The sequence below is a fragment of the Shewanella waksmanii ATCC BAA-643 genome, assembly GCF_000518805.1.
Lineage (GTDB): Bacteria > Pseudomonadota > Gammaproteobacteria > Enterobacterales > Shewanellaceae > Shewanella > Shewanella waksmanii.
On sequence record NZ_JAEH01000022.1, the window covers coordinates 1 to 57,671 of the forward strand.

47 protein-coding genes and 1 pseudogene (1 of these 48 running past the window's edge) are annotated in these 57,671 nt (G+C 45.6%); 24 read left to right on the forward strand and 24 right to left on the reverse strand.

Going from position 1 to position 57,671, the window contains the following annotated elements; genetic code table 11:
* The first annotated feature begins 35 nt into the window (after positions 1–35).
* A pseudogene (locus L865_RS23570) lies at positions 36–1,014 on the forward strand (transposase).
* A gap of 382 nt (positions 1,015–1,396) precedes the next feature.
* Here L865_RS23570 and L865_RS0110825 read toward each other — a convergent pair.
* From L865_RS0110825 to L865_RS0110835, 3 genes are all read right to left on the reverse strand, one after another.
* Positions 1,397–2,620, reverse strand: a complete 1,224-nt coding sequence (locus L865_RS0110825; protein WP_028773255.1) for a hypothetical protein — start codon at positions 2,618–2,620, stop codon at positions 1,397–1,399.
* A 961-nt stretch (positions 2,621–3,581) separates the two neighbouring features.
* The gene (locus tag L865_RS0110830) at positions 3,582–4,037 is read right to left on the reverse strand and encodes a DUF2390 domain-containing protein (RefSeq protein WP_028773256.1); all 456 of its coding nucleotides are present in this window, start codon (positions 4,035–4,037) and stop codon (positions 3,582–3,584) included.
* Positions 4,038–4,050: 13 nt separating this feature from the next.
* Positions 4,051–5,967, reverse strand: coding sequence for an ABC transporter ATP-binding protein (locus tag L865_RS0110835; protein WP_028773257.1), 1,917 nt, complete (start codon positions 5,965–5,967; stop codon positions 4,051–4,053).
* A gap of 207 nt (positions 5,968–6,174) precedes the next feature.
* Between L865_RS0110835 and L865_RS0110840 the strand changes: the two genes are divergently transcribed.
* Positions 6,175–6,375, forward strand: a complete 201-nt coding sequence (locus L865_RS0110840) for a YheV family putative zinc ribbon protein (RefSeq protein ID WP_028773258.1) — start codon at positions 6,175–6,177, stop codon at positions 6,373–6,375.
* Between the two features lie 60 nt (positions 6,376–6,435).
* On the opposite strand, the gene L865_RS0110845 is transcribed toward L865_RS0110840, so the two are convergent.
* The gene (locus tag L865_RS0110845) at positions 6,436–6,747 is read right to left on the reverse strand and encodes a hypothetical protein (protein WP_028773259.1); all 312 of its coding nucleotides are present in this window, start codon (positions 6,745–6,747) and stop codon (positions 6,436–6,438) included.
* A 221-nt stretch (positions 6,748–6,968) separates the two neighbouring features.
* Here L865_RS0110845 and dbpA point away from each other — a divergent pair, with 221 nt between their 5' ends.
* The gene (gene dbpA / locus L865_RS0110850) at positions 6,969–8,381 is read left to right on the forward strand and encodes an ATP-dependent RNA helicase DbpA (RefSeq protein ID WP_028773260.1); all 1,413 of its coding nucleotides are present in this window, start codon (positions 6,969–6,971) and stop codon (positions 8,379–8,381) included.
* 107 nt (positions 8,382–8,488) lie between these two features.
* Here the strand turns inward: dbpA and L865_RS0110855 are convergent, their stop codons facing one another.
* Both L865_RS0110855 and L865_RS0110860 read right to left on the reverse strand, forming a co-directional pair.
* Entirely contained in the window at positions 8,489–8,905 is a 417-nt protein-coding gene (locus tag L865_RS0110855) for a GFA family protein (protein ID WP_028773261.1), read from the reverse strand.
* A gap of 11 nt (positions 8,906–8,916) precedes the next feature.
* Entirely contained in the window at positions 8,917–9,336 is a 420-nt protein-coding gene (locus L865_RS0110860) for a hypothetical protein (protein ID WP_037471005.1), read from the reverse strand.
* A 295-nt stretch (positions 9,337–9,631) separates the two neighbouring features.
* Between L865_RS0110860 and L865_RS0110865 the strand changes: the two genes are divergently transcribed.
* On the forward strand, positions 9,632–10,438 hold the full coding sequence (locus L865_RS0110865) for a hypothetical protein (protein ID WP_028773263.1): 807 nt from the start codon (positions 9,632–9,634) through the stop codon (positions 10,436–10,438).
* 78 nt (positions 10,439–10,516) lie between these two features.
* On the opposite strand, the gene L865_RS0110870 is transcribed toward L865_RS0110865, so the two are convergent.
* Entirely contained in the window at positions 10,517–11,890 is a 1,374-nt protein-coding gene (locus tag L865_RS0110870; protein ID WP_028773264.1) for a DEAD/DEAH box helicase, read from the reverse strand.
* A 513-nt stretch (positions 11,891–12,403) separates the two neighbouring features.
* On the opposite strand from L865_RS0110870, the gene L865_RS0110875 reads away from it, so the two are divergent.
* From L865_RS0110875 to cydC, 3 genes are all read left to right on the forward strand, one after another.
* A complete protein-coding gene (locus L865_RS0110875) occupies positions 12,404–12,712 on the forward strand; it encodes a DUF3622 domain-containing protein (protein WP_028773265.1) in 309 nt (102 codons plus the stop codon).
* 186 nt (positions 12,713–12,898) lie between these two features.
* On the forward strand, positions 12,899–14,683 hold the full coding sequence (cydD, locus tag L865_RS0110880; RefSeq protein WP_028773266.1) for a heme ABC transporter permease/ATP-binding protein CydD: 1,785 nt from the start codon (positions 12,899–12,901) through the stop codon (positions 14,681–14,683).
* Positions 14,683–16,464 carry a heme ABC transporter ATP-binding protein/permease CydC gene (gene cydC / locus L865_RS0110885; RefSeq protein ID WP_028773267.1) on the forward strand — a complete coding sequence of 594 codons (1,782 nt, stop codon included), beginning with the start codon at positions 14,683–14,685 and terminating at the stop codon, positions 16,462–16,464. The genes cydD and cydC overlap by 1 nt, the downstream gene beginning before the upstream one ends.
* Before the next feature lie 51 nt (positions 16,465–16,515).
* Here the strand turns inward: cydC and L865_RS0110890 are convergent, their stop codons facing one another.
* The 6 genes from L865_RS0110890 to L865_RS0110920 all read right to left on the reverse strand — a co-directional run bounded on the left by L865_RS0110890 (position 16,516) and on the right by L865_RS0110920 (position 25,310).
* Positions 16,516–18,405, reverse strand: coding sequence for a methyl-accepting chemotaxis protein (locus L865_RS0110890; RefSeq protein WP_028773268.1), 1,890 nt, complete (start codon positions 18,403–18,405; stop codon positions 16,516–16,518).
* Positions 18,406–18,732: 327 nt separating this feature from the next.
* A complete protein-coding gene (locus tag L865_RS0110900) occupies positions 18,733–18,909 on the reverse strand; it encodes a MerR family transcriptional regulator (RefSeq protein ID WP_028773269.1) in 177 nt (58 codons plus the stop codon).
* Positions 18,910–19,050: 141 nt separating this feature from the next.
* The gene (gene putA, locus L865_RS0110905; RefSeq protein WP_037471007.1) at positions 19,051–22,230 is read right to left on the reverse strand and encodes a bifunctional proline dehydrogenase/L-glutamate gamma-semialdehyde dehydrogenase PutA; all 3,180 of its coding nucleotides are present in this window, start codon (positions 22,228–22,230) and stop codon (positions 19,051–19,053) included.
* Positions 22,231–22,524: 294 nt separating this feature from the next.
* On the reverse strand, positions 22,525–23,100 hold the full coding sequence (locus tag L865_RS0110910) for a TIGR04211 family SH3 domain-containing protein (RefSeq protein ID WP_028773271.1): 576 nt from the start codon (positions 23,098–23,100) through the stop codon (positions 22,525–22,527).
* Between the two features lie 235 nt (positions 23,101–23,335).
* A complete protein-coding gene (locus tag L865_RS0110915) occupies positions 23,336–24,604 on the reverse strand; it encodes an inorganic phosphate transporter (RefSeq protein ID WP_028773272.1) in 1,269 nt (422 codons plus the stop codon).
* Positions 24,605–24,629: 25 nt separating this feature from the next.
* Positions 24,630–25,310, reverse strand: a complete 681-nt coding sequence (locus tag L865_RS0110920) for a TIGR00153 family protein (protein WP_028773273.1) — start codon at positions 25,308–25,310, stop codon at positions 24,630–24,632.
* Between the two features lie 254 nt (positions 25,311–25,564).
* On the opposite strand from L865_RS0110920, the gene L865_RS0110925 reads away from it, so the two are divergent.
* Positions 25,565–27,055, forward strand: a complete 1,491-nt coding sequence (locus tag L865_RS0110925) for a CYTH domain-containing protein (RefSeq protein ID WP_028773274.1) — start codon at positions 25,565–25,567, stop codon at positions 27,053–27,055.
* A 48-nt stretch (positions 27,056–27,103) separates the two neighbouring features.
* Here L865_RS0110925 and L865_RS0110930 read toward each other — a convergent pair whose 3' ends face one another.
* From L865_RS0110930 to L865_RS0110965, 8 genes are all read right to left on the reverse strand, one after another.
* Positions 27,104–27,901, reverse strand: a complete 798-nt coding sequence (locus L865_RS0110930; RefSeq protein WP_028773275.1) for a potassium channel family protein — start codon at positions 27,899–27,901, stop codon at positions 27,104–27,106.
* 44 nt (positions 27,902–27,945) lie between these two features.
* The gene (locus L865_RS0110935; RefSeq protein WP_028773276.1) at positions 27,946–28,278 is read right to left on the reverse strand and encodes a hypothetical protein; all 333 of its coding nucleotides are present in this window, start codon (positions 28,276–28,278) and stop codon (positions 27,946–27,948) included.
* 43 nt (positions 28,279–28,321) lie between these two features.
* On the reverse strand, positions 28,322–28,975 hold the full coding sequence (locus L865_RS0110940) for a hypothetical protein (protein ID WP_028773277.1): 654 nt from the start codon (positions 28,973–28,975) through the stop codon (positions 28,322–28,324).
* A 97-nt stretch (positions 28,976–29,072) separates the two neighbouring features.
* Positions 29,073–29,759, reverse strand: a complete 687-nt coding sequence (locus tag L865_RS0110945; RefSeq protein ID WP_028773278.1) for a PspA/IM30 family protein — start codon at positions 29,757–29,759, stop codon at positions 29,073–29,075.
* Positions 29,760–29,787: 28 nt separating this feature from the next.
* Positions 29,788–30,201 carry a YjfI family protein gene (locus L865_RS0110950; RefSeq protein ID WP_028773279.1) on the reverse strand — a complete coding sequence of 138 codons (414 nt, stop codon included), beginning with the start codon at positions 30,199–30,201 and terminating at the stop codon, positions 29,788–29,790.
* Positions 30,202–30,276: 75 nt separating this feature from the next.
* Entirely contained in the window at positions 30,277–32,004 is a 1,728-nt protein-coding gene (locus L865_RS0110955) for a polyamine aminopropyltransferase (protein ID WP_028773280.1), read from the reverse strand.
* A 24-nt stretch (positions 32,005–32,028) separates the two neighbouring features.
* The gene (locus tag L865_RS0110960) at positions 32,029–32,931 is read right to left on the reverse strand and encodes a DUF350 domain-containing protein (protein ID WP_028773281.1); all 903 of its coding nucleotides are present in this window, start codon (positions 32,929–32,931) and stop codon (positions 32,029–32,031) included.
* 13 nt (positions 32,932–32,944) lie between these two features.
* The gene (locus L865_RS0110965) at positions 32,945–33,901 is read right to left on the reverse strand and encodes a hypothetical protein (protein WP_028773282.1); all 957 of its coding nucleotides are present in this window, start codon (positions 33,899–33,901) and stop codon (positions 32,945–32,947) included.
* A 252-nt stretch (positions 33,902–34,153) separates the two neighbouring features.
* Here L865_RS0110965 and glnE point away from each other — a divergent pair, with 252 nt between their 5' ends.
* From glnE to L865_RS0110985, 4 genes are all read left to right on the forward strand, one after another.
* Positions 34,154–37,024 carry a bifunctional [glutamate--ammonia ligase]-adenylyl-L-tyrosine phosphorylase/[glutamate--ammonia-ligase] adenylyltransferase gene (gene glnE, locus L865_RS0110970; protein ID WP_028773283.1) on the forward strand — a complete coding sequence of 957 codons (2,871 nt, stop codon included), beginning with the start codon at positions 34,154–34,156 and terminating at the stop codon, positions 37,022–37,024.
* Positions 37,025–37,212: 188 nt separating this feature from the next.
* Entirely contained in the window at positions 37,213–37,620 is a 408-nt protein-coding gene (locus L865_RS0110975) for a hypothetical protein (RefSeq protein ID WP_028773284.1), read from the forward strand.
* 39 nt (positions 37,621–37,659) lie between these two features.
* A complete protein-coding gene (locus tag L865_RS25515; protein ID WP_157577539.1) occupies positions 37,660–37,830 on the forward strand; it encodes a hypothetical protein in 171 nt (56 codons plus the stop codon).
* Between the two features lie 102 nt (positions 37,831–37,932).
* Entirely contained in the window at positions 37,933–38,337 is a 405-nt protein-coding gene (locus L865_RS0110985) for a hypothetical protein (RefSeq protein ID WP_028773285.1), read from the forward strand.
* A gap of 54 nt (positions 38,338–38,391) precedes the next feature.
* Here L865_RS0110985 and L865_RS0110990 read toward each other — a convergent pair whose 3' ends face one another.
* The 3 genes from L865_RS0110990 to L865_RS0111000 all read right to left on the reverse strand — a co-directional run bounded on the left by L865_RS0110990 (position 38,392) and on the right by L865_RS0111000 (position 41,118).
* Complete coding sequence (locus L865_RS0110990) at positions 38,392–39,186, reverse strand: ABC transporter permease (RefSeq protein ID WP_028773286.1); 795 nt, start codon at positions 39,184–39,186, stop codon at positions 38,392–38,394.
* A gap of 80 nt (positions 39,187–39,266) precedes the next feature.
* Positions 39,267–40,409, reverse strand: a complete 1,143-nt coding sequence (zapE, locus tag L865_RS0110995; RefSeq protein ID WP_028773287.1) for a cell division protein ZapE — start codon at positions 40,407–40,409, stop codon at positions 39,267–39,269.
* 91 nt (positions 40,410–40,500) lie between these two features.
* A complete protein-coding gene (locus L865_RS0111000; RefSeq protein WP_028773288.1) occupies positions 40,501–41,118 on the reverse strand; it encodes a response regulator transcription factor in 618 nt (205 codons plus the stop codon).
* Positions 41,119–41,747: 629 nt separating this feature from the next.
* Between L865_RS0111000 and L865_RS0111005 the strand changes: the two genes are divergently transcribed.
* The 12 genes from L865_RS0111005 to tssC (L865_RS0111060) form a co-directional block, all read left to right on the forward strand.
* Complete coding sequence (locus tag L865_RS0111005; protein WP_028773289.1) at positions 41,748–43,724, forward strand: serine/threonine-protein kinase; 1,977 nt, start codon at positions 41,748–41,750, stop codon at positions 43,722–43,724.
* Positions 43,725–43,766: 42 nt separating this feature from the next.
* Positions 43,767–45,038, forward strand: a complete 1,272-nt coding sequence (gene tagH / locus L865_RS0111010; RefSeq protein WP_028773290.1) for a type VI secretion system-associated FHA domain protein TagH — start codon at positions 43,767–43,769, stop codon at positions 45,036–45,038.
* Between the two features lie 24 nt (positions 45,039–45,062).
* Entirely contained in the window at positions 45,063–45,527 is a 465-nt protein-coding gene (tssJ, locus tag L865_RS0111015) for a type VI secretion system lipoprotein TssJ (RefSeq protein ID WP_157577541.1), read from the forward strand.
* Between the two features lie 24 nt (positions 45,528–45,551).
* Positions 45,552–46,880 (forward strand): type VI secretion system baseplate subunit TssK, encoded by a 1,329-nt coding sequence (gene tssK / locus L865_RS0111020; RefSeq protein ID WP_028773292.1) that lies wholly within the window; start codon positions 45,552–45,554, stop codon positions 46,878–46,880.
* 27 nt (positions 46,881–46,907) lie between these two features.
* Positions 46,908–48,200 carry a type VI secretion system protein TssL, long form gene (gene tssL / locus L865_RS0111025; protein ID WP_028773293.1) on the forward strand — a complete coding sequence of 431 codons (1,293 nt, stop codon included), beginning with the start codon at positions 46,908–46,910 and terminating at the stop codon, positions 48,198–48,200.
* A gap of 23 nt (positions 48,201–48,223) precedes the next feature.
* Positions 48,224–51,772 (forward strand): type VI secretion system membrane subunit TssM, encoded by a 3,549-nt coding sequence (gene tssM, locus L865_RS0111030; RefSeq protein ID WP_028773294.1) that lies wholly within the window; start codon positions 48,224–48,226, stop codon positions 51,770–51,772.
* Entirely contained in the window at positions 51,754–52,476 is a 723-nt protein-coding gene (gene tagF / locus L865_RS0111035; protein ID WP_028773295.1) for a type VI secretion system-associated protein TagF, read from the forward strand. The genes tssM and tagF overlap by 19 nt, the downstream gene beginning before the upstream one ends.
* Positions 52,476–53,258, forward strand: a complete 783-nt coding sequence (locus tag L865_RS0111040) for a PP2C family protein-serine/threonine phosphatase (RefSeq protein WP_211237695.1) — start codon at positions 52,476–52,478, stop codon at positions 53,256–53,258. The genes tagF and L865_RS0111040 overlap by 1 nt, the downstream gene beginning before the upstream one ends.
* 189 nt (positions 53,259–53,447) lie before the next feature.
* The gene (tssA, locus tag L865_RS0111045) at positions 53,448–54,554 is read left to right on the forward strand and encodes a type VI secretion system protein TssA (RefSeq protein WP_037471010.1); all 1,107 of its coding nucleotides are present in this window, start codon (positions 53,448–53,450) and stop codon (positions 54,552–54,554) included.
* A 38-nt stretch (positions 54,555–54,592) separates the two neighbouring features.
* Positions 54,593–55,096, forward strand: a complete 504-nt coding sequence (tssB, locus tag L865_RS0111050; RefSeq protein ID WP_028773298.1) for a type VI secretion system contractile sheath small subunit — start codon at positions 54,593–54,595, stop codon at positions 55,094–55,096.
* Entirely contained in the window at positions 55,093–56,586 is a 1,494-nt protein-coding gene (gene tssC, locus L865_RS0111055) for a type VI secretion system contractile sheath large subunit (RefSeq protein ID WP_028773299.1), read from the forward strand. The genes tssB and tssC (L865_RS0111055) overlap by 4 nt, the downstream gene beginning before the upstream one ends.
* Before the next feature lie 40 nt (positions 56,587–56,626).
* Positions 56,627–57,671, forward strand: partial view of a type VI secretion system contractile sheath large subunit gene (gene tssC / locus L865_RS0111060; protein ID WP_028773300.1) — the 5' portion only. 491 nt of this gene lie beyond the right edge of the window; 1,045 of the gene's 1,536 nt are visible here — the first part of the coding sequence; it begins with the start codon at positions 56,627–56,629; its stop codon lies off the right edge, out of view.

The following is a 57,671-nucleotide window of genomic DNA, read 5'->3' on the forward strand; positions in this document are numbered from 1 at the left end:
CTATGCTTGATTTGCGCATATAACAAGGAGGTTGCATGCCAAGACCTAGACGAACCCTCATTAGTCTCGAAGACACTGCTTACTATCACTGCTGTAGTCGCGTTGTAAGACGCGCCTTCTTATGTGGTGATGATAAATACACTGGCAAAAATTATGACCACCGCCGTGGTTGGGTTGAAGCTCAAATCTTTAAAACTGACCGAAGTGTTTGCCATTGATGTTGCAGCCTACGCAGTGATGAGCAACCACCTTCATGTCGTCCTTCATATTGATGTTGACCAAGTTAATGCCTGGTCAGATAGGGATGTCGTATTACAATGGCACAAATTGTTTAAAGGAACAGGCTTAACACAGAAATTCACCAAAGGTGAAGTGATAGAGGAGTTTGCAATTGCTCAGCTTAAACATCTGATAGCGACGTATCGCTCGCGTCTTTGCGATATTAGCTGGTTTATGAGGTGTCTAAACGAGCCTATTGCAAGACAAGCTAATCTAGAAGACAACTGCACAGGGCACTTCTGGGAAGGGCGGTTTAAATCACAAGCATTGCTTGATGAGGCAGCCGTGTTGGCCTGTATGGCCTATGTAGAGCTTAACCCGATACGCGCCAAAATGGCGAGTACGCCGGAAAAATCGGACTTCACGAGTATCAAACTCAGAGTAAAAGCAGCGCTCACAGGAGGGCAACCTAAACGTCTTTTACCTTTCATTGGTAATGAACGTGCCAACCAACCCAAAGGTATCGCTTTCTCTCTTCAAGACTACCTTGTACTGGTAGATGAAACAGGCAGGGTGATTAGAGACGATAAACGTGGCGCAATTGATTCAAAGGCTTGTGACATACTGAGCAGGTTAAACATACCCTCAGCTAATTGGGTTAAAATCGTCACTGAATTTGGACAACTCTTTCATGGGCCAGTGGGGACCTTAGAAGAGTTTAGCCATTACTGCGAACATCTGAACAAGCGAAGGCGACATTTCTCAAGTAGTTGCCAGTTTATGCCAACTAGCTAAGTTCAAACGTTCATATCTCTCCTAATTCCTCAGCTTATTTAGCAGAGTTCACATCCCTTGCGCTAAAAACACCCATTAATGCTCTATTTCGTCATTTTTGGCTGAGTTCATGCTGTGCATTTGTACTCAGGACTACAATCAGAGCAATGAACTTTATTAGCTTTTGATTACCTTGCTGTAATCTCGCTAGGTTATTGATTGATAATGGCTGGCTATAGTATTTGATCTTCAGGAACTTTAGTTTCATCAAATAGCTTTTGTGATTTTTTTGAAATTGAACTAGCTAGCCACCAAAGCTCATGGAAATAGAGTGTTGATAATTTACCATTCTCAAAATTAACGTCCATAGTCGAAAGGTTCCATTAGATACATAACGCCGCATTCAGCGGCTTGTCCGCTGCAATGCCTTGTTAGTAGCGATTCTCATTTTTTCTTGGTTCTCTTCGCTAATATTTTTACTAAATACGGTTAAGTTTGAGGTGTGTAAAGAAGCCGTACTGCTCCATAAAGCCAAACGTGCCTTTAAACCGCCAATTCTATAAAAATTAATGATTTGCTCCGCGCTATTTCCCAGAGCTTCACTAGCAAAGAAAGATACATAGACTGTACTGTTTCCCCCAATCAAAATATGCGGAGACAGATCTGTTTTATCTAAGAATGAGTCTACTTGTACCCGTTTATTCATATTTTTATTTTTTGACTCTTTTGCTAGAAGCTGAGCCAATTCGGTGCTTTCATTCTTTTCGCTTAGTTGGTGATGTACCAAGACCTGCTTTTTATCATCTCCATAAGCTAATTCGACATAGGCCCTAGGCATATATAGATGAGGCTCCGTTCCAATGTTAGATATTGCAACTGTGAAGTTAATACTGGCGTAGCTTGTAATAGTTTTACGAAGCTCTTCCTGTAGGGATTTTAGCTTCAATATATCCTCTGAGATGCTCGTTACAAAAGACTCAACAAGATAGAAAATATTTTTGCTTTCTCCTTTAAGAAAACTATATGCGATATTTTTGTTAACTAGTTTTTCTTGATCTCTGAAATCTTTGTCTATGGGAAACCTAGTAGCATGCGAACCGCGATGAACTACAATTTCTTCATCAGTTTCTCTCGCTATGGAATATATATTGTCGAGTTTCTCGACAGAGTCAAATTTTGTTGGGAGATTGATACTCTTCCGGCGCCTTAAATTTCCATAAACGAATGAGTGAATAGCTGGGTTATATAAATATGGACATTTCTCTAAGGCGGAAAAAGTTAAAGTTAAACCATTTTTAAATTCAGCATGTTTTTTTAACCAATCGCTAGCTTCTTCTCTTGCTTGCTCCAACCTTGCTGAGGTTTCTCCCATCTTTAATTCATAATCCAATAGATTTTCAAAGCTAACATAGCCTTCGATATTCTCTCCCCAAGAGGATTCTTTAGACATACTGGCGGTGGTATCATCAATTTTGATAGTCCCACCATGAAAACCAACAGACTGTATGTTTATCTTCGGCTTTCTGGATGCCCAGAGCTTCTGTAAATACACACCTAACAGCCCAGATACAGAACTGATTAAAATTGCTACTAAGAGCTGTACGAGAATGGTCTGGTTTTCAATCATGATTGATTCCTAATTAGGTCTATAAACTGCTAACATTTGTATATACGGCTTGCGCGTTTTGCCAAGCTTCGTTGAGAAAGCGTGCACTCAAATTTCAGCTAAAAATCCATTCAAAACAAATCAATAACGAAAAATCTGTAAAATTGTATTCAATACACTTTCGGTAGAAACGCGCATGCACGCTTAATAAATGGGGTCAGAGTTAACGTTATAAGGGAGTTGATTGGCGTGTGGAGGTTGGCTTTTTCATTCCCTGAATGGCGTGGTCGATGTTTGATTCGATTAGGCCTAGCTCTGTCCTTAAGTGGTGATACTTTAATCTATCTTGATAGTGGCTATCAATATGTTATGTCACATATTCGCCTGTTTTTTCTAAAAATAATATCTTGTCTTAGGGATAATTCAGTGAGGTTAAACCGAAGACATAAAATATCGAGGTGTAGATGCGGCTGCGAGCTTCGATGACATGGCCGCTCTTTGGCATCCATGCCATCGCGGCATTTGTGAATCCTTTCACATCAGATGTCATCGCAGAGCCCACACAATTGAAGGTAAATCGAAGAGGGAATTTACCTAGTGTGAATGTGCGTTGACTCTCGGCGACAGGACGTCGCCGTGAAGCCTACATGGATGTATTTATGGCGTGTCATAAGTACAATCACACATCCCCCCGCTGGGAGGCGTTAGATTCCTGTCATGACGAACAGAAATTAAGGCTATATTCGCAGACAACTATTTGCTTGTGGAGATTAACCCGTGTAGATGCGGCTGCGAGCTTCGGTTTCAGGGATGAAACCGCAGAGCATATAGGGATATATTTACAGCGTCTCGCAGAAGTAGCTGCACATTCCTCGCCGGACAGGCGTTAGGTTACGGCCTGAAAACGTCCAGCAATGACGAATACTGACTATTGTCTAGCAAGTGGAACCAATACAGAATGTAATCAGCCTTCATTCGAAGGCTAGGCCGCCTGATGAGTCATAGCAAGCAGTTGTGGTTGGGTGTCTGCAGACAGCTCAAATAAGCTCAAATAGGTTTCAAGGTTACTTTGGCTACCATCATCGGCCAGCTGTTTGAGCTTATGTAAAATCAAGGCTTGAGCTTTGCGCTCTAGCATTAATTCAACATCGAGCATTTGTTGATATTCATCGGGGGCGAGGTTGGCTTTACTGAGTTTACGAAGCTTGCGGTAGGGCTTGAGCATTTTTTGCTCCCAGCTATCAATTTCGACATCAAGGCGTTGCCAGCTATCGAAGCTGAGAGGGTAACGATGATTATCCAACCAAATGGCTAATAGCAGCAGATTGACATTAACATGATGTTCGTCTTGCTGCTGCAAGACAACAGGCTGTAACTGCGCATAATATTCATCACAGTCACGCCATAAGCTGCTATTAAATGGGTTGAGATAAGTCATGTAAAGTTCCTTTTTATTGAGCCGCCTCCGCCTTAACAGCTTGCTCAACTTCTTCAATTGATTCCTGTACTTCTAACCATTCCATTTCACTTTCTTCTAGTGCTTGAGTGAGTTTAGTTCGCTCATTTAGCACTTGGGTGAGCTGGGCTTTATTGTCAGCATCGTACAAGCTAGTATCTGCAAGCATCTGTTCTAACTCAGCTAAACGGTCACTGGCTTGTTGCTGTGCCTTTTCTAACTTAGCCTGAACTTTCTTTAAAGGCGAGAGTTTTTGACGTAATTGTGCCTCTTGGCGCTTTAAGGCCTTTTTATCTTGCGCGGGTTTGGCACTGTCATCTTGCTCAACCCGATTAGCCGCTTTAGCAGCATCAAGCAACCATTGATGATAATCATCAAGATCGCCATTAAAGCTAGCCACACGTCCTTGATCAACCAGGTAGTAGTCGCTGCAACTAAGGCGTAGCAAATGCCTATCGTGCGAGACAATAATCATCGCACCTTCAAAAGATTGCAGTGCCATGGTAAGTGCGTGACGCATCTCTAAATCTAAGTGGTTGGTGGGTTCATCGAGTAGCAATAAGTTAGGGCGTTGCCACACCAGCAGTGCCAATACCAGACGGGCTTTTTCGCCGCCAGAGAACGGGCGTACCGGTGATAATGCCATGTCGCCATTAAAACCATAGCCACCTAAGAAATCTCGTAACTCTTGTTCTCTGTGCTTGGGTGCTAAGCGCGCAAGGTGTTGCAGCGGCGTCTCATCTAAATGCAGAAACTCTAGTTGGTGCTGGGCAAAATAACCGATATTTAGCCCAGGGTTGGTTTCGTAAATGCCGCTCATGGGCTGCAGTTCTTCAGATAGCAGCTTAATTAACGTGGATTTACCCGCACCGTTGCGGCCGAGTAAGCCAATACGTGCACCGGGGACTAAATTCAGATGTACATGGTCTAAAATCGCCTTGTCACCATAGCCCACACTCACCTGTTCCATTTTCACTAACGGATTAGGCAGCGCATCTGGGGCGCGAAATGCCATATGAAATGGGCTGTCAGCTTTAGAAGGCAGCAGCTCAGTCATACGCTCTAGGGCTTTGAGGCGGCTTTGGGCTTGTTTTGCTTTACTGGCTTTATAGCGAAAGCGATCAACAAAAGACTGCATATGGGCGCGCTCTTTTTGTTGACGTTCAAAGGCCACTTGCTGCTGGGCCATACGCTCGGCGCGGATCCGCTCAAATGAGCTGTAGTTGCCTTTGTAATAATTAAGTTTGTGGTGCTCAACATGGACAATTTCATCAATAATGCCGTCAATGAAGTCACGGTCATGACTGATGAGCACTAATGTGCCTTGGTAGGCCTTAATCCAACCTTCAAGCCAGTACATGGTATCTAAATCTAAGTGGTTGGTGGGCTCATCAAGTAGCAATAGATCTGAGCGGCACAACAGTGCTTGGGCCAAGTTGAGGCGCATGCGCCAACCACCGGAGAAGCTTCTAACGGGATTGTGTTGCTCGGCTTCGCTAAATCCTAGGCCGGCCAATAGACTGGCAGCCCTAGAGTGAATGGCATAGCCACCAATGGCATCTATTAGGCCGTGTAACCTCGCGATGGCATTGCCATCATCATCCGCTTGAGCTTGATGAAGCTTGGCCTCTAACTGCCTGTATTCTTCATCGCCATCAATGACATACTCTAAGGCAGAGACGTCAAGCGCAGGGGTTTCCTGGGCTACCGTGGCGACTTGCCAGCCACTGGGAACACTGATTTCACCTTTATCTAAACTCAGTTTATCCAGGATTAATGCCAGCAACGACGATTTGCCCGTGCCATTGGCACCCACAAGGCCGACTTTGTGGCCAGGGTAAATGGTGAGCGATGTATCATCGAGGAGCGTTTTTGAACCACGGATGAGTTGAGCTTGTGTAATGGTGATCATGACTACGACTTGAATACTTAACTGATAGCGAGTGGAGGTGAATGATAGCCTAGTTCATCGCTCTGGTGCTACTAATAAGCCGACAAATCTCAATAGAGATCACCCACTGCCTCCAATAAATATTGCCATTGCGACGGCGAGCCATGGTAAACTTATTGGGTTTATTTTCCCGCCTAAGAACGAGGCGAACCTCGAGGTTGTATTGCTGTGACGGCTAAAAAAATCAAAAAACGTTTTGTTGCCGGGGCTAAGTGTCCAAAGTGCCAAGCTAAAGAAACCATCGTGCTGTTTAAAGAGCACGGCATAGAAACGGTAGAATGCGTCGAGTGTGACTACCGTGAACAACAGGGCGACGAGCAGGCGACCTCTCAAGCCAGTGGCGATCTCATCGGCGTATTTAAGCCTTAAATACTGCGCCCCAGCGCCAAGTTAGCCATTACTCATCGATAAAGTGGCTAGGCGGTTTAGCTAATCTCGAAAGCCCTGCTGTAAGAACAGGTGACGGGTTTGGTTGAATTGTGATTCATCAGCTTGAATGAAATTGATAGCAAGTTGATAGTTTTCTTGGCGAAACTTATCTATTTTGGCAATTTCATATTCATTCATCACAATGTTCATCGCCTCTACCACCCATTCAGGCTCGCCGCGGCCGACATCCACTTCATCAGGATCGTAATGGGTCACCATCCAGTCTTGAAGTTGCTCGGCATTGATGTGGTTTTCGCCCCAGCGGTTGATCTGTTCGATTAGCTGGGTGCGGGTAATATTAGCTTTGGTCATATCTGGGCTCAATTTAGCGTAAAGGTTAGCTACTACACAGGTGCTTTGCAGCATAATACCCGAGTGTTAGCCGATGCACTAACAAGTCAAAGCACTTTAGTGCAAAGATTGCTATAATCGCGCCATCAACGGGTAAAGTGATTACTTTGCCGCTTCATTTTTTGCCTTTGCCTTCTATTTGCTTTAACTGAGCCACAGATAGGCCTGATTAGGAACACACCGTGAGCCAGACTCCCACCAACGACCAGCAAGTCAATTTAGACTTCACGAGTTTACCGCTAAAGCGAGAGTTAACAGATAATTTAGCGACTATGGGCTATGCGCAGATGACGCCGATTCAGGCGCAGAGTTTACCTGCCATCCTCAATGGTGAAGATGTTATTGGTCAAGGTAAAACCGGCTCGGGTAAAACTGCGGCTTTTGGTTTGGGCTTGCTCAATAAGCTCAATGTGAAACGGTTTCGCATTCAAACTATGGTGTTGTGTCCAACCCGTGAACTGGCTGATCAAGTCGCCAAAGAGCTGCGTACCTTAGCGCGCGGTATTCACAATATTAAAATATTGACCTTGTGTGGCGGTGTGCCTATGGGGCCGCAAATTGGCTCGTTGGAGCACGGCGCGCACATTATTGTTGGCACCCCTGGGCGTATCATTGATCATTTGGATCGTGGCCGTTTAGATCTAGAAAATGTCGACACGCTGATTTTAGATGAAGCCGACCGCATGTTAGAGATGGGCTTTCAGCGCGAGTTAGACGCGATTATGTTGGCGGTGCCTCGCGAGCGCCAAACTTTGCTATTTAGCGCCACATTCCCAGATCAAATCAAAACCATTAGCGAACAGTTCTTGGTGAATCCTGTCATGGTTAAGGTAACGGCAACCCATGATAGCAGTAGTATCGAGCAACATTTTTATGAGTGCGGCAATAACAATGATCGCATGCGCGCATTGCAGCTGCTGTTGCTAGACCGCAATCCAGAAAGTGCGGTGGTGTTTTGTAATACCAAGCGCGAAACCAAAGATGTTGCCGCTAAGCTCAGTAACGCTGGGTTCAGTGTGGTGGCCCTGCATGGTGATTTAGAACAGCGCGATCGTGACCTAATGCTGCTTAAGTTTGCCAATAAAAGTGCCAGTGTGATGGTGGCCACCGATGTGGCGGCGCGCGGGCTCGATATTGATGCTTTGGATATGGTGGTCAATTATCACGTTGCGTATGACACCGAAGTGCATATTCACCGTGTTGGAAGAACGGGACGTGCAGGCAGCAAAGGGGCGGCATTTACCTTTTTTAATCATGAAGATGGTTACAAAATTGGCCTAATTGAAGACCTTTTAGGACGCGATATTGTTGCTGAGGGATTACCTAGCGAATCGCTATTAGACAAGATGCCAGCCCAACCTGCCATGGTCACGATTCAAATTGATGGTGGTAAGAAAAATAAAGTCCGCCCTGGGGATATTCTTGGTTGCTTAACTGGCGATAACGGCATTGAAGGCAGTGAAGTCGGCAAAATCAAAATTACTGATTTTCGCTCTTATGTGGCGGTTAAACGTCAGGTTGTAAGACGCGCACTTAATAAAATCACGAAAGGTAAGCTCAAGGGGCGCAACTACCGCGCTTGGGAGCTTAAATAGCTTTAGCAAAGTTATTGACCCTATATTGCAATGGGCTGAGTCATTTGACTCAGCCCATTTTTATTTGTGCCGCCAGCATGGTTTACCTTACGGTGAGGGGCATGGTATTAATCGCTGCTGCGAGCATTAGCATAGCGTGGCAACTCATCATCGATTACTAGCCAGCTAACCGCGCTTGCTGTATGAATATGGTATTTGGGTTTCACTTGGTTGGCATCGTCAAGTGAGGTGATAGATAAGGTGTAGTAGTCGGGGTAGTCAGTACTTCGATAACTTAACGTGCTCCCGCAAAGGTGGCAGAAGCCACGTCTTATGGTGTCTGATGAGGCATATTCGGTTACTTGACCTTGTATCCAGGTTACCTGTGCTCGTTTAAAATCCATCCAACTTCCCACCGCTGCGCCAGTGCTCTTTTGACATACAGTGCAATGGCAGTGGTCACTGTCAAAGGGCTGTGCTGTGGTTTGATAGCGTAGCGCGCCGCACAGGCAGCCGCCGGTAAGTATTATATTATTGGTTGTCATAGAAAATTGGCTTACATGGTTCTGGAAAAGATCTCTAATATCGGGAATTTTTGCTGGCCAAAATGCAATGTGATTGAGAGTGTTTCATTTGATGAGAACAGCTCTTTGAATCGTTCAGGGACTATACGTTCCCCGCTTGATATTAAAGCCATCAATTGATTTTGATTGAGTGTTCTTTGGCCGCGGGCTGTGTTCTGTAATGTCACAACTGCCCAGCGCTCTCCTTGTTCATTACTCATTAGCACGGTATTGATGACCTTAAAGTCACTAATGTCAGGTTGAATATTATCTGGGTTAGGAAAGGATGAATTAAAGTTGCCGGAAACACTTCTTTCTACATTGATAATTTCTTCATTAGCGGAGGCTTGACAGTGAATAGATAAGTAGCCAATTAATAATACAACTAAAGCATGATTTGATAGAGATTTCATATTCTTCCATGAAATATTTTTAATGTTTATGACCCTAGGCTAACACTCAGATTTTATTGTGTAAAGTTTAGGGGCGGGATATTTTTTTGGGTTTTGGCTATGTTTTTAAACAAAAAATAGTTAGTAATTACTATTTTTATGTGCTGTGAATATTGAGTTGGCTAATGACTTTTGTTTTTATTTATATATTATAATTTATCTTGCTATTTCTGTGATCAGTTATGCAAAAGTAGGGAGTGAAAAGGTAAAGGGGTAAAGGAATAATGGAATAATGGAATAATGGAATAATGGAATAATGAATACCTTGAATTTGAAATTATGTGTATCGCTAATGTCTTTGTTGTGTTTTTTACCTCTAGGCTTCGCTGAACAGCGAGATGAAGTCGAACAAGAGGAAAACACAATGTCGATACTCTTGCAAGCCCAGCAAGAGTTGTGTGAAGCAACGGCTGCTAAAATAGGCGTTTCTGTTGAAGAGTACTTTGACGCATTAGATAAAATAGACCATTACATGCATAACAGTGCCAAAGAAACTCAACTGTCTAGTTTCAAAGATATCCCTGAGTTTTTGGAGATGGCCTCCTTTTATGAAACGGAGTTGACACCGCCTGCTGAACTCCAGCAAGCATTTAGGGAAATTATGAATCACCGTCATGCCATTTTAGCCAATGAAATTGGCGTGGATGCAAGATATTTATCAGCCTTTATGCGTTATGACTACTCTTATTTAGGAAGAACGTTTAACTCTGAAAAAATAATGACAAACCAGCTAAGAAAAAAGTTGCTGGATAATGGCGGGGAGGACTTTTTAAATCGACTTGATGAAAATAATGCAGACAATGAAGAGATAGAAAGGATAACCGTTGAATTTGTTTGTGACAGTCGATGTCAAGGGGATATAAACGGAGTTTGGAACAGCATATCTGTGTCATATTTAGCCACAAATAATGGTGCAAGTATGGGCTCGTTAGTGAGAGCTAACTATGTCGATGGACCTTTAAATGGAACGAGCGCTGTGTGGAGAATCAATAGCCCGACTGCACCGGCGACAAAAATAGCGGACGAAGAGGTTGAACGTAGTGATACCAGCCAAGAACCATAGAGCTGGCATGTTATTTATTGACCGGGCATCAGGATATAAGCCGAACTGCTCGGCTTATACTGATTGACTGTTGGATTGCTAAAGAGCTGCAGGTTTACGATTGGCGGGCTTTCTGCGCCTTGATTGATTACTCGGCTTTGAGTTGTTACCCGAGGCATCTTTGCTGCGGTTAGGCTTATTCTCACCTGGTTTACCGCTGCGCTGCTCGCTAGATTGACGTCTAGGCTTATTGGCACGGCCATTATGGTTGCCACTGCGTTGCTTGTTATTGCGTGGCTTAGCGTGTTTTGCTGGGCTGAGATCGGTATCTGCTAATGCATGGGTCGGCTCAAAACCGGCAATCACTTCTCTTGGCAAGTTTTGTTTGATCAAGCGTTCAATATCACGCAGTAGCTTGTTTTCTTCATGACTTACCAGTGAAACAGCTTGTCCGCTGGCACCAGCACGGCCAGTGCGGCCAATACGGTGAACATAATCTTCAGGGACATTTGGCAGATCGAAGTTGACCACTTGCGGTAGTTGGTCAATATCAAGCCCGCGAGCGGCAATGTCGGTTGCCACTAACACACGCACTTCACCGGTTTTAAAGTTGGCCAAGGCTTTGGTTCGAGCACCTTGACTCTTGTTACCGTGAATGGCGGCGGCAGTGATCCCTTTGGCATCTAAGCTCTTAGCTAAGCGGTTAGCACCATGTTTAGTGCGACTAAACACCAAAACTTGTTGCCAATTATTGTCGTTGATCAGCTGAACCAATACCGCTGATTTGCGGGTTTTATCAACGGGGCAGATCCACTGTTTAACTGTGTTGGCTGTGGTATTACGCGGCGTGACCGAAATCTCAACTGGGTTATTAACCAGGCCTTTGGCTAATGCGCGAATGTCATCGGAGAAGGTGGCTGAAAACATCAAGTTTTGTCGCTTTGCGGGCAATAGCGCCAAGATTTTTTTGATGTCATGGATAAAGCCCATATCTAGCATGCGATCGGCTTCATCTAATACCAAGACTTCCAGTTGTTTAAAGCTCACTGCGCCTTGTTGATATAAGTCCAGTAAACGCCCTGGCGTGGCAACCAAAATATCGACGCCACGCGCCAATTGCTGAATTTGCGGCACGATACCCACACCACCAAACACCACGGCAGACTTTAACGGTAATGCGCTGCCATAAGTGGTGACACTCTCAGCCACTTGTGCAGCCAGCTCTCTGGTTGGGGTTAATACTAATGCACGAACCTGCTTACGCGGCGCTTTAGTGCCTTGCATCAAGTTTTCCAGCAAAGGCAAAGTAAAGCCCGCTGTTTTACCTGTTCCGGTTTGAGCGGCGGCCATGACATCTTTGCCTGCTAGCACTGCGGGTATCGCTTGTGCTTGAATTGGCGATGGGGTGTGGTAGCCCTTGTTGGCAACGGCGCTTAAAATCGGGGCAGATAAGCCCAGAGAGTCAAAACTCATAGATAGGTCTCTTCACCCCAAAGGGCGTCTGATGGAGCCAGCCAGCGTGGCTGGGGGGCGTGAAGCTTACAGTATCTGCCTTAAAAGCGCTATTTAATAATAGCAATCTGTTAAGTCAGTGGCGCTAATATGTCGCCAACAGGCGGTAAAGCTAATCATTGTTACTGAGTACTCAGGTTTTTCAGCCAGTTTATGATGGGCTAGCCTTGATTATGCCTATCAAACACTATAGTCAAGTTTCAACTGTATTGGGGGCTGGCATACATTGATCTGCTCTGGCTTGACGGCTGCATGTGGAGTTGAATGGCTCAATCTAGATAGTCAGGCTGATTTTTTTTTGCACAATTTTACGCTTTTGGGCTTTCAATGATTGAGTTTTTCAAATAGCTGACTACAATACGCGCTCTTTAGAAAATAGTGACTATTTTCTGTGTTGAGCAAGACATCGATATCAACTCCGTTCTCAAACGCGCTTTTGAATGATCTATGTCGTTTACCTGATAGGATCACCCCATGTTAAAAAGCAAAAAATACGATCTACGCGTGCTAGAAGTTGAAGGCAGCTGGACCGGACAAATTACTCGCCGCATGACAGCGCGTAAAACCGTGGTATCAAAACAGCAAGCGGGTTTTGCTAGCGAAGCAGAAGCACAAGCTTGGGCTGAGCAAACGCTGCAGAGCTTTCTTGAAGGCTTGGTTGAGCGCAATGATCGCAAAGCGAAAGCTCGTGGCGAGCGCACCGAAGCTATCGTTAAAAAAGAACGTGAAGCACAAGCATGGCGTGACGCTCGCGATGTTGCCGGCGATGACTTCGACGAATAGTGACTAGATTGTTAGCGTAATATGATTAAAGGCCACCATATATGTGGCCTTTTTTGTTGCCGCGCCCCTATGAAAATTGATCTAGCTCAATTTTTGTGAGTCTCCTAACATTTACATCAGCTGCAGTTTATTCTCACTGCTAGGCCTGCGATACTTCAGCGATTGCTATATCAGCTTTGGAGCTTCATGGATAAGTCGTTGGAAAAAATCCTGACACGTTGGCTTAAACAGCGTAAAGGTGCCTGTGGTGTCTACCTTAATCTCACGGTGATGTTGGGTGTGTTAACGGGCTTCTCTCTTGTGGCACAAGCTTACCTTTTGGCCACGATGCTGCACGGCTTAGTGATTGAAAACCAAGTAGTCAGCGACTTTACCGACCATTTCTACGCTTTATTAGCACTGATTGTTGTCAGAGCCTTACTTGCCTATTGTCGAGAGCGAGTGAGCTTTGTTGCAGGTCAGCGTTTGCGTCAAGATGTGCGCCGTGCCGTGCTCGATAAGCTTAGCGAACTAGGCCCCGCTTATATCAAAGGTAAGCCAGCAGGTAGCTGGGCCAGTATTGTATTGGAGCAAGTTGAAGATCTGCACGACTTTTATGGCAAGTACCTGCCACAAATGCTAATTGCCGGATTTGTCCCCATCACCATACTTGCGGTGGTTTTTCCGATTAACTGGGCCGCGGGCCTGGTATTGTTGGCGACAGCACCGTTAATTCCCATGTTTATGATTTTAGTGGGTATGGGCGCTGCCGATGCCAATCGTAAAAACTTCAGCGCGCTAGCGCAGCTCAGTGGTCACTTTATGGATCGCTTAAAAGGGCTCAGTACCATCAAGCTATTTAATCGCGGCCAAGCAGAAGTGAGCGCGATTGAGTCAGCCTCAGAAGAGTTTCGTAGTCGCACTATGTCAGTGTTACGGATGGCTTTTTTAAGTTCAGCGGTACTGGAGTTCTTCGCGGCAGTGTCGATTGCCGTTTTAGCCGTTTACTTTGGTTTTAGCTATCTCGACCACCTCAATTTCGGTCACTATGGGGTGGGGTTGACACTATTTACCGGCCTGTTTGTATTGATTCTTGCACCTGAGTTTTATCAACCATTAAGGGATATGGGTACTCATTATCATGCTAAAGCACAGGCCATTGGTGCGGCCGAGGCGCTGAAAAACTTACTCGAATATCAAACTCCGCAATCAAGCGAGCAAGCATCACAATCCCAAGCGCCATTGTTAACTGCGGCGGAGCCCATCACCATTAGCGCCAAGCAATTACAGGTAATGAGCATGGATGGCACTGTGCTGCTTGGCCCGGTGGATTTTACCCTTAATGCCGGCGAGCATGTTGCGCTGGTGGGGCCCAGCGGTGCCGGTAAATCAAGTTTACTAAACGCATTGCTTGGGTTCTTACCCTATAGCGGTAGCTTGCAAATTAATGGTGTTGAGTTGAATCAACGTCATATGGCCAATTGGCGGCAGCGCGTCGCTTGGCTCGGGCAAAACCCGCAATTGTTTCATGGCTCCATCGCTGACAATGTCAGCTTAGGCGATCCAGATATGCCAGCGGAGCGTATTGAAGCGCTATTGGCACAAGCGCAGGTTGCTCAGTTCGTTAATAGCCTACCTGACGGCATAAACAGTCAGATTGGTGAACAAAGTGCGGGGGTCTCTGTTGGTCAAGCGCAGCGCTTATGTTTAGCGAGAGCCTTAGGTCAGCAAGCGCAGTTTTATATACTGGATGAGCCCACAGCGAGTCTTGATAGCCAAAGCGAACAAGCGGTGATGAGTGCGCTAGAGCAGGTTATGACGACCGCGGGGAGCATTATGGTGACCCATAAAATTGATGAACTCGCTAAAGTCGACGTAATTTGGGTATTAGATGCAGGACAGCTCGTGCAGCAGGGCAGTTTCCAGCAACTATGTGAGCAAGACGGCCTGTTTCGTACCTTGCTTGGTGAACAGCGCGGGGAGATCAGTTAATGCGGGTACTTTTGCCGTTTTTAAAATTGTTTAAGCGTCAGTGGCTAATGATGGCTGTTGGCTTGCTGTTAAGTATTACCACGTTAATGGCGGGTATTGGGTTATTGTCATTGTCCGGTTGGTTTCTATCGGCAACTGCAGTAGCCGGGCTAACGGTCGCGACCGCGCAAGCATTTAACTATTTTACCCCCGCTGGTGGGGTCCGTTTTCTGTCTATTGCGCGAACCGCTAGCCGTTATGGAGAACGCCTAGCAACCCATGAAGCGACATTTAAGCTGCTTACCGAACTGCGTAGTTGGACTTGGAAACGCTTGCTGCCTTTGACGCCTGCAGACATGCAAGGGCTTAGGCATGGCGACCTGCTTAACCGCTTAGTGGCGGACATTGATACCTTAGATCATCTCTACCTGCGACTGCTCACGCCGATGGCAGCATCGTTGCTAATGATAGGTGCTTTGTACCTATTTTTAGGTTGGATAGATGCTGATTTAGCGGTGGCGTTATGCAGTGTGTTATTGCTGATTTGGTTAGTGTTGCCGGTGATTTTTTACTATCTTGGCCGCCAACCAGGGCGCGCAATGGTGGAAAGTAAGCGTCAATATCGAGTGCAACTGCTGCAGTATATCGAAGGCAATGCAGAGCTGACGCTGTTTGGGGCATTGCCGCGCTTTAGGTCTCAGCTAGATGCGGCGGAACTGGCTATTTTTAGTAGCCAGTCACGGATGAATAAGGTCACAGCATTAAGCCAAGCGTTATTAGTGCTGTGCCATGGCGCAGCGGTCGTGATGATGCTGTATTTAGCCTCATTTGGTGTTGGCCAGCACACCCCGCCAGGGCCAATGCTCGCGATGGTGGTGTTCATGACCTTAGCCACCATTGAGATGCTAATGCCAATCACTACCGCGTTTCAGCACTTATCGGCCTGTGTACAAGCGGCCGAGCGGGTAACCGCTGTGGTTGATAAACAAAGTCAGGTGCAGTTTAACGCCAGTGCGACCCATGAAGTCACCCGTGGTGATATTCAAGTGAGCAATATTAATTTTGGCTATCAAGCGGGCAAAGCGGTGTTAAACGATTTATCCATGACAATTGCTGCCGGAGAAAAGGTGGCGTTATTGGGGCAAACCGGCTGTGGTAAATCGAGCCTATTGTCATTACTGGCCCGTGAATGGCAGGCTCAGCGCGGTGACATTTGTCTTGATGGGCGACCGATTAGCGAATATAGCGAGGCGGCATTACGGGCATCAACCACTGTGATTAGTCAGCGGATCTACCTTTTTGCTGGCACCCTAAGGGATAATCTTACCCTCGCGCAATTTGATACGGGTGTGCGTGATGACATGAAACGTAAACAGCGTATTGCGGCCAGAGAAGCCAACGATGCCAAGCTGATAGCGGTATTAGCACAAGTGGGTCTGGGCAATCTAACACAGGGTGACAGGCCGCTGGATAACTGGATTGGTGAGGGCGGCCGTCAGCTATCAGGCGGTGAAGCGCGCCGAATTGGTGTGGCTAGAGCACTGTTAAGGGATACGCCAATTCTGTTGCTTGATGAGCCAACTGAAGGCTTAGATAAGCGCACCGAGCGCGAAATCTTGGCGACTATATTTGAATTTGCCAAACAAAAAACGGTGTTGATGATATGCCATCGTCTAACGGCATTAGAACAGATGGACAGAGTGTGCTTAATGGAGCAGGGGCGTATTGTTGACCAAGGCGCTCATCAGCAATTGCTGATGAGCAACACTTATTACGCTGGACTGCATCACAGGTTAGGCTAGCAATAAAAAGGGCGCCTTGTTGGCGCCCTTTTTGTTTGCAATATTGTCGTGCTAGTTGATTTTAAAGCGTGAAACGTGACGGGTAAGGTCGGCAGAGGTGGCGAGCATCGCCGCGGCGTTATCACTGACATCTTGGGTTTGTAGGGCGATCTCGTTGGAGACTTGATTGATCTCTTGAGTGTTGCGGCTAATGTCGCCCGATGCAGCACGTTGTTGCTCCGCCGCACTGGCAATATGGGTTGCCATATCGTTGATTTCAGTGATGGACAAGGTGATCTGCTCTAAGCTTTGCTGGGCTTGCTGCGCCAACTGGACACTGCTGTCTGCGGTGGCAGTACTCGACATCACAGCGCTAACCGCTTGTTGACTGGTTTGCTGCAAGGTGGCAATGGTGGCGCGGATCTCTTCAGTAGAGTCTTGTGTGCGGTGACTTAGCACGCGAACTTCATCAGCAACCACGGCAAATCCACGGCCTTGCTCGCCGGCACGGGCCGCTTCAATTGCAGCATTAAGTGCCAGTAAGTTGGTTTGCTCGGCAACCGATTGTATGGTCGCCAGTATCTGTTCGATCTCTGCGGTATGCTTTTCTAAATTAATAATAATTTCGGCAGTATCATTGAGTTGATGTGACAGTTGCTCAATTGAGTGAGCGCTTTGGCCAATCACTTGTCCACCTTCAACGCAATATTGCGCCGACTGCTTTGCCGCATTCGCGGTTGACTCTGCGTGACCTGCCACTTCATTTGCGGTGGCTGACATCTGCCTAGTTGCAGTGGCAATTTGCGTCAATTCATCATGCTGCTTAGCAACGCCACCGTTGGCTTGGCAGGCTGTTGTTGCAGTGTGATCGATTCGGTCATTAAGGTGCAGGGTATCTTGGTTAATCGCTTGCACCATTTTTTGCAAGGTCTGTAAGAACTGGTTCATGTGCAGTGACAATTGGCCAATCTCATCAGCGCGCTTGACCTTAAATCTGTGGGTTAAATCGCCCTTGCCATTGGCTAATGCTTCTACGGCATGGGTCAACTCGCCAAGCGGTCTGAACATGTGATTGATGGCAACACCGGCTAATAAGTTGACAATCACCACCATGATTAGGCTTGAAATCAGGATATCCCAAATCTGCTCGTTGACCGAGGCAAAGGCCAGTTGTTTATCTTGTACTATGCCCAGGGTCCAGTTGGTACCTTCAATCGGCGTAAACTGTAGCAGCATCTCTTTGCCAGTGTTGCGCCAAAGTACGGTGTCTAAATGTTGGGTCTGGCGCTGTTGGCTAATGTATTGTGGGCTAAGCTGTCTGTCTAAGTCAGTGGCAGCCTGATTCAACAGATGTCGATTCTCGTGAGCGAGAACCTTGTTGTTGCCATCAATCAGAAAAGCGCTGCCTTGATTATCTATCTGCAGTTGCGCCACATTCGCGGCAATTTGATCGATTTGCAGATCTGCACCTACCACACCTTGGCTGGATTGATTGAATGCTTTGGCTAAGGTAATGACGCTGCTGCCGGTTTCTACATCCATATAGGGCTCAGTGGTGATCATCGCACCTTGCTGCTGTGCCTGGCGATACCAAGGTCGGCTACGAGGGTCGACATTGACCTGCTGATGCCCCTGCTGATTAACATAAGTTAGGCTGCCATCTTGTCGGCCGACAAAGATAGACATAAATCCAGCGGCATTGAGCGTCTGCTTTAGCTCTGCAATGGTTTCTTGGCCTTGAGCGATTGATGTTTCATTGGCTTGCAGCACAACTTTGCGTTGATTAAGCCAGTCACTAATATAGAAGCTGGTGGCGCGGCTGGTTTCGGTGACATTGGCTTGAATGGCAGCTTCTGTTTCTTGTTGCAGCTGTGAAATCGAAATCCACGCTTGGATCAAGCTAGTGATAGCACAGATAGCTAAGATAGAGATTTGGATTTTATGTTTAATCGTAAGAGTCATGGATGAATTGTCATAGACAGAATTGAAGTGTAAGCAAGCCGAATTTAACGCTAAGTTCAGCAGCCAAGAACGAGCGCGTGACTATACCGAAAGCGGCAGTCACAAGCATCAGCAACTGATGTTTTTATGAACTAGATTTGTACATTTTTAGCCCGTGTAACTTGCTGGCCTATTTTTGCTTACAAGTTAGCGTTATTCGAGGGCAATTATTTACGATTTACTAGCGTTTATTTAGCAATTGTGGCCATTTAATAGGGTAAGAAACTAATCGATGAAATCGGCGGTGATAACCAGTGTAGCGCTCACTGGTTTATGCGCCTTGCTGAACTAGCCTAATTTGTTTTGAAACGCTAAGTAACGCTGCACTTCGGCTTCATTGAATAGCGGCGCATCTTCATCACCAATATTAGTGAGTAAGCTCTCACGGGCAAAGCGTTTAATCGTCGCCGGGCTTTTGCCGAGTAGCTCGGCGACCTGTTCAAGATTGAGTGTTGATTCAGCCATAAAATCTCCTTTTAAAAAGTTTGTTACCAGTATGAGTGAGTACCACTTAGTAAAGGTGAGCTTGGCAGTTTTGGCAAATATCGTCGTTCTGCAGGCACAAAAAAGCCCACGGCATCGTGGGCTTTTTTATTGTGCTGTTAGCTAGTCTTCGCTATCACCAAGCGATAGCAATGTTGCATTGCCGCCGATCGCTGTAATGTTGTTGGTGCGCGTTTTCTCAGTGACAAAGCGGGTTAGGTAGTGTGGGCCGCCAGCTTTTGGACCAGTACCAGATAGGCCTTGGCCGCCAAATGGCTGTACGCCAACTACCGCACCAATTTGGTTACGGTTGATATAGACATTACCCACATTGACCTTGTCGGCAACGCTAAGGGCGTGGCCTTCATTACGGCTGTGAATGCCTAATGTTAAACCAAAACCTGTGCTGTTGATTTCATTAATGACTTGCTCAAGCTCTGCGGCTTTGTAGCGGATCACGTGTAAAATAGGACCAAAGTGCTCTTTGTCCAAGACCTTAATTGAATCAATCTCAACAGCTGTTGGCGTGACAAAGTGGCCATTTTCCGTACCAGCAGGCAGCTCAACTTGCTTAAGTAACTTGCCTACTTGTTTGATATGGTCGATGTGACCATCAAGGTTAGCTTTCGCTGTGGCATCAATTACAGGGCCTACATCGGTTTTCACTGAGCTTGGGTCGCCAATTGTCAGCTCATCCATAGCGCCTTTCATCACATCTAACACGCGGTCTGCGATATCTTCTTGTAGGAACAATACCCGCAGTGCAGAGCATCGTTGACCAGCGCTGGTAAAGGATGAATCAACCACATCTTGTACCACTTGCTCTGGTTGTGAGGTTGAATCTACCACCATCGCATTCTGACCACCGGTTTCGGCAATTAATGGAATAATTGCCCCTTCACGTTGGGCGAGTGTCAGGTTGATGCGCTTAGCGGTACCCGTTGAGCCGGTAAAGCATACGCCGCCAATTCTTTCGTCGGCTGTAATAGCTGCGCCAACTGTGGCACCAGTGCCGGGTAGGAACTGAAGTACCTCTTTTGGAATGCCTGCTTCATGGGCAAGCTGTACTGCACGGTAGCCCACAATGGAGGTTTGTTCCGCAGGCTTAGCCACAACCGTATTACCTGCCGCTAGGGCTGCAGTAACTTGACCGAGGAAAATCGCTAGTGGGAAGTTCCATGGGCTGATACAAACAAACACACCACGGCCTTGTAAGAATAGCTCATTGAGTTCACCCGTTGGACCAGGCAGCAGCTCAGGCTGTGCCATCATTTTCTTCGCTTCTATGGCGTAGAAACGGCAGAAATCGACAGCTTCGCGAACTTCATCGATACCATCTTGGATGCTCTTACCTGCTTCACGTGTACATAGTGCAATGAGCTCTTCGCGGTTTTCTTCAAGTAAATCCGCTAATTTTTGTAAGGCATTGGCACGGGTTTCTACCGGCGTGCGACACCAACTTGCGAAAGCAGCATCGGCACTGGTCAGTGCATGTTCAACCGCTTGGTTGTTGGCAAAGGCAATTTTACCCACAACTTGGGTGGTATCAAAGGGGCTTACCACTTCATGGATTTCACCGTCTAAGGTCTCACCATTGACGATAGGGCCAGCTTGCCATTGAGTATTTTTATATTTTTCTAGTGCGGCAAAAAATGGCTTAGATTCAGAGATAATGTTCATATTGAGTCCCTTCGAATTCTTACGCTCTGCACCGAAGATATCGGCCGGCTGGACAATTTTATTATTAGCGAGAGTTTTGTACTTTCTTAACGTCGTTAGCGGGTGAACCACAAGAGAATCGATAGGCGTTTTAGGGTCAACAAGCTTGTGTACAAACGAGGTATTCGCGCCGTTTTCTAATAGGCGGCGTACCAGGTAAGGCAGCAAATCTTTATGGGCGCCGACGGGTGCGTATATGCGTACGTTGGTTACGCCACTTTCTGCCAAAATGGTGTCGTATAACTCTTCACCCATGCCATGTAAACGCTGGAATTCATAGTTGCGATCGCCGGCCATGTTAGTGATGCTTGCCACTGTTTGCGCGTTATGGCTGGCAAACTGCGGGTAGATAGCACCGCGAGTAGCGTCTGATAGTAAGTAACGGGCACAGGCTAAGTATGATACGTCTGTGCCTGCCTTACGGGTGTAGAGTGGGTAACCCCCTTCACCGTTTTCTTGTGCCCATTTGAGCTCACTGTCCCAATAAGCCCCTTTTACTAGGCGCAGTGGGATTTCATCGCCTTGATCTTTAGCTAGGCGGGTCAGCCAGCATAAAACAGGCAGGGCGCGTTTAGAGTACGCTTGCACTACGATGCCAAGTAAACCCCAGCCTTTAGCGGTATCTGATTGGTATAAGCGTTGAAACAGCTTCAATGATAGTTCAAGACGATCCATCTCTTCAGCATCAATGGATACGCCCACGTTTAAGCTGCGTGCTTGGCCAATCAACTTAATGAGGGTGTCATATAGTTCGGTGAGGGTACGATCTTCATTGGCGACTTCATAGCGCGGATGCAATGCCGATAATTTAATCGAGATAGTAGGGCGAGGTGCTTCCGATTCGTCGTATTCTTGAGCGCCCAATGCCGCAATAGCACTCGAGTAATCATCAAAATACTGCTGAGCATCTTTTTTGGTAAGTGCGGCCTCACCTAGCATGTCGTAACTGTGGGTATAGCCGATTTTGCGCTTATCGACGCTGTTCTTTAAGGCTTCTTTGACTGTGCGCCCTAACACGAACTGTTTGCCCATGATTTTCATGGCAGCAAGCATGGCTTGGCGAATAATCGGTTCGCCTACGCGGTTGACTAGGCGGTTAAGTAAGCTACTCGGCTTACCATTGATATTCTTATCAAGTGTGACCACTTTGCCGGTTAGCATTAGGCCCCAGGTGGATGCATTGACTAAGGTCGAGTCACTTTGACTGATATGTTCATCCCACTTAGCCCCAGAGAGTTTGTCTTCAATGAGTGCATCTGCGGTAGCAGAATCTGGGATACGTAGCAGTGCTTCGGCAAGACACATTAAAATAATGCCTTCTTGAGTTTCTAAGCTGTATTGCTGCAAAAATGCATCAATACCTACCATCAATCCTTTTTTGTCATATTGACGCACTTTACCCACTAACTCGTGAGCTCTAGCGGTTACTCGGTTGATCTCTTCATCACTCGAAGGTACGAGTTTAATAAGCTCAGATAAATATTGTTCTTCATCGACAATATAGTTGTTGGTGATGGCTTGAAAGAGCTCATCAAGGCTTGCTGAGTCGTAATGACCAGTCAGAACTTCACTTGCTTTAAACATAGTAATCACTTCCACCTGGACCTTTTAAAGGGACAGTTTTTGCTTGAACAAAATGAATGTCAGGTGCTTGTTAACCGTGTCGGTTTTGTTTTTGTATACAATCGTGCACCTTGCGCGCGCCGATTATACATCCAAAATGTGACGAGGGACACTGTTGTGAATCGTTATGTGACTTTTGTTTGATCTCATCCGTCCAGATAGTGATCAAAGCTAGGCTAGATGGGGGTTTGCTAATTTAGAAACAAAAAAGCCAGCGTATTAAATGCTGGCTTTTTCGAATAAATATGAGGTTGTTTACCAACGATTTTTCTGACGACGACGTGGGCGAGGGATGTAAGCGAGTATCAAACCCACTAGTAAGCCGGCGCCGGCAATCATGCCGCCTTGCTTTAAGAATTCAAACCGTTCGTCATTTTTAAGGTTAGCCAATTGGCGCGTTGCGGTGTCGCGCTCATTGCTGGCTTGTTCCAGCGCCGTATTGCTTTGGGCTAGTTGGCTTCTTAGTTGACTAATTTGCTGAGCGTCGCCGCTGCTTGATTGTGTCAGCTCTGCCAATTGAGCTTGAACTGTTTCTAGATCAGCTTGTACTTCAGGCAGTTGCACGCGAAAACTCTTGCTGCTGCTAATAAGATCGGCGTTAACCCAACCTTCACGACCTTTATGATCGATAATTTTGGCGTAATCGTCTTGCTCTTCACCTAAATAGGTAACGGGTTGGCCAGCTTCTACGCTGCCTAAAATGCGGTATTGGGTACCTGGGCCACCATGTAAGTAAAGGTAGACTTTATCTGAAATGTATCGTGTTTGGCCTTCAGCCAACAAACTAGGTGACAGTAGCATCATTACTACTAAAGCTATGAGTCTTAACACTTATGAATTCTCATCAACGAAATATAGCCACATGCTAGGGATTTGGAAGGGCTTTTGCAAGTATTAGATGTGGATGTAAAGCCGTGATGGGGCGATTCGCAATGATGATTAATTTATCGCGGGCAAAACTGTGAAGTCTGTTTGCTGCTTTTGTTATCTTAGCCGGCGATATCCTTGGCAGTTGCCCATAAAAAAAGGAAGCCAAATGGCTTCCTTCTCTATATGTGCATCAGCATTAGCTGAAGATGCCCTTAATCATGAAGAAGAACATGATAGACAGACCCGCACCTGCTGGTAGGGTAATCACCCAAGACACCACGATATTACGAACAACACCGATATTAATCGCTGCAATACCACGTGCCATACCAACACCAAGCACCGCACCCACTAAGGTTTGTGTCGTTGAAATTGGCAGACCCGTACCCGATGCAATCACAACCGTTGATGCTGCAGCAAGTTCAGCTGCGAAACCACGGCTAGGTGTGAGGTGAGTAATGTTTTTACCAATGGTTTGCATTACACGCTTACCGAAGATAGCCAGACCCATGACAATACCAACGGCACCGAGTGGTAAAATCCACCAAGCGAGTGCAGCTTTAGCGCCAATAGTACCGCCACTTTCAACCACTGATACTACAGCAGCTAGCGGGCCAATGGCGTTAGCTACATCGTTTGAGCCGTGAGCGAATGCCATACAACATGCGGTTACAACCATCAAAATAGCAAACACTTTCTCAACGTTACCGAACTGAGTTTGCTGGTCGGCAGCCGCCGGCATTTTAAGGCGCTTAATAGCCACCATACCACCAATGCCCACCAGTACTGCTACGCCAGCCGCTAATGCGTAAGCTTCTAATGTTGAGAAGTGTAGACCCACGTGTTTCAGGCCTTTGGTAATGGTCACAAGTGACATGATAAAGCCTGCAAACGCCATATAAAATGGTACGTAACGTTTGGCATTCTCAAGTGGTGAATCGGTATTAAAAATTAGCTTTTGGGTACTCTGGAATATCATAAAGGCAATAAAACCTGATATCGCAGGGGTCACAACCCAAGAGCCAACAATGCCGAGCACTTTGCCCCATTCAACCGCTTCAGTCCCGACACCCACAGCGGCGAAACCGACGATGGCGCCGACAATAGAGTGAGTCGTTGATACCGGCCAACCTAGTGCAGATGCAAGCACTAGCCAGATACCAGCCGCGAGCAATGCTGCAATCATACCGTAGACTAGTAGCTCTGGTGACTCAACAAAATAGGCTGAATCAATAATGCCTTTACGGATGGTGCTGGTGACTTCTCCACCGGCTAAATATGCGCCGGCGAACTCGAAAATCATCGCAATGATGATCGCTTGTTTAATCGTAATAGCATTTGAACCTACTGAGGTTCCCATTGCATTAGCGACGTCGTTGGCGCCAATACCCCATGCCATTAAAAAACCAAATGCGGCCGCAATTGCAATAAGCACGGGGCCGTTGGTGACTAATACATCAACCATGTTGATACCTTGATTACTTTGTTGTTTAGACGCGAGCTAACATCAGCTCTAAGCGGGAACCAACGCGTTCAGCAAGATCTGCTAAATCACCAACCCACTCAATAATCTTGTAAAGGAACATTACATCAACAGGGTTTAGCTCACCTTCAATGCTAAATAACTGTCGACGAATCTTGATTTGCAGATCATCGGTGTCCTCTTCAATCTTATCGAGTTCAGCGATCATCTTAGTGACGAGGTCTACTTCACGACCACGAAAACCTGTTTCTAAAAGGTCATCGAGTTCATTAATGGCTTCTTGAGCTTGAGTCACTGCATCAATACAGCGTGTCAGGTAAGCAATAAATGGGTCTTGAATAGCTGCAGGGATCTGCAGTTGACGGCCAATAATTCGGCCTGAGATGTCTTTCGCCTTATTGGCGATCTTATCTTGCTGGGTTAATAGCTCCAGTAAGTCAGTTCGTTCAACTGGCATAAACAAACCACCAGGAAGGGTCAGGCGAATCTCTCGTTTGAGTTCATCAGCTTCACGTTCCGCAATGCTAATTTGCTTACGTAGTTGAACAGCTTTATCCCAATCTTTCGCTGCCGTAGCCTCGAAAAATGGGATGAGTATCGATGCACAAGAGTGCACTTTATCTATATGCTCTTGAAGAGGCTTAATTGGCGATTTTGCAAACACGCCCAAAATAGAGTTTACTGGCATTGCCGTGTACCTATTTAGGTTATTCCACTGTTGGAAAATGCGGGCGCATGTTAACCCAAGCGACCGCGTAAAGAAACTGTGTTTTTAACTAAAAACGAGCAGTTTTTATTCTATCGAGTTATATATTAACTTTAAAGCGCAATCCTAATGCTGTTTTATGACAGTAATATTACATTGTGAACTTTAAATTAAATTATAATGAAATATTTATTGCAGGCCTTGTCCGGCCACACAACCAAGCGAGTATGAGGCGAATGGAAGCCGAGATTGAACTGAAACTTTTTTTCCCATTAACCGAACAAGACGCTTTAGCCAAGTTTCTCGATAGCTTACCCCATAGCGAGCGTAAAGTGCAGAAACAGTTGTTGTCAAATTGCTATTACGATAGCGACGATTTGCAATTGCGTCGCTGGGATATGGGCCTGCGGATACGCGGTTGTGATCAAAATTTTGAACAAACGATCAAAACCAAGGGCCAAGTCATCGGTGGCGTGCATGCCCGCCCTGAGTACAACGTAGCACTTGAACGTAACCAGTTAGATTTAGCACTGTTTCCGCAACAAATCTGGCCAGAAGACACAGACTTAAACGCATTGCAGGCTCAGTTGGTAGCGCTTTTTAGCACTGACTTTTATCGCAGTAAATGGCATGTGTATGTTGATGACAGTTTGGTGGAAGTGGCAGTAGATATCGGCCAAATCTCTGCCAACGATCAGCAAGAAGCCATTTGTGAAATCGAATTTGAGTTGCTGGCAGGTGAGCCGCATGCATTATTGACCCTAGGGCGACAAGTGGCTGCCCAGGTGCCAGTACGATTAGGTCAAGCCAGTAAAGCACAGCGAGGCTATCGTCTAAGTGCTAAAGCCAGCCCGCTGAGTTTAGATGCGCTAACCTTTATTGCCCTCAAGCCGGAAGCTAACCTAAAGCAAACCTTTATCTCTTTACTTGAGACGGGTATTGAACGCTGGCAAATTCTTGAGAGCATGCTGCTTGAGGCACAATCGACTCCTGAGCAGTTACCACTACTGAGTTACCGTTTACGTGCTTGTATCCGCTTGCTTAGACGCACACTGGAACAATTTGGTTTAGATGAGCAAGGGCTAACCGCATGGTTTGAGGTGATAGAACAACACCTTGAATTTGTCGAACAAGGACTCAGTTTGGCAGAAATTATTGCCAGTCAAAGTAGTTTAATAGCCAGATTAGATGATGCTAAAGCCATCACTGCGCAGGTGAAAGTGCAACTGCAAGCGATGAATATCCCACAGCAGTTACAATCGCTTTTTGCGCATAAGGTTTATGGTCAATTACAACTGGCATTGGTGCAACAGTTGCTAGATTATCAAGATGGCAGGCGCCACTTTAGCCACGCTGGCGAATTAAAACGCTTTGCCGATGAGATACAAGAGGCCTCTTGGCAGCGAATTTTGCAGTTGGTACCTGCTGAGCGTGACTTAAGCAGCCAAGATTACCAGGCCTTTGCCCGTGCACTGGATGAAAGCGTATTTGTTGGCGTGGCCTACGGTGAACTCTATGCAGCTAAAGAACGAGACCAATTTCGTGCGCCGTGGCAAGATTTGTTATTGGGGATCCGCACCTTGGCTGCCTATCGCCGCTTAGGTAAACTGGCTACCATTCATGGTTGGGAGATTCAAGATTGGTTGCAAAACAAGCAAGAAAGTTTGCTGTTTGCGATGGAGTTTTCACGTCGAAGTGCCTTAAAAAAACCGCCTTATTGGCGCTAACCCGGGTGAACAAGCGCTATCTATCACCTCAACCAAATGTTTGAGAGGTTAGCGCTTTTCTAGGTTATCGACCTTGTCATTAAGGCGTGCTATTTCACTGAGCAACACCTGCTGATTTTTCTCCATTCTGACTAAGGCTTGTTCTAGCTCAGATTTAATCTCTTTGCTTTGGGTTTCTAGTTTTTCTGACTCATCGGGCGCGATGAATAACGATGCCATATAACCAGAAATGACCCCGAAAAAGCTCACGCCGCAGACAATGACTAAACCACCGACAACGTGTCCAGCACCGGTTACCGGGTAAAAATCACCATAACCGACTGTTGAAATTGTTACCAGAGACCACCACAAGGCATCTTCAGCGGTTTGAATATTCGCACCCGGGACACCGTTTTCGATGATGAGGATCATAATCGATGACATCGTTAAAATGGTCACGGTGGCCAGCAATAAACTGGCGACGGTGGCTTGTCTTCGCTGTTTAAGCATTGGGCCAATAAGAGATTGAGTCATACGCAGCAAGCGGATGATTCTTAGCACCTGAAATATTCGCGCCATACGCAGTGGTTCAATAGCGGGAATACTGGCAACCAGATCAATCCAGTGAAGTTTAAAGTACAGTTTCTTATCTTCTGCTTGGTAGAGCCTGATAAAAAAGTAGAGAATAAAAATAGAGCAAATACTGGCATCAATTATCATCAGTAAGCGATTGGTTTCAGTATCCAGAGAGCCAAAACTGATTAGCAGTACGACCACTACAGATATTAGTGATAACACCATCATAGCCATTTCGAATGGGCTAGGGACTTCTTGAACTTGGAATAGCCAGCTTCTCTTCTTCGTCATGATATTGAGTTACTCCCTAACATCGCATACTGTGCCGAATTTATTTAGCTATTATCATCGCCAAAATGAATCAAGTCGTCCAGCACACGCTTTTTAATCTCTAATTGAGAGTTGGGGTCTAGACCATATTTTTCAGCCAATTGGCGATAGTCATCGGCATTGAGCGATACTGTCAATCGTGGCCGTTTAGGACGTTTGGTGACACTAAGCCCTAAGATGCTGCGTATTTGCTCTGAAGGGCTAACGCCCGCATCTAATGCTGCTTTACGAATGGAATACTGAAACTTCTCATCTAAGTCGAAGGCAACTTGGGTTGCTTTGGCCGCTTTTTGGTTTTGCGCCCATTGCTCGGGCATGGACGCTTTTTTATTGCTCATGGGACTTCCTTGCTATCTGGTTACTCAATGGCCGTTGCTGAGCTTACTCACCAGGCCAAAAATCACGAATATCGCTCAAGGGACGATATAAGGTCAGCATCACATCAGTGTCACCACTTTCATAAACTTCAACTTCGACTGCACTTTTTTCTTCGTCATCGAGTAGCAAGTAGGCCTCAAAAGGCTCACCGGTAGGACCGTGACTGTCTTGAGGTGGCTTCATGCCGCGATAATCCTGTCGATGAAAATAACCAAATTGGGCAAATTGATGCTGATGATACTGTTTGCCAAGCCACTGACCGTATTGGGTTAGCGTATCGCCCTCTATCGCTTGGGTATTAAGATGAGCACTGTCATTTTCTTCAAAAATAACACTAAACTCATCTAGGTCAAATAGCTGCTCGACAACGGCACGATTAATCTTAATAGAGAAGCTTAGGTAGCTTTCATCGTCTTCATCAAGGCTTAGGAATATGCTGTCGCTGCTGTGACCCTTTAATACCCATTCACTACGTTGGCTGCGTTGATATTCATAAGTATTGATGGCTTCAACGCGAAGCTGCTGGCCACGTAATGCTGGAGGAAGGGCAAAGCTGTCGTCGAGTGAAATCATATCGCCGACCTTGAGGTGCGATACATGGTCAAGCTGACGCTTTGGTTGCTCTTTTTTACCGAAAATGCTCTTGAGAAATCCCATAACAGGCTCCAAAAAATATCGCATTGAATGCGAAAACACCTTTAGGTCGCCCTAAAGGTGTTGAATCGCGCTATCAATCACAACTGTAGGCGGATACTTACTTACGCGCTTTTAGGCGGTCAAGTACCGCATTGGCATTAGATTTTTGCTCACCAATACCTGCTTCAGCGAGTTTAGCTTGTAGCGACTTGTCGCTGTTTTCTTCTGCTAATGCTTCAGAAGCTTGCAGACGGTCGTCAAACTGCTGCTGACGCGCCTTGATGCGCTCTAAAGAGTCTTTAGCGTTAAGCAGCTTAGAGTTGCTGCTAGCAAAAGAGTCAGTAATGGTTGCGGTGGCTTTTTGCACGCTTTCTGTGGTTTTAACCATGCTCAGCTGGCGTTGATAATCGGCCAATTGACGCTCGGTTTTCTTAACCAAGTCTTTAAGGCGTACCGCGTGTGCACTGAAGCTATCATTTGCTGATTGCTGCTCTGCGAGTTCACTGTCTAGCTGAGCAATTTTCTCGGCCACTTCTAATGCAAGGGTTTCATTACCTTGCTCTAGTGCTTGGGTTGCATAGCCTTCATGTTCAGCTACCGAACGCTTAAGGCGATCTATTTCACGGCTTGCTTGCATCTCTTTGGCCATCACATCGGTTAATTCACGTTTGGCTTTGGTGAGGTGCTTTTCAGCATCGCGAATTTCTTGTTCGAAAATGCGAGTTGAATTTGCGTCGACGATGTTTTGTCCAACTTCGTTCGCGCCACCGCGAAATGCGGTTAAAATTTTATTGAGAATACCCATAGTATTGGCTCCTTAATATTGAAACTGTTTACTGCAAAAAGTCGACGAGTTCGTCAATCACTTCAAGGCAGTTATCTGAAAGCACCGAGAGCTCTTGTTCAATCTCTTGCATGCTTGAATGCACTGAAAGCGCGCCGTAAACCACATATTTATCATCGACCTTAGCAAAAGATGACAACGGCATTGGAATATTAAGTTCTAACATGGTTTCAAACATTTCCGCACGCCGCGCTTGCTTGACTTCATCTTCGCCCCACAGATAAGCGATGCATAGCACTTGATTGTCAGTCACAGAAACAAATACGGGGATCTCTTCTCGGCCAACAACGTTAACTTGTAATACCTCAACTTCGCCATCAATTGGATAGCAATCGAACTGAAAGCCGGTATGGCTGTTGTCACCAAGATCGTTTAGGTGATTGGCAATAGTGTGAATGTTCATACTTGTCCTCTTTGACATATTATGTCTGCGATTAAAGATAACAGCTCGACATATTATGTCAAGCGCTATTTTTGATCAGAATAACACTAACTTTTCATTTTCTGACCAAGCCTGTTGGTGGTACTGGTATAATTGAGATGAACCAATTCGGTTGGGTTCAATCTCTTCAATGTGTTGATAAAAATGTTTTGGAAACTCAAATGCGCCTTTTATCAGCCCCATGGTTAGCCAATCATCGGCCACTGGCATCTTGTCTAATAAGGCTAATCGGCTTTGTGGATCTTTGCCCGATAAAGTGGCAATACTCCAACCCCATTGACCAAAGCTTGGTACATTATGTTGGTATTGCTGCACATCAAACCCCGCTAGCGCCAAGGTTTTAGCCACTGATATGAAGGCTTTAGGGGCATGATAAGGCGAGGTGGATTGCACCGTGACTACGCCGTCGTTATTCAATAGTTCTTTTAATTTTAAATAGAACATATCTGAGTAGAGTTTATTCAGATCTGGATGGCTAGGGTCGGGCAGGTCAACAATAATGGCATCAAACTTTTGTTGTTGCTTTATCAGTTCATCTACACCGTTAAACGCATCATTAAACACCAGCTTTACCCGAGGATCGTTAAGGGCATCGCCATTGAGTTTGTGTAAGGCTTGGCTAAGTCGATTGGGCATTGCATTGTCGTGCTGTTTAAACAACTCGACTAAATCTTGGTCCAAATCCATCAAAGTGACAGATTGAGGCTGCCAATCTAGCACTTTTTTCAGGCCCAAACCGTCACCACCGCCAATAATCAATACCTTGTCAGTTCGAGCGCTCGCCGCCAAAGTTGGGTGGACTAAAAAAGCGTGATAGATATGCTCGTCCTGACTGGAAAACTGTAAGCGGCCATTGATATACAATGAATAGACCGGCGGCAGATCATTACCACGCAAGCGTTCGGTAAAGGTCAACTGCTGAAAGCGGGTCGATTTGCTAAACACTACGTTGTCTTTGTAGAGCAAGTTATTAAAGCTTTGTTCCCAACTTGGGCCATGCCATGCCAGCATTAATAATATGGCGGCTGCGATAAAGTGGCCGGCAAGTAGCACAGGTGCAAAACGAATTTTCGGCCAAAATCGCCACAGGAAGAGTAATCCAGCAATAAGATTAAAACTGGCGGTGATCGCTGCGGCTAATTGGATATCGATGGCAAGCATAAAGCTTACCCAAATGGCGGCACCAATACCGGCACCAATATAATCTGCACCGTAAATGGTTCCCGCATTATGCAACAAATGTTGCTCGCTTAATGACTGGCGAACGCGGGCAATTAGTGGGATCTCCATGCCTATCATCAAGCCGAGGATAACCCCCCACACATAGGGTAAATACTCACTGAGCTTTTGTAATATGCCGATAAAGCCGCCATTGGGCAGCTGGTCTGGCGGCAGGCCGACCATTTCCGCAACCAATATCGGCAGCTGTTGGCCAAAGCCAATTACCGCCGCGGTCAGTAAAATGGCAAGTGCGCCGCATAGGGCGACGGTTAATTCCAAAATAGCAAAGCCACTAAAAGCACAACGAATCTTGCGGGCCGCAAAGGCGCCTATGCCCATAGATACGATCATTAGGCCAATCATGGTGTAGATGGCAGCTTCTAGTGCCCCAAGAATACGGCCTGCATAATGGGACAGTAAATATTCGTAGATCAGACCACAGCCGGCGAGTACCGCCATGATGCCGAGCAGTAAAATATCGTCAAAGCGACTGATTTTACCTGAGGCGGATTGCACCGACTCAGGTGACGTTGAGGATGACATTAACTTGTCCTGCGTGGGCGCGGGCTATGCCATTAAGCTGGTTAAAATCATCGCGATAGCGACGCTAATTGCCAGCTCTACGGTGGCGACACCAATATTGTGCTGCTGCTCTACTTCTTCTGCTAAGTTAATGGCAGCGAGTACCAGTTTCTTAACGATTTTGAGCAGTACTGATAGACAGATGAGCATCAATACTGAGAAAGCTAACCAACCGAGGATATTGCTAACATATGCTTGTGGTACATAAACGATGAAATGGCTAGCGGCATTAAAGCTCAGTGCCATGGCTAACATGTAACCGGCATGACGAATCGCTAAAGCGGTTTGGCCTTGGGCTAAAGCTTGCTGCATTGAAGCTTGCTGGTTACGTTTTGCATAGCGAATTTCACGTAGTCTGGTCAGGGCGACCATCATTAGCTGAGATACCGCAAAGGCACTGAAAATGGCGATAAAGGTATCGACAGTTAAGTCCTCTGCCCACATTAGCACCGAGCGAATAATGATGGCAGTGGCAATGGCGGCAGCGGCATCCACTAACGCAACTGAGATATTCCCTTTGATAATCAGCGCATTTTTATCAATTTCATTGAGGGCAATTTTATCGTGAAGGTAACGGCCAAATTTAATTAGCACTAGGCCAAAAATACCGTAGGCACTCATGCCAATGGCTTCGATAAGAAACGATTCAGCCGCTTCACCGGTAATGGCACCGGTTAACACAATACCGAGTGCAGCGACCGCCCCAGCGGTACTAATACCAAAAGCAAAGTTATCTTTTTCAGCCAGCTCAATGCGGCTGTCAACTTTTACAGACCAGCCTTGCAAATAGCGCATTGCGGCCAGCAAGGCGATAGCGATGGTTAAATCAATCACTAAAATTATGGCGAGGTCAAAGCTCAGGCCTTCATAACTATTGAAAAATGTCATTGTCATTTCCTACCTATTTTCCTCGACGAACGCCGCGAGTGGTGCGATTGCTGGAATTTCTTAAATTACTATTTTTTGCGTAGTTAGAGCGGAATTTGCTACCACTTTTGGCCACTCCTGCACTACTCGCTTTAGGCACACTGGCACTTTGGCGTGATAAGCTAGTAGAGCCTGAACGTGATTTAGCATAAGGGCTGTCGAAACGTTTGCCTTGGCGACTAAACTGTTTTTGAGTACGCTCAAAGGTACTGTTTTGGCTGCGCGCTTGTTTAGGTGAGGTATAGCGGTAGCGGCCAACGTCATTGTAATAGCTGTAATTACGACTGCTTGACCAGCGATCGTAGTGAACAGGGCCGCGTACTAGGTTAGAGAACATCGAGTACATGCCATACCAAGCCCAAAATGACATGCCATTTGAGCCTGTTTGCCATTCACCGTATGATGGGTTGCCGACCAATTGGCTGCCGGCGCCGAAATCCTCGGCCCCATTGGCTAACACCGCGGCCTCACGGCTGATTGAGTTTACCCGAGCTAACGCCCCTTGAGACATATCGGCAACTACATTGACCGGATCGGACAGCATGTCATTAAACAGGCTTGGGTCGGCGGCTTGATATAAATTCTCTGCCTCAGCCAGCTGCTGATCTAAATCGATGAAATTGCTGCTTACACTGAGTTCGCTCAAGCGCCGTTGCAATGATTGATACAATGGTCCACTTGAGGTTGAATCTTTGGCTAGCTCAATCAATAGTGGCGATAGTTCGCTGTTTTGTTTAGCGACGATGCCACTGTATTGAGTCAGTAAATTAGCATTACGAACCTGACCATTGTCGAGCATATTGCCAAGGTCATCGATTCTCTGCTTTGCTAAGCCTTGGTATTGGCTGATTTTTTCTGGCCTATCGTCGCCGCATCCCACTAAGGTAAGCAACAAGGTCAAGGTGAGAACACGCATTAGCATTACTGCCATGATTTCTCCAAATTGGTTTCAGAACTGAGGCAATAAATCACCATTTGCCCTTAAATTTCATACGCAATACATAGTCTGCTTAAGGTATAGTAACCTCACATAGGTGTGAAGCAACAACCCTTTTTGCACTTTAATCTGTAGCAATGACCATCTTGCCCTCAGATATTTACACTTTAGTTGCATTTCTATCATATCTATATCATTCATGACATATTATGTCGATAGAAAAAACTGTTAGGGAATATTTTTACTATGCAGCATCTTCGCCAGTCAGGACTCTCTGCGCTTATCTGTGAGCGTGCAGATGAACACCTTCAACGTCTGATAGCGAGGTGGCCTGAATTTTCCGAGCTAACCTCTGAGCAACAGCAAGAATTATATCAAGTTTTTGGACTCAGTGATTTTATTGCTGAGCAGTTAACGCGCTGCCCGCAGTGGATAATGCCGCTTTTTGAAGGGCAACGACTTGAGCTTGATTGCCAGCTGTTTGCGCAGGAGCTTCGTCAGCTGTTAGAGAGTCAGCAAGATGAAGAGCAAGTTAAATCTCTATTGCGCCAATATCGCAACCAACAGATGGTGCGTATTGCTTGGCGTGACTTTAAAGGCTACTCACCGTTGCCCCAGTGCCTTATCGACTTATCCGCGCTGGCTGAAGCCTTGATTATTGCCGCACGTGACTGGCTATATGACTCATTGAGCCAGCAGCTGGGTACTCCTTGTGATGCTCATGGTAATCCGCAGCCACTGATGATATTAGGTATGGGGAAACTCGGTGGTCGTGAGCTCAATTTCTCCTCTGATATCGACCTTATCTTTACTTTCCCTGAGCATGGCGAGACCCAAGGCGGAAGAAGACCGATTGATAATCAGCAGTTCTTTATTCGCATGGGGCAACGTTTAGTCAATATGTTGCATCAGGTAACAGTGGATGGTTTTGTTTACCGAGTTGATATGCGATTGCGGCCATACGGCGAGAGTGGCCCATTGGTCGTCAGTTTTAGCGGTTTAGAAGACTACTATCAAGAACAAGGGCGCGACTGGGAGCGCTATGCCATGGTGAAGGCCAGAGCATTAGGACCATGGACTGGCTTTAGCGATGAATTGCACGCCATGTTGCGGCCGTTTGTTTATCGGCGCTACTTAGACTTTTCAGCGATTGAGTCATTGCGAAAAATGAAGCGGCTGATTTCTCAAGAAGTACGCCGCCGACAGCTGACTGACAATATAAAGCTAGGCGCTGGTGGGATCCGCGAAGTGGAGTTTGTGGTTCAGAGCTTTCAACTTATCCGTGGCGGCCGTGAACCTGCGCTTAGGCAGCAATCGCTGTTTGCGGCGATTGATACCTTATATCAGCTAGGGCAGCTTGAATACCGCTCCGTTGATGAGTTAAAAAATAGCTATTTGCTGCTCAGACGCGTCGAGAGCTTGCTGCAGGCGATAGCAGATCAACAAACTCAAACTTTGCCCAATAATCCATTGGATTGGCAGCGACTATGCAGTGTATTAGCGATGGCGTCGGAGTCAGAGCTCAGAGCCAATATCGAAGCGGCAATGGATAAAATTCATAGCCACTTTAAAGATACGGTGGGTGGCCAAGATGCAGATGATGTCGACGATATCTGGACCCAACAGCTATGGAATGCCCAAGAAGAGGAGCATGCGCAAAGCGTATTGCTTGAACATGGTGTGGAAGATAGTGTTTTTTGGCCTGCGCTGAAGCTATGGTGGCAAACTGTTATTAAGCGCTCGATCGGTCCAAGAGGCCGACAAACGTTAGACAAGCTCATGCCTTGGTTACTCAATGAGATTGTTGGTTTTGACTCGCCCTCAAGTGCCTTTGAACCGGTTTCAAAAGTACTCGACCAAATCTTGACCCGTACTACTTACTTAGAATTACTTTACGAAAACCCAGGCGCGAGACAGCAACTGGTGAGCCTGTGTATGGCTAGTCCATGGATTTCGGAGCAGCTTGCTAAGTTCCCGATGTTACTGGATGAACTTATCGATCCGGTGCAGTTATACGACACTACGGCATTAGATGACTATGGCAGTGAGTTGCGCCAATATTTGCTGCGAGTACCAGAAGATGACATGGAGCAGCAGATGGAAGCGCTGCGACAGTTCAAGTTGTCGCAGCAGCTTAAGATTGCAGCGGCCGATGTCACTGGCGTATTACCAGTAATGCAGGTCAGCGATCACTTAACCTTGCTGGCAGAAGCGATTATTGAGCAAGTGGTATTGCAAGCATGGCATCAGGTAAGCAGCAGGCATGGTGTGCCGCCGCATCTTAGTGGTGCTGAGATGGGATTTGCCGTGATTGGTTACGGTAAAGCCGGTGGTATTGAACTTGGCTATGGCTCTGATCTCGATCTGGTATTCCTGCATGACTATCACCGCGACAAGTATCCGCAAAGTCTGCATACCAATGGCGATAGAGAGATAGAGATAGGGCATTTCTATCTAAAAGTCGCCCAGCGTATTTTACACTTATTTTCTACACGCACCTCTTCAGGTGAGCTTTATGAAGTGGATATGCGCTTACGTCCTTCGGGCGCATCGGGTTTGCTCGTCAGTGAAATTGAAAATTTTGGTGACTATCAGTCTAAGGAGGCGTGGACTTGGGAGCACCAAGCACTGGTAAGAGCAAGGTTCATGTTTGGTGATACGAGTTTGTCGGTGCGCTTTAGCGAGCTAAGATCACAGGTGATTTGTGGGACGAGAGATAAGCAAGAATTAGCCACAGCGGTGAAAGATATGCGAATTAAGATGCGTGATCATTTGCTGAAAGTGACTGATGGCGAATTTGATTTAAAGCAAAGCCCTGGTGGTATCGCTGATATCGAGTTTATTGCCCAGTACCTAGTGCTTGCCAATGCTCATCAGCATCATTATCTGACGACTTGGTCTGATAATGTTCGCATCTTTGAGTCATTAGCCGAGTTAGAGTTGCTCAGCTTGCAACAAGCTAAGCAATTAACCGATGCCTATTGTTACTTGCGTGATGAAAGCCACCGACTGACGTTACAGCAAAAGCCAACTCGTGTTCCTAGTGAGCAGGTTCAATCACATGCAGAGCAAGTTATTGCGATTTACCGTTTAGTACTTGAAGGGCAACATGAGTGAGTTGTTGTAAATTGACACTGTAAGTCTGGTGAATATGCAACTTACAGCGTCAATTTCTATGTAAGTTGCAGTGCAATTTGCAAAGGAGCGATGCACTGCAATAATAAGTGACTGATTTTATTTGCAGCTATCATTGTGGCCTAGTTAATGCACAAATCCCTCCAAGGTTACTTGCTTTGGAGGCGCTTATGCCAAGCCTACATATTTCAGCCAGATTTGATTTTGCTAAGCCTAGCAACCATTGCCATGATGTGATGGTGCGTAGCTTAATCAAACATCAATTGCTACAGATTAAGCCGCAAACCACTAAGGCAAAGTGCACCGTATCCGCTAAACCTCGCGCTTTGAGCTGGCAAAGATTACCGATTGCGTGGACCATCTTGTTGCTGAGCTTATTAGCTGTATACCAATGTCAGGCCGCCACTGAGCTTGAATCGCTGCCTGTGCAAGATTGGTCTATCAGTTTTGATAACATTCTCATTGGCAGCAATACGCTACTTGGCGATACACCGGCGCTCGCCTCGTCCTTGCAAGGCACTCTTTATCAAGGTTGGGGAGCTAAGCTGGCCTATGCTTATCAAGTTGACGATATGTAGTTGCAGTGGGGAGTCGGGGCATTTCAGTGGGCGCACAACATGACCTTAAGTGCAGACCAGCACCTGCGTGTTGGCACGGCCCCCTATGCCCATATCGGTGTAGATATTCAATCTACACCTTATCAGCGTTTAAGTTTACGTGTGCAACATATGCAGCTTGAAAATACAGCGTATCAGCAGTTGGGACTATCGTTTAAGTGGTTGTTTTAAATCAAGGATACAACTTGTATCACTATTTAAGAGGATGATGATTTCATCTTGTTGGTGTTGCAGTTATAGTGTGGATATTAGGGCTATCAGCGGAAAATTAACATGAGCGCGGTATCTGGTCACATAGTCAACGAAGCACGTCCTTCTGTGTCGATTGGTATTACTCCCACAGCAGTAAATCAACAAAATGGGTCGGCTGTTCCGGCCTCGATTAGCAAAGTATCGGTAGAGGTGACCTTATCACCTGCAGGCCAAGCGCTTAGCGACCAAGCTAATTCGGTAAAGCCTGAATCAGAAGCAAAACCTGCACAGCGCCCCGATGAAGAGACTGCCACAGATAAAACTAATTGTCAGTGTGACAAAGCCCCTGTAGCAGATAACAAAGACCCGCAAGACAATACTGTGGTTGATAAAACCACGGAGTCTGAAGAGGACGACAGCTACGGCTTTGGAAAATACATTAAAGCGGCGGCAGGCATCGGCAGTATCATAGCCCTGTTTGCCTGATTCAATCAGCTGGTTTCAGAGAAAAAAGGCACCGTAAGGTGCCTTTTTTAATGGTTATTCATGGCTAAGCTGCTTGATCGCAATATAACCTGTGCTGTGCAGCGCAACCCGTAAGGTAAGCAGCAGAGCAATGGTTACCGATATGCTGAGCATCACAAAAATGGCCACCATAATAATGAGTTGGTATTTCACCGCAATCATAGGATCTGTGCCCCCCAATATCTGGCCTGTCATCATACCGGGCAAAGTGACTAACCCTGTTGTCGCCATGGAAGCTAGGATAGGTGCTTGTGATTGCTGCAAGGCAGACTGGACAAAAGGCCACGCTGCTTGACGGGGTGTTGCCCCTAATACTAACGCAGACTCATAATCAGCTTTCTTTTCGCTAAAGGCGCTAAATAGGCGTTGCAGCGCAACGATATTGCCGCTTAAGCCGTTGCCTAATAACATCCCAGCCAATGGAATTAAGTACTGTGCACTGTAAAAAGGCGAGGGCTGTAGCAGCACAATTAAAAGCAGCACCATTAAGGGGAAGGTCGCAGCGCTTAAGGCAATGGCAAGGGGGCTAAAAAGCGCTCTTTTAGGCAGTTTAGCACCAGACAAAATGGCACTAGCTCCAACCAATACCATCACTAACAACCAGGCGATATTTAGCCAAGGATTGTTCAGTTCAAACAGCACGCCGAGATAAAGCCCAACCAAAATAAGCTGTATCGTCATACGAGCGACAGCAGTGACGATCTCTTTGCCTAACTTCAGCCTAAAGTAGGCGTTGATTGCCGCAGGTATCACCAATGTGAGCAAAAACAAACTGACAGTTAACCAGCTGATATCAATGGTGGCTTGCATGGCTTTGACCTTAAATATTGAGTGGCATCAGTGTAGCGTGTTTACCTGATTGTTGGCAGCCTATCACGCACATTATTACGTCAATCGCCTTGGCTGTGGGGTTTAGGGGCTTGGGCTAAATAGGCACTCGATTGCATCTCTTTTAAACGGCTGTTTGTGCGTCTAAACTCAAAACTTAATGCACCTTGGTGATAAAGTTCGTCTAGTGGTACGTCTGCCTGTATGTATAAATTGACTTGTCTGTCATATAACTCGTCAACTAAAGCAATAAAGCGCCGAGCAGGGTCGTCATTGAGTGCGTATGCAAGTTGCCGTGCGCCCGTCGCCGTGGCTCCAATGCCATCTTCAGTACCTCTGGCTTTTATCCAGCTTTTTGGCTCGCCGCCCAGCACAGGTACATGACTTAGCAGGATAGTCTGATATCGATTAGCTAATTCGATATAGTCGAGTGCAGAACGCGGGCCTTGGCATAAGGCTGTAAAATCGACCCACAGGATATTCGTCGTGCGTTGAATGACATCAATTTGCCTATCTAACACCGTTATTGCACGTTTGGTCACTGAATGATTGAAATCATTGAGCTGTTCGAATAAGCGAGAAAACGCCTGCTTGTCAGTAAAGTAAGCCGGTTGCAGTTCAAGGCTTCTAAGGCGATAGTCTTGCTGGGCTTGTAAATGTAGGCTTTTTGTTTGCTTTTCAATTAAGTCAATACAAGGTAAAAATCGTTCGCGTTGTAGACCGTTGGCATAAAGTTGGTTAACAGCGACGTTCGAGGTGGCGACTAGCACCACACCTTGCTGAAACAGCGCTTCAAATAGCCGATATAGAATAATGGCATCTCCAATGTCATTGACAAAAAACTCATCAAAGCATAGCACTTCACATGTCAATGCAAGTTCGCTCGCTATCTGCTCTATTGAGGTGGCTGCGTCACCATATTGATTCAATTGACGGTGCACTTGTGACATAAACCGATGAAAGTGCAAACGTTGTGGCTTAATCTTGTCGCTGTTTTGGCAGGCGTGGAAAAACAGATCCATTAGCCGAGTCTTACCGCGACCCACATCGCCCCATAAATAGAGACCTGTTACCGGCTGCGATTGACTCTGCAATTGCTGAAACAAGCTTTGTAACTGCTGCACAGCATGTTGTTGTGCGGGATCAAAAATTAAAGCTTTGCTATCTAGCAGGTTCTGATAGTGGCAAAGAGGAGAGGCGGCCATGGTTGTCCATTGCAGGTTTTCTAGGTTGGCCTGATTGTAAGTTGAGGATCGCCAGCATGCAATGATGATCCTACCTTGTCTAACACCTTGTCTATCTCGAGTAGGCAAGTAATAGTTGGCTACGGTTTTTGACCTTAGTCTTTTTGTAGATATTCTGTAAATGCATCTTAATGGTATTAATTGATACCGATAATCTTTCTGCCACTTCGTTATTACTCAGGCCCATACAGACAAGAGATAGGACTTCCTGCTCTTTTTTAGTGGTGAGTTTAAATAATGACAGGTATTCAGTTGAAGCGATGGGGCGTTGTTGACTCAATATATAGCGAGACAAGGCTTTATTACTAAATGATAAATTGCCTTCTAAGGTATCTTTAATGACTTTTAAAAGTAAATAAGTCGGTTGCTTGCTATCGCAGGCGCCAGAAAACCCTTGATTTAACAGCGCTAACTCATCATTTAGGCATAAGTTTTTACTGATGGCGATATGTTTACCGGTATCAAAGAGGCTGCGATCTAAGTTCATCATCGCTATGGGTAAATCATTGATAAAATGAATCAGTATCTTCTTTCTACTGGCGGAATGCGCCCATGCAAAGGTCGCATCTTGATCGCTATTTAGGGCTAAGTCTAATAAACCGGCACAGCTATTTAACAGCTGTAGATCTGCAGGCTCGTGACTAAGTGTGAATAATTCACCTTCATACATCTCATATCCTTATGACATCTTAGCATGTGCAAATTGTTACTTCAGATAGGATTTATTTTGATTGTTATTATCCTTTAGGGCGGTATTTTAGTGATTCATTTATATAAATCAATACTTGTTTCGTTAATATCATGATTAATTTTATTGCTTGTTGGTTTTCATCAAATGGTCTAGTGGATAAATCACGCGTTAATTGCGGATGGTAGCGCTTTCAGTATTCTATTGGTGGTGATTTTTATTTTTATATACTTAGGTATTATATATGGTGCCTCTTCGCGATATTATATACAAAATGAGTCATGTTAAATATGATGTTGTCGTCATACTTTAATTATGTGTTTTTTATTTTTGTTGTTTATATTCAGTTGCTTGTAGCTGTATACCTTGAAGCGAGGGAGGTGGTTGTCGGCTGTTTGTAGTATAAAAGTATAGTTTTATATTAATACTGTATTTACAAATAATATTTGTTTTTGTTTTATATGGATTTTTATATTTGTCGATTTTTGTTTTGTATGAAAATAAATTTACATAGTTGTTTTTTAATTCTCTCTAATGCAAAATGTGCAACCTTAAATTATACCGCTCTATTTGTTTTTATAAGTGGTTAAGCGTTAGGGAATATTATACTTATGGATAAGTTAAGGGAAAATGCACCCGCTCAGGATGATAAAACACTTATTGCTGGCATTGATTCACAAGATGTAGAAACCAGTGGTAATTTGGTTGGCCAATGTTTTAAAAACCGTTATCTGATTGAGTCTCATATTGGTAGCGGCGGTATGAGCGATATCTACAAAGCCAAAGATCTGCATTTTGAATCTGCTGGAATAACAGAACCTTATGTCGCTATTAAGGTGCTGTTGCCGCAATATAGCTCAACGCCTGAAGCCAAGCAGGTATTGGTTAGAGAAGCGCGAAAAACCCAGCAACTATCACATCCCAATATTATCCGCGTTTACGATGTTGATTCTGACGGCGAGCATCATTTCTTAGTGATGGAGTGGCTTGATGGCGAGTCGTTAGATCAAGTTATCAAACGTTCTCGGCCACTGGGGATTAATTTTTCAGGCGTCATTAAAATCATTACCCAAATAAGCTCAGCGTTGGAGTACACCCACAAACAGGGCATTGTTCATACTGATTTAAAACCATCGAATATAATTCTAACCCGGCAAGGTCAAATAAAGGTTTTTGATTTTGGAGTAGCAAAGGCACTTCAACTTAACTTTGACAAATACGCAGTACAAAATCATCAAAATACGTCACCACTAAGTGGATTTACCCCGGCGTATGCCAGTCTTGAACAGCTAGAAGGGCAAGATGGCTGTGCAGCAGATGATGTGTTTGCTTTCTCCTGTATTGTGTATGAATTGCTCAGTAGCAAACACCCTTATCAAAGGTTGGCAGCTAACCAAGTTGATTTGTCTAAGATTGAGCTTAAAAAGCCTAAAAATATCAATTGGCTATTATGGCCAGTACTCAAGAAAGGCTTGGCGTTACATAAACAAGATCGCGCACCTAGCGTTGACAGTATTGCACGGCGCTTAGCCTCTTCAAAGCTGCCGTTAATTAGCGCAACAGCAGCTGCCATCGCGGTTATCATATTGGGCGGTGTATTCTATCAATCTCAACAAAATCAATTGTCTATGCTTAATCAGCTTGTTGCGGTATCGGCTCAACAACAACAGAAGTTAACTGATTATCAGCAACTTTCCGCGCAGCAATTATTATCTCAATTCTCGCAAATGACTGATATCAGTCCATTGACTAAGCACGGACTGCTTGCGTTAAAACAGCCGCAGGTTATGGCGGTACTGGCGCGCCAGATCGAGCAGGTGCCTCGGATTGGCAAAGGTCATTATCGTAATTTTGCCGAAATAAATAAAATTTTGGCTACAGGCAGTCAGCTTTACCCTGATTCTGCAACGTTGGCAAAAATGCAGGGTGAAGTCGATCGAAATCAACAATCAGTATTAGATGCACTATCAGATCGTTTGAACGTTTTGTTGGCCCAGGGCCGCTATGCCGAAATGGGTGATAATGATATCGCGGTGATTCTTAATGACATGCAGATGGTGCAAACCGGTTATTCATTTGTGCCCGATGATGCAGCATTTAGTTTGTATCAGTCGCGTTTTGAACAAGCGCTATCTAATCATGATATTAAAACCATTGCTGAATTAAACAGTGTGGGTGAATTATTGTTTGTTCATCACCAACAGGCACAAGCGCTACTGGATCATGGTCAGCGTATGACAGTGGCAGTGAAAGCGATCAATAGCTATACCCAAGCCGTATCCCAAGGGGTGGACCAACCCTACCCCTATGCCGCAGCAGAAGTCTATTACCTTGAAACCTTTAATGAGTTGTCTGCACAACTTGACGAGGTTGCTACGCCTAAGGAACTGCATGCATTTGATGGTGTTGTGACCGATTTGGCGACGAATTTGCCGCAGGATTTCCAACCCCTATTGAAATTAGAAAAGCGCGTAGCGGCGACCTATTTAAGATTCGCCAATATCTATATGGAGAAGCAGTACTTTAAGACTGCGAGAGACTTGATTGCGCGGGGCAATGAATTGTTTGAACGACTTGATGGCGTGTAGATCAAGTACCCGGTATACCAAGGATTAGGACTGTAAAACGATATGGAATTAGGTCTAGAAATTGTAAGTTATCATCGACTTTCTCCAGAGCAAGTCTCTGTTAAGGCGCTCAAAGAGTCGATCTCTTTGGGGCGATCAGAGAGCAATGACTGGCATCTGCCCGATCCCGAAAAAGTGGTGTCGGGCGTGCATGCTCGAATAGAAAAGCAGCATGATGGGTTTTACCTCCATGATGTCTCGACCAACGACCTATTTGTCAATCGAGCGGTTGAAGCGCTAGGAAAGAGTCGCCAGCATAAGCTGGTCGACGGTGATTTGCTGACTTTTGGTGATTATGAGGTCAAAGTAACGGCGCTGCAGAGTGGGAAAAACCTCGATCCGATCGCGACAGGCGGCGATCGCTCGCAAGTGACCCCTGAAGCTCCGCAAGTTAGCGGCATTGAAGTTTCTAATGTACTTGGCGGTAACGCTGCGCCAAGACTTCCAGTTAGTGAGCCCTTAGCTACAACCAAGCAAGCGAATGGACTCGCCCCGCAAGTGAGTCATGACTTACAAGATCACTTTCAATTACCCAATGCACCAATCCCAGAGGCTTGGGAGCATGAGTTTGGCGCGTCACCGAATCATACTGCGAGTCGACTTGATACTCGTGCAGAGCTCAGCCAGGTGTCAGCCAAGCCCCAGAGCCAGCCAAACGCGCAGCCATCTTGTGCGCCTGAAACCCAGGTGATGGATTCAGGAGAGATGAAGGCGTTTTTTGATGGTTTAGGTGTGGCGAAAGAGCAGCTACCAGCAGCGGTTTCAGAGGCGTTGTTGTTTGAAATGGGGCAAGGCATGAAGTTGATGCTTGAAGGTTTGATGGCCACGCTTCGTCAACGCTCATCGTTAAAAAATCAATACCGCATTAACCAAACGACCTTTCAACAACAAGAAAATAATCCATTGAAATTTTCAGCATCCATTGATGATGTATTTCAAAACCTGTTTCTGCGTCGAAGCAGCACATTTTTGTCATCAAAGCAGGCCATTTCGGCCGCATTTAGTGATGCGCGTAAACATGATGAAGCTTTCATTGCCGGGGCATCGGGTGCCATGCAAGGCCTGCTATCACAGTTGGATCCGCTAAAGATCGAACAGCAAATGGCTCATTTATCACTGGTGGAAACGGTGTTGCCCGGTCAAAAGCAGATGAAGTATTGGAAGGTCTACAAGGGCTTGCATGACGATATGACAAGTGACTTTAGGCAGCAAGGACATGCTGCGCTATCTGATGATTTTATTAAGGCATATGACGAAAAAATTAAGTCATTATAACAAGTGTAGGTTAGGACTATGAATATGAAATCTTGGCTGCTTGGTGCAGTGTTTTTAGGCTATGGCGCGCTGATTAGTGGCTGTTCCACCATCAATGCCATCGTGCCGCCTTCAACAGATGTAATTTTCAATGCTTCGGCTGATATTAATCCAGATATCAATGGTCGACCGTCTCCTGTGGTGGTGAAGCTGTTTGAGCTATCGTCACGCACGATCTTTGATACCCAAGACTTCTTCACTTTGTACGAGTCGGCGGAGCAGATTTTAGGGCCCGATCTCATCAAGAAAGATGAGCTTGAAATGCAGCCCACACAGCAACTTGAGTATCCAATGACGCTCAATACTAATACCCGTTATATCGGTGTAGTGGTTGCTTATCGTGATATCGATGCATCTCGCTGGCGCTCTGTCGTTGAAGTTGACCCGACTGGCTACGATAACGTCAATATCAATATTGAAAAAATTGCAGTGTATAGCACAGAGCAATAACCACAGCAGCACAATAGGGAAGTTATGAGCGATTTTAGCCCTGTGGCATGGACAGAAGGCATGTTTCTGCGGCCGCAACATATGCAACAACAAGAACGCTATCTGCACCACCAATATGCCAATTTATTGAATCGAATTACCCCAATGGCATGGGGGGTGTATAGCCTTGATATTGACCATAGTCTGCTAAAGATCGGCCAGTTCCGATTAAATAGTATTGAGTGTGTATTTCCTGATAACACCCTGGCCGTACTGCCACAACAACACCCTCTACCTGAGGTTATAACGGTTGCTGCGGGTACGACAGATCAACTGATTTATCTAGTGTTACCTGTGAGCAAAACCACTGGGCAAAACATTTCTGCCGGTGAGCAACGTACAATCACCCGATTTCATTTTGATGACCATAATATTGTCGACACCAGTGTTGGTGCCGAAGCCATGGAAGTGCTACAGGTGGCTAAACTGAATTGTCGTCTAAAACTACAAGCTGAAGACAGGGCTGGCTACGTCAGCATTGCTATCGCTCGTATCGTCGATGTATCAGATGAAGGCATGATTCGCCTCGACAGAAAATTTATTGCGCCTCGTCTCAGTATTGAGCATTGCAGTGTATTGCAGAGCATGGTGAGTGAAGTGCTCGGCATGACAGTACAGCGTGCTGACGCAATCGCCGCTAGATTAAGTCAAACCCAAGGCAATGCCAGCTCAATAGCGGATTTCTTGATGCTGCAGTTGTTAAATAAGTATCAGCCGATGTTAGAGCGCTTCCTCGCGACGCAGGGGGTTCACCCTGAACAGGTATTTAGCACGCTAGCTTGTTTTGCCGGCGAGCTTGCGACCTTTAGTGCTGCTGACAAGCGGGTAACTAAATTACCGGAATATCAACATGAAAACTTGAGCCAAGGTTTTGCAGCATTAATGACTGTATTAAATCAGGCTCTGAGCAGTGTTTATGAACAAAGCGCGATTGAGTTGCCACTAGAGAAAACCAAATTTGGCATCTATTTCTCTAGCATTGCTGATAAAAGTGCCTTAGATAGTGCAGAATTTGTATTGGCTGTTAAAGCCAGTGTGCCGAATGAAGAGCTCAGACAACGCTTGCCGAGTCAGATTAAGGTGGGCTCTGTAGAAACGATTCGCGAGCTGGTCAATAACCAGTTGGCTGGTATTGGTGTTGTTAGCCTACCCGTTGCGCCGAGGCAGGTGCCTTATCACGCCGGCTATCATTACTTTCAGCTTGATAAATCCCATTCTCTTTGGCGTAGCCTGCACTCTAGTGGCGGTATTGCCTTACATTTGTCTGGCCACTATCCCGATTTAGATATAGCACTATGGCTAGTCAATAGCTGATCTTCACCATATTAAGGATGATATAACGTGAGTGATAAAACGGTAGTGAAGCCTCGCCCAGGGATGCGGCCAGCGCCAGAGTTAGCCCAGCCTACTGCAACCGGCGATAGTCAGAAAACTCAGGTGCAAGAAAAGCAACCGAGTGCGCGCTCAATGCAGTCGGTATTGAGTTTGGCGCAAAACCCGATTGTAGATCATGCTGGCACGCTGATCTCTATTGGTATTCAAGTGCGCAATAGTCATAGCCATGAGGATGTGACCGCACTACGAGTGCAATGTGTTGAGCTGATTAAGAATTATGAGCAGAGCCTGCGCAATGCCAATTTACCCAGCGATGATATTGAATCAGCGCGCTATTGCTTATGTTGTTATCTTGATGAAACCGTATTAAACACCCCTTGGGGTGGTGAAAGTCTGTGGGCATCCGAGAGTTTGCTATCGACTTTCCACAAAGAAACGCTGGGCGGGGAGTATTTCTTTACGCTGTTACAAGACTGCTTACAGCAACCACAACACAAGCATCAGCTCCTTGAGCTGATGTACTTATGCCTGACATTGGGTTTTAGTGGCAAGATGCGTCTAGAGCCGCAAGGGGAGCAGCAACTTGAACAGTTAAGGGATAAGGCTTTTCATGCTCTGCAGGCAGTTAAGGGCGATCGTCATAAAGCGCTATCGCCGCATTGGCGTGACAAAGTCGTGCAGGATGCGGCTTTCGTACAGCCGTTCCCTATGTGGGTTATTGGTGCATTGTTTGCGGTACTCACGCTGTTTATCTACATGGGATTTAGCTACAGCATCAATAGCTATTCGTCGAACGTCTATAAATCTCTTACTGCTTTGGTTCCTTGGCAAGACACTCAACGCGCCGACACACAGAGCATTAGCCGCGATGAAGCTTTGCTACTACAGCAACTATTGCAGACCGAAATAGCTAAACAACTACTTGAAGTTGAGCAGCTTAGTGATCGTACCCGGATCCGCATTGGTGCCGGCGTATTGTTTTCGTCCGGCAGCACTCAGCCACGCTCAGACTTTGAAGCCATTTTAGCCAAAATAGCGCGCACATTAGAAAGCACTTCAGGAAAAATTCTCATTACTGGGCATACCGATGACGACCCTATTTTCACCAGTAAATACCCATCAAACTGGCACCTGTCCTTAGCGAGAGCGACGGCCATAGGTAACTTTCTGGCCAACAATGCTTCCCTCAGTGGCCGTCTGTGGCCTGAAGGGCGCGGAGAGTCAGAACCAAGAGTCGACAACGTAAACGAGCATAATCGTGCACTCAACCGTCGTATCGAAATCGATTTGCTATTTTAATCGTCATACAAAGGAATTGTGAAATGTCATTAAAATCAGTGGGTAGCAAGCTAGTTGGTTACCTCAAATCAAAGTGGATGATTACCATACTTGGGTTTCTTTGTTTGGCGCTATTGATATGGTTCGGTGGCCCTATGGTGGCCATTGCAGGCTATGAGCCTTTAGCGTCGCCATTGGTGCGCGTCATAGTGTTGCTCAGCATTGTGATTGTATGGGGTGGATTGCACTTCTTATTTAAGGCTAAGCGTAAAAAGCAAAGTGATGAGATGGTCGATAGCCTGATTAACGGTGATGAGCATCAAGCTGAGCCTGTCGGTGATGAGGTTGTACAGAACGAGATTGCCTTGTTGCAGAAAAAGATGTTGCAGGCTTTGGACATTCTTAAAACCACGAAGCTTTCAAAAAATAAAAGTATTTATGAATTGCCTTGGTACATCATGATTGGCCCGCCAGGCTCAGGTAAAACCACCGCCATTGGTCACTCTGGGCTGGAGTATCCGCTCAAAGAAAAAATGGGCATTGATATGATCCAAGGCGTTGGTGGAACCCGTCATTGTGATTGGTGGTTTACCAATAAAGCGGTACTCATTGATACCGCAGGCCGTTATACCACTCAAGATAGCCATGCGAATCAGGATAGTCGGGCGTGGCAGGGATTTTTAGGACTGCTGAAAAAGTTTCGCCCGCAGCGGCCGATTAACGGCGTTATCATTAGCATGAGTATGGCGGAGCTGCTAAACCAGACTAAAACCGAACGTAACCTGCACGCGCGGGCAATCAAGCAAAGATTGCAAGAGCTACAAAATCAGTTAGGGATGACGTTCCCGGTGTATGTCTTGCTATCAAAATCAGACTTGATCGCCGGATTTAATGAATTTTTTAGTGATTTTGATAAAGAAGATTGCGAACAGATCTGGGGGATCACTTTTGAGCTGCCGACAGATCAAAGTGAAGATAATACCGTTGGTCAGTTTAACAAAGAGTTCCACGACTTGTTGGTTAATCTTAATGGCAGAATCAACCAACGTTTGATGCAAGAAAGGGATGTTAATCGGCGTGCTAGAATCTATGAATTCCCCAAACAGTTGCGCTTGCTGCAGTCTGCAGCGGACGATTTCCTAAAAGAAATATTCTCTCCTAATGCCTATGAAGAGTCGCCGTTGTTGCGCGGAGTCTATTTAACCAGTGCCACGCAAGAAGGCCAACCGATCGATCATTTGTCACAGCACTTAAGTAGCGGTGTTGCCAAGCCTACTGAGCAAAATAGCGCGCAGCATATACGAAGCTATTTTATTAAACGTCTATTAGAAGATGTTATTTTTCCAGAGCAGAATCTCGCGTCAACTAATCGCAAGCATGCACGCAAGAACAATAAGCTACGCCAAATAACTATTGCGGTAGCCGCTACGGTAACTTTGGTGATGACCTACGCCTGGTGGGACAGCTATGACTGGAATCGCCAGTTAATTGATCAAACTCAACTTGCGTTAAGCACTTATCAAGATGTGACCAATGGCGGGATTAGTGAGCAATCTGAAGTGATCACCTTGACCAAAGGCTTGACGCAGCTGCAACAGCTCGCTGCCGGTGTCGATAATGACAGCTTAGATGAGGCGAAAACCTTAGGTTTGTTCCAGGGGAATAAACTCAAGCAGCCGGCAGATGCAGCTTATCATCGTGCATTGGAGGGGTATTTTCGTCCCTATTTAATGCAGGCGTTAACGCAGGAGATGGCAGACAACGCTTCTCACCTTAACTACTTGTACGAGACATTAAAAACCTATCTGATGTTTTATCAGCCTGAGCACTTCAATGCTGAAGAGGTACAAATCTGGTTTTCGGCTTACTTTGATCGCCATGTGCCGGGCAAGGTGAATACTGCCATTCGCCAGCAGCTCAATTCCCACCTTGCCACACTATTAGGCTTGGGCATTCGCGGCGCTGCAATCAATGAAGATGCGGTGATTGAGGCTCGCGCCACACTGACTATGCTGCCGTTAGTTGAACGCGCTTATCAGCGCCTAAAGAGTGACTATCTTGAAAGCAGCATTCCCGACTTTAAGTTGATTGATATTCTCAGTTACGACAGCATTGATGGTTTGATGTTTCAAAGTGGGCGCTCGTTTGACAATGGCATTCCTGGATTATTTACCTTTAACGGCTTTCACGGCATTTTTAGCATTGAAAAAGGTAAGATAGTTAAAAATCTTACGGCGGATAGCTGGGTCTACGGTGACGATTTAAACTATTTAGATGAACAAGCAAATGAGCGTTTAGCCCAGGAGTTAGAGCGCAAGTATATTCGTGATTATATCTATTACTGGGAAGATTTTATTGCTGATATTTCGGTGAAACAGTATCAGACATTGTCACAAGCTGAAATTGTCACCCGCGCACTCTCTAGCCCAGACCAACCGATAAAAACCATTATCGCGGCGGTGCAAAAGAATGTGCAACTGACTAAATTGCCAATGTCGACTAACACCAAAGCAGCCTTAGAGGTGGCGAAGAGTGCCAGTGATGTTGCCTTCCAATCGAAAAAGTCCCAGCTCAACCGTTTACTCCCTAAAGAGCCTGTGAAAGTTGAAGTGGACTTACCGGGTAAAGAAGTCGAAGTCGCCTTTAGCGAAATTCTGTCGATAGAGCTAGACCAACTGGATGAGATTCAAGCCACCTTAAGGGCGTTAAATCGCAACATTGGTAAGATCATGCTTGCCAGCGGTAACCGCGCTGCGATGATGAATCAAAATCTAGAGACCCAATTTGCTCAGCTAGGTAACAGCCTCACCGAGCAAATCCTTGATATGCCTTACCCAGTTAACAATTGGTTAGATGATATTGCCTACCAAGCGAAACGTATGGCGAGCAGCAATCAGAACCAGCGGTTTAATGGCATTTGGCAGTCTCAGGTTTTGGCTGAATTTAACCGTGCGATCAAGGGCCGTTACCCGTTTAATCGTGGCGCAAGCGAAGATGTGCGTTTAAAGGATTTCAGTAAATTCTTTGGCTATGGCGGTACGTTAGATAAGTTTTGGGATCAGTACTTAGCCAGCCATGTTGATACCAGTAAGAAGCCATGGCGGTTTACCAAGAATATCGGCATCAGCAATGACATCTTAGTGATGTATCAGCGCGCTGAAATCATTAAAGAGGCTTTCTTTGAGCCCGGTACTAAGCTACCGAAAATTGACTTTACCCTTGAACCACAGTTACTGGACAGTAATGTCAGTTTGTTCATGTTAGAAGTCGACAATCAGCAGCTCAAATATCGACATGGGCCGTCGAGAAAGGAGCAATTTGTATGGCCTGGAGGCAGCGCAAACAATGAGACTCGTATCGCTTTTACTCCACCCAATGGTGGCCGTTCTATCAATGTAAAATATGAAGGCGAATGGTCGTTCTTTAGGTTGTTAGATGAGTTAAGCGCCAAACGACCGAAAACCAAACAAGATGGTGTGTTGGAAATTGAGCTTAGTGGCTATAACGCTGAACTAAAGCTGGTGGCCAATAGTGTGAACAACCCTTTTTGGATGGCAAATATGGAGCGCTTCTCATGTCCTCGCAACCTTTAACTCAAATAGGTTATTGCGGCAAAGTGCCATTTAAAGGCGATTTTGTTCAACATAACCTTAGTGCTGACTTTATCAAAAGTTGGAATGAGTGGTTACAAGCGGTTGTGGCCGTCAGTAAAGAGCAGATCCCTGAGCAGTGGTTGGATTGTTATCTAACCAGCCCTGTTTGGCACTTTGCACTATCTGCAGATCTTTGCTGTGAATCAGCCATGTTAGGCACCTTGATCCCCAGTGTCGATCAAGTGAGCCGCCACTATCCGTTTACTTTGGCTGCTACCCATAAAGGCAGCCCGTTAGCAGCTTGGCAACAAGCCGACCAGTGGGCTCCGCAATTTCAACAGGCCATTTTGCAAGTGCTGGACGATGACTGCAATCTTGAAACGTGGCTGAAAGAAATTGCTAGTCAAATCAGTTTCCCCACCGCAGCTCCGGCTCACAGCATTATCACTCAACACACCGATCCTGTTAAGAAGGCTTGGGTGTTACAAGGTCACCAGCACATTGAAATGCATGACCTGTTGCACCGCCAATATAGCGAACAACTGGGCCGTTACAGTATCTGGTGGACAGAGGGCTCACAATGGGTCGCACCTTGTGTAGTTATTGCTGAAGGCCTGCCACAGGTGAGTCAGTTTGTATCGATGATTAATGGCCAATGGGTGGAAAGAGATTGGAACTTAGCTGCAGTGACAGAGGAGGGATAATGCACCAAACAAGTCATGGAATAAGTCATCGAGGTACAGTCAGAGAGATTAATGAAGACGCTTGCCTTGAGTTGACACATTTAGGGGTTTGGGTCGTGGCTGATGGTATGGGGGGGCACGCCGCTGGCGATGTGGCGAGCCAACTGGTCATTGATGTAATGCAGCAAGCGTTGAGCCACTGTTCTAGAGAGCAGGTTAATCAGGCTATTTTGGTCAGTGCGTTGGAGGAAAGTAACCGGCGTTTACGGCAGATGAGTCAGCAACAATTTGCCGGCAAAGTAGCCGGTAGTACTGTGGTAGTGCTGTGGATCCATCAGCATCAATACCACTTGTTATGGGCCGGAGACAGCCGAGGTTATCTCTACCGAGGAAATCAGCTTACACAAGTGACCAAAGATCATAGCCAAGTTAATGACATGGTCGATGAAGGGGTGTTGCTACCTGAGGAAGCTGAGCAACACCCTCTGGCAAATGTCATCACTCGAGCTGTCGGGGTGGATGACTATTTATGTGTAGATATTAAACAGGGTACGCTCGTTAATAATGATATTTTCTTACTGTGCAGTGATGGTTTAAATAAAGAGTTAAGCGATCAAGAAATTGCCAATGCCATTCAACCGGGAAATATTATTGATTCAGGCATGGCATTAATCCATAGCTCACTTGTTAGAAATGCCAGAGATAATGTTACCTGTATTTTAGTTAAGAGCCATTATGGCTTGTCGTCTGATAAAGATATTGGTCGGGATAATAGTGATGCGACCATTCCGGTTTTTATTTAAATTGTAATGCTTGTTGATCTGTTAATACATTGCGGTTTATTATTTGCTTTCATTTTGTTTGTTTATAGTTCTTTAGTGTTTTGTTGTTTTAAATAATATCCTTTGGGATGTGATTTTAAATCGACAAATATATTAATAAGTATGGGTTAGTGGTAATTACCTACCATGGTATTATTCAAGGAATGAATTTTGGGTGTCGACGAATTTAATATCGAAGATTATATTTTACCAATATCTGACACGAATGTGGTGGGCATTGATCCGCGCGAAAATGTCAGTCCAACCTCTACTTATTATCATTTAAAAGATGTCAGAAACAGTGCCAGGGCAAAGGAACGAAAAGCCCTAATAGATGAAGACAATGTCTTGTCGGTCGCAACCGACTGGCGTCCAATTGTTGAACAGGTGCCAGAGGCGCTACGTAATGACTGTAAAGATCTGGAATATGTCGCTTGGTTGATAGAGGCCAATTGTCGCTTATCTGGTTTTCGTGGCCTAGCAAATGGTTTCGAGTTAGCCGCAAAACTCATTAATGATTTCTGGCAACAACTCTATCCCACACCTGAGCCAGATGATCTATCTGAAAGACTCTCTCCATTGATAGGACTTAATGGTATTGATAGTGAGGGCTCACTTATTCAGCCCATTAAATCAATATTGATATCGCAAGGCGTCACATACGGCGCGTTCTCTACCTGGCAATATGATCAAGCTCAAGAGGTCGCTAGACTCGACAAAGACAAGCAACAGAAACGTATCGATGCCGGCGCTGTACCTTTAGAAGAAGTAGAACAGAGCATTAAGGAAACCGCTGCTTCATTTTATCTGCAGTTACATCAAGATCTGCAAGATGCCATCTCGGCTTTTGAGCGGCTGTCGCGTGCCATGGATGACGCAATGGACGGCGTGCCGCAACCTACCAGTTATATCAGTAAAGCGTTGAGTCATTGCTTGCAGCAAGTGACCACAATTGCCCAACCTATTTTGGCTAAACACAATGCGCCGCAAGAGACGACTGAGCTAGATGATACTGATGATATAGGGTGTAGTGATATATCAGCGGCAGAGCAAGGTGTTATTAAACAACTCCAGTCAAGAGATGAAGCAATAAATAATCTCTCAACAGTAGCAGAATTTTTTAGAAAAACAGAACCTCACTCGCCGATGTCATATGCCATTGAGCAAGTTATTCGATGGAGTGATTTAACTTTGCCTGAATTATTGAATGAATTAATTCAAGATGGTGATGCAAGAAGTGGCTATTTTAAATTGTCGGGTATTAAGGTCGACGAATAAATATGTCTTGCGGAATATAAAATTGAAAGGAGTTCAAAATGAGTATACATGATAGATTGAAGCGGGTAAGAAAACCGCGAGTACATATTACTTATGATGTTGAGACGGAAGGCACGGTAGTAAAAAAAGAATTGCCCTTTGTAATTGGTATTACGGGTGATTTTACTGGTCACAATAAAGAGAGTTTAAAACCATTAAAAGATCGCCGCTTTATCCAGATCGATCGTGATAATTTTGATGATGTCATTAAACGTATGAACCCGACGCTATCGCTGGCTGTGGCTAATACCCTTGCTGATGATGATTCGCAGTTAAAAGTAGACTTGAGTTTTAATTCACTAGAAGACTTTGAGCCAGCAGCCATTGTTAATCAAGTTGAACCGCTTAAAAAACTGATGGAAACGCGCAATAAACTGCGTGATTTGATGACAAAAGTCGATCGTTCAGAAGATCTAGAAAATATTCTAGAGGATGTATTGAACAATACCACGAGTTTAGAAAAGTTGGCCGACGAATTGGATATACAAGGAGCGAAGTCATGAGCATGGAAACAGCTGAAGCCACACTCGATGCCGTAGCCCAAGAGGGGAGTGTTTCGTTACTCGATCAAGCTATTGGTGCGACAAAACAAACGGACTCAAGCAGAGCAGAAGAGCTCATTCGTTCGCTAACAGAAGAGGCGCTAAAAGGCACCGTTAAGTGGAATAAGAACTTAACCGTTACTTTCAATGAAGCCATCGATGTAATCGACAGTGTTATCTCCAAACAGCTTGCAGCCATTATGCACCACGACGACTTGCAAAAGTTGGAGGGGAGCTGGCGCGGGCTGCACCATACCGTGTCTAACTCAGAAACCAATGAAACTCTGAAGATCCGCATGATGAGCTTAAGTAAAAAAGAGCTGCATAAAGATCTTAGCAAGGCGGTTGAGTTCGACCAAAGCCAAATGTTCAAAAAAATCTATGAAGCTGAGTTTGGCACACCTGGCGGTGAACCCTATGGCTGTTTAGTTGGTGATTACGAGTTTAGTAATCACCCTGAGGATGTGGAAGCTTTGTCGTTAATGTCTAATGTTGCGGCAGCTGGCTTTTGTCCATTTATATCGGCCGCGGGTTCTTCGCTGTTTGGTTTCGATGATTGGACCCAGTTAAGTAAGCCTAGGGATTTAGAGAAGGTCTTTGAATCGCTTGAATATACGCAATGGCGTTCATTCAGAGAAAGTGATGATTCTCGATTTGTATCGTTAACAATGCCTCGGGTATTAGCCCGTTTACCTTATGGCAGTGCAACTAAGCCTGTTGAAGAGTTCTGCTACGAAGAGTTTGAGCTTGATGATACCGCAACGCGATCTAAAACCGCCAACCACGACGACTATTGCTGGATGAACTCATCTTATGTCATGGCCACCAATATGGGCCAAGCATTCAGTAAATACGGCTTCTGTACCGCAATTCGTGGTGCTGAAGGTGGAGGCAAAGTTGAAGGCTTACCTGCACATATCTTTACTAGTGATGATGGTGACCCTGACTTAATGTGCCCAACAGAGATTGGCATTACCGACCGCCGCGAAGCGGAGTTAAGTAAGCTGGGCTTTTTACCTTTGTGCCATTACAAGCACACTGATTATGCAGTGTTCTTTGGCGCGCAGTCCTGTCAGAAGCCGCAGATTTTCTCTAGCCATGATGCGACCGCAAATGCGGCGATTTCATCACGTTTACCTTACCTAATGGCGACGTCTCGCTTTGCTCACTACTTAAAAGTGATGGCCCGAGACAAGATTGGTAGCTTCATGGAAGCGGAAGATGTGGAGTCATGGCTCAATCGCTGGATTTTGTCATTCGTGAATGCTTCAGAAGGCGGCGGACAAGATATTCGTGCCAAGTATCCACTTGCCGATGCCAAAGTCGAAGTTAAGGAGATTCCGGGTCAACCTGGTAGCTATAACGCGGTGGCTTGGTTGCGTCCTTGGTTGCAAATGGAAGAGCTAACGGCATCACTTCGGTTGGTGGCTAAAATCCCTAAAGTGGGCTAGTCGATCCCGTCGCTGATTGCTTTTCAAGGATAGAAACGTAATGAATCACGAAAGCATTTCATTTGTTGATGATGAAATATTTCTGCAGGACACTGTGCATGCAAGCTCGGTGTCCAGCCAACATTTACGGCTGAAAAACAAGCATTTAGTGGAACGGTTTTTACGTGAAACCGATACCACTAAATCGTTATTGTTGTGGCTGGAAAATAGTGGTGCTTCATTACAGGGCTTAGATAAACATCATGTTTACCCGCTGCTGCTAAAAGCGGTCAATGAAATTGATCGTAAACTAGAAAAGCAACTCAACGCTATCATCCACCACCCCAGCTTGCAGCAATTGGAAGCGAGCTGGCGTGGTGTGCTTTATCTTGTTGAACAAAAAGAACGCTGTGATAAAGCAGACAAAGTTAAAGTAAAACTGCTGGATTGTAGTTGGCGCACGCTATGCAAGGATATCAACAAAGCCATCGAATTTGACCAAAGTGAGTTTTTCAAACTGGTTTACAACAATGAGTTTGATATGTCCGGCGGTGAACCGTTTGGGGCCATTGTAGGCGATTACATGATTGGTAATCGTCAGCAGTCAGGGCAAAGCATCAATGACATCGAAGTTCTCAAAGAGATTTCTCGTACAGCTGCCGCGGCATTTTCCCCGTTTATCGCCTCGGTTTCACCCACATTTTTTGGTGCAGATGACTTTTCAGACTTAGCCTATAGTACCGACTATTCCGATACCTTTGAGCAGTTAGAGTATATTAAGTGGCACGCACTGCGGGCAATGGATGATGCCAGATTTATCGGCTTAACGTTGCCGCAAATATTGATGCGTCCACCTTACAAAATAGATGGGCTCCGTAGTGAAGGATTTAAGTTCAAGGAACATATTGATGATCCGCAGCGGCATCACTTATGGGGCAGTGCAGCATATGCGTTTGCTGGGGTACTGATTCGCGCATTTAGTGACTCTGGTTGGTTTGGCCAAATAAGAGGCATGCAACCTGGGCAGAAGAGAAAAGGCTTAGTGTGCGATTTACCTGTCTGTCAGTACGAAACCGATCTCTATCGTCATAGTGCTAAACCGTCAG

Excerpts from the sequence above, each read along its gene's own strand:
- tssJ (WP_157577541.1), top strand. The coding sequence starts at position 45,063 with ATGAAATCTTGGCTGCTTGGTGCAGTGTTTTTAGGCTATGGCGCGCTG.
- L865_RS0110900 (WP_028773269.1), bottom strand. The coding sequence starts at position 18,909 with ATGGCTGAATCAACACTCAATCTTGAACAGGTCGCCGAGCTACTCGGC.
- tssK (WP_028773292.1), top strand. The coding sequence starts at position 45,552 with ATGAGCGATTTTAGCCCTGTGGCATGGACAGAAGGCATGTTTCTGCGG.
- L865_RS0110920 (WP_028773273.1), bottom strand. The coding sequence starts at position 25,310 with ATGCCAGTAAACTCTATTTTGGGCGTGTTTGCAAAATCGCCAATTAAG.
- L865_RS0111000 (WP_028773288.1), bottom strand. The coding sequence starts at position 41,118 with ATGTATGAAGGTGAATTATTCACACTTAGTCACGAGCCTGCAGATCTA.
- L865_RS0110930 (WP_028773275.1), bottom strand. The coding sequence starts at position 27,901 with ATGACGAAGAAGAGAAGCTGGCTATTCCAAGTTCAAGAAGTCCCTAGC.
- L865_RS0110855 (WP_028773261.1), bottom strand. The coding sequence starts at position 8,905 with ATGACAACCAATAATATAATACTTACCGGCGGCTGCCTGTGCGGCGCG.
- L865_RS0110825 (WP_028773255.1), bottom strand. The coding sequence starts at position 2,620 with ATGATTGAAAACCAGACCATTCTCGTACAGCTCTTAGTAGCAATTTTA.
- L865_RS0110960 (WP_028773281.1), bottom strand. The coding sequence starts at position 32,931 with ATGACATTTTTCAATAGTTATGAAGGCCTGAGCTTTGACCTCGCCATA.
- L865_RS0110845 (WP_028773259.1), bottom strand. The coding sequence starts at position 6,747 with ATGACCAAAGCTAATATTACCCGCACCCAGCTAATCGAACAGATCAAC.
- L865_RS0110955 (WP_028773280.1), bottom strand. The coding sequence starts at position 32,004 with ATGTCATCCTCAACGTCACCTGAGTCGGTGCAATCCGCCTCAGGTAAA.
- tssB (WP_028773298.1), top strand. The coding sequence starts at position 54,593 with ATGAGTATACATGATAGATTGAAGCGGGTAAGAAAACCGCGAGTACAT.
- tagF (WP_028773295.1), top strand. The coding sequence starts at position 51,754 with ATGTCCTCGCAACCTTTAACTCAAATAGGTTATTGCGGCAAAGTGCCA.
- L865_RS0110950 (WP_028773279.1), bottom strand. The coding sequence starts at position 30,201 with ATGAACATTCACACTATTGCCAATCACCTAAACGATCTTGGTGACAAC.
- L865_RS0110865 (WP_028773263.1), top strand. The coding sequence starts at position 9,632 with ATGAATACCTTGAATTTGAAATTATGTGTATCGCTAATGTCTTTGTTG.
- putA (WP_037471007.1), bottom strand. The coding sequence starts at position 22,230 with ATGTTTAAAGCAAGTGAAGTTCTGACTGGTCATTACGACTCAGCAAGC.
- tssC (WP_028773299.1), top strand. The coding sequence starts at position 55,093 with ATGAGCATGGAAACAGCTGAAGCCACACTCGATGCCGTAGCCCAAGAG.
- L865_RS0111040 (WP_211237695.1), top strand. The coding sequence starts at position 52,476 with ATGCACCAAACAAGTCATGGAATAAGTCATCGAGGTACAGTCAGAGAG.
- tagH (WP_028773290.1), top strand. The coding sequence starts at position 43,767 with ATGGAATTAGGTCTAGAAATTGTAAGTTATCATCGACTTTCTCCAGAG.
- L865_RS0110965 (WP_028773282.1), bottom strand. The coding sequence starts at position 33,901 with ATGGCAGTAATGCTAATGCGTGTTCTCACCTTGACCTTGTTGCTTACC.
- L865_RS0110935 (WP_028773276.1), bottom strand. The coding sequence starts at position 28,278 with ATGAGCAATAAAAAAGCGTCCATGCCCGAGCAATGGGCGCAAAACCAA.
- cydC (WP_028773267.1), top strand. The coding sequence starts at position 14,683 with ATGCGGGTACTTTTGCCGTTTTTAAAATTGTTTAAGCGTCAGTGGCTA.
- zapE (WP_028773287.1), bottom strand. The coding sequence starts at position 40,409 with ATGGCCGCCTCTCCTCTTTGCCACTATCAGAACCTGCTAGATAGCAAA.
- L865_RS0110945 (WP_028773278.1), bottom strand. The coding sequence starts at position 29,759 with ATGGGTATTCTCAATAAAATTTTAACCGCATTTCGCGGTGGCGCGAAC.
- L865_RS25515 (WP_157577539.1), top strand. The coding sequence starts at position 37,660 with ATGACCTTAAGTGCAGACCAGCACCTGCGTGTTGGCACGGCCCCCTAT.
- L865_RS0110915 (WP_028773272.1), bottom strand. The coding sequence starts at position 24,604 with ATGGTTGATGTATTAGTCACCAACGGCCCCGTGCTTATTGCAATTGCG.
- L865_RS0110875 (WP_028773265.1), top strand. The coding sequence starts at position 12,404 with ATGTTAAAAAGCAAAAAATACGATCTACGCGTGCTAGAAGTTGAAGGC.
- L865_RS0110860 (WP_037471005.1), bottom strand. The coding sequence starts at position 9,336 with ATGAAATCTCTATCAAATCATGCTTTAGTTGTATTATTAATTGGCTAC.
- L865_RS0110925 (WP_028773274.1), top strand. The coding sequence starts at position 25,565 with ATGGAAGCCGAGATTGAACTGAAACTTTTTTTCCCATTAACCGAACAA.
- L865_RS0111005 (WP_028773289.1), top strand. The coding sequence starts at position 41,748 with ATGGATAAGTTAAGGGAAAATGCACCCGCTCAGGATGATAAAACACTT.
- cydD (WP_028773266.1), top strand. The coding sequence starts at position 12,899 with ATGGATAAGTCGTTGGAAAAAATCCTGACACGTTGGCTTAAACAGCGT.
- L865_RS0110990 (WP_028773286.1), bottom strand. The coding sequence starts at position 39,186 with ATGCAAGCCACCATTGATATCAGCTGGTTAACTGTCAGTTTGTTTTTG.
- L865_RS0110975 (WP_028773284.1), top strand. The coding sequence starts at position 37,213 with ATGCCAAGCCTACATATTTCAGCCAGATTTGATTTTGCTAAGCCTAGC.
- L865_RS0110870 (WP_028773264.1), bottom strand. The coding sequence starts at position 11,890 with ATGAGTTTTGACTCTCTGGGCTTATCTGCCCCGATTTTAAGCGCCGTT.
- L865_RS0110830 (WP_028773256.1), bottom strand. The coding sequence starts at position 4,037 with ATGACTTATCTCAACCCATTTAATAGCAGCTTATGGCGTGACTGTGAT.
- L865_RS0110835 (WP_028773257.1), bottom strand. The coding sequence starts at position 5,967 with ATGATCACCATTACACAAGCTCAACTCATCCGTGGTTCAAAAACGCTC.
- glnE (WP_028773283.1), top strand. The coding sequence starts at position 34,154 with ATGCAGCATCTTCGCCAGTCAGGACTCTCTGCGCTTATCTGTGAGCGT.
- tssM (WP_028773294.1), top strand. The coding sequence starts at position 48,224 with ATGTCATTAAAATCAGTGGGTAGCAAGCTAGTTGGTTACCTCAAATCA.
- L865_RS0110940 (WP_028773277.1), bottom strand. The coding sequence starts at position 28,975 with ATGGGATTTCTCAAGAGCATTTTCGGTAAAAAAGAGCAACCAAAGCGT.
- L865_RS0110985 (WP_028773285.1), top strand. The coding sequence starts at position 37,933 with ATGAGCGCGGTATCTGGTCACATAGTCAACGAAGCACGTCCTTCTGTG.
- L865_RS0110890 (WP_028773268.1), bottom strand. The coding sequence starts at position 18,405 with ATGACTCTTACGATTAAACATAAAATCCAAATCTCTATCTTAGCTATC.